At 65.8% G+C, this 56,146-nt stretch carries 52 protein-coding genes and 2 tRNA genes (1 of these 54 running past the window's edge); 19 read left to right on the top strand and 35 right to left on the bottom strand.

All coding sequences use genetic code 11. The features are described from left to right. Nucleotides 1–139: 139 nt before the first annotated feature. Nucleotides 140–787 (top strand): S24 family peptidase, encoded by a 648-nt coding sequence (locus FJQ54_RS03810; protein WP_140926996.1) that lies wholly within the window; start codon nt 140–142, stop codon nt 785–787. Here the strand turns inward: FJQ54_RS03810 and FJQ54_RS17400 are convergent. From FJQ54_RS17400 to FJQ54_RS03800, 3 genes are all read right to left on the bottom strand, one after another. Further along, nucleotides 784–933: a hypothetical protein gene (locus FJQ54_RS17400; RefSeq protein ID WP_181159958.1), complete on the bottom strand. Its 150-nt coding sequence runs from the start codon at nt 931–933 to the stop codon at nt 784–786. The two genes, FJQ54_RS03810 and FJQ54_RS17400, sit on opposite strands and share 4 nt — an antisense overlap. 49 nt (nt 934–982) lie before the next feature. Then, nucleotides 983–1,059: transfer RNA gene (locus FJQ54_RS03805), tRNA-His, on the bottom strand. A 95-nt stretch (nt 1,060–1,154) separates the two neighbouring features. Next, nucleotides 1,155–1,778: a hypothetical protein gene (locus tag FJQ54_RS03800; protein ID WP_140926994.1), complete on the bottom strand. Its 624-nt coding sequence runs from the start codon at nt 1,776–1,778 to the stop codon at nt 1,155–1,157. A gap of 143 nt (nt 1,779–1,921) precedes the next feature. Between FJQ54_RS03800 and ispH the strand changes: the two genes are divergently transcribed. The 5 genes from ispH (at nt 1,922) to FJQ54_RS03775 (ending at nt 6,322) form a co-directional block, all read left to right on the top strand. Further along, nucleotides 1,922–2,866: a 4-hydroxy-3-methylbut-2-enyl diphosphate reductase gene (gene ispH, locus FJQ54_RS03795; RefSeq protein WP_140926992.1), complete on the top strand. Its 945-nt coding sequence runs from the start codon at nt 1,922–1,924 to the stop codon at nt 2,864–2,866. Between the two features lie 9 nt (nt 2,867–2,875). After that, nucleotides 2,876–3,820 (top strand): homoserine kinase, encoded by a 945-nt coding sequence (gene thrB / locus FJQ54_RS03790; protein WP_140926990.1) that lies wholly within the window; start codon nt 2,876–2,878, stop codon nt 3,818–3,820. Beyond that, the gene (gene rnhA / locus FJQ54_RS03785) at nt 3,813–4,271 is read left to right on the top strand and encodes a ribonuclease HI (RefSeq protein WP_140926988.1); all 459 of its coding nucleotides are present in this window, start codon (nt 3,813–3,815) and stop codon (nt 4,269–4,271) included. The genes thrB and rnhA overlap by 8 nt, the downstream gene beginning before the upstream one ends. A gap of 3 nt (nt 4,272–4,274) precedes the next feature. Next, nucleotides 4,275–5,216, top strand: a complete 942-nt coding sequence (locus FJQ54_RS03780) for a DUF808 domain-containing protein (protein WP_140926986.1) — start codon at nt 4,275–4,277, stop codon at nt 5,214–5,216. 101 nt (nt 5,217–5,317) lie between these two features. Further along, on the top strand, nt 5,318–6,322 hold the full coding sequence (locus tag FJQ54_RS03775) for an NADP-dependent oxidoreductase (protein WP_140926984.1): 1,005 nt from the start codon (nt 5,318–5,320) through the stop codon (nt 6,320–6,322). Nucleotides 6,323–6,364: 42 nt separating this feature from the next. Here FJQ54_RS03775 and FJQ54_RS03770 read toward each other — a convergent pair whose 3' ends face one another. From FJQ54_RS03770 to FJQ54_RS03755, 4 genes are all read right to left on the bottom strand, one after another. After that, nucleotides 6,365–6,532, bottom strand: coding sequence for a DUF1328 domain-containing protein (locus FJQ54_RS03770; RefSeq protein WP_140926981.1), 168 nt, complete (start codon nt 6,530–6,532; stop codon nt 6,365–6,367). Nucleotides 6,533–6,572: 40 nt separating this feature from the next. Beyond that, complete coding sequence (locus tag FJQ54_RS03765; protein WP_140926979.1) at nt 6,573–8,138, bottom strand: histidine kinase dimerization/phosphoacceptor domain -containing protein; 1,566 nt, start codon at nt 8,136–8,138, stop codon at nt 6,573–6,575. Nucleotides 8,139–8,209: 71 nt separating this feature from the next. Next, nucleotides 8,210–8,779 carry a sigma-70 family RNA polymerase sigma factor gene (locus tag FJQ54_RS03760; protein WP_235890298.1) on the bottom strand — a complete coding sequence of 190 codons (570 nt, stop codon included), beginning with the start codon at nt 8,777–8,779 and terminating at the stop codon, nt 8,210–8,212. Further along, on the bottom strand, nt 8,776–9,003 hold the full coding sequence (locus FJQ54_RS03755) for a NepR family anti-sigma factor (protein ID WP_140926978.1): 228 nt from the start codon (nt 9,001–9,003) through the stop codon (nt 8,776–8,778). Before FJQ54_RS03755 ends, FJQ54_RS03760 begins: the two co-directional genes overlap by 4 nt. 148 nt (nt 9,004–9,151) lie before the next feature. On the opposite strand from FJQ54_RS03755, the gene FJQ54_RS03750 reads away from it, so the two are divergent. Both FJQ54_RS03750 and FJQ54_RS03745 read left to right on the top strand, forming a co-directional pair. Further along, nucleotides 9,152–9,892 (top strand): response regulator, encoded by a 741-nt coding sequence (locus FJQ54_RS03750; protein WP_235890297.1) that lies wholly within the window; start codon nt 9,152–9,154, stop codon nt 9,890–9,892. 109 nt (nt 9,893–10,001) lie between these two features. Further along, the gene (locus FJQ54_RS03745; protein ID WP_140926976.1) at nt 10,002–10,328 is read left to right on the top strand and encodes a hypothetical protein; all 327 of its coding nucleotides are present in this window, start codon (nt 10,002–10,004) and stop codon (nt 10,326–10,328) included. 285 nt (nt 10,329–10,613) lie between these two features. Here the strand turns inward: FJQ54_RS03745 and FJQ54_RS03740 are convergent, their stop codons facing one another. Next, nucleotides 10,614–11,339: a Crp/Fnr family transcriptional regulator gene (locus FJQ54_RS03740; RefSeq protein WP_140926974.1), complete on the bottom strand. Its 726-nt coding sequence runs from the start codon at nt 11,337–11,339 to the stop codon at nt 10,614–10,616. 145 nt (nt 11,340–11,484) lie between these two features. Here FJQ54_RS03740 and FJQ54_RS03735 point away from each other — a divergent pair, with 145 nt between their 5' ends. Then, nucleotides 11,485–12,510, top strand: a complete 1,026-nt coding sequence (locus FJQ54_RS03735; RefSeq protein ID WP_140926972.1) for a sensor histidine kinase — start codon at nt 11,485–11,487, stop codon at nt 12,508–12,510. A gap of 150 nt (nt 12,511–12,660) precedes the next feature. After that, nucleotides 12,661–12,975, top strand: coding sequence for a hypothetical protein (locus tag FJQ54_RS03730; protein ID WP_140926970.1), 315 nt, complete (start codon nt 12,661–12,663; stop codon nt 12,973–12,975). Nucleotides 12,976–13,015: 40 nt separating this feature from the next. Here FJQ54_RS03730 and FJQ54_RS03725 read toward each other — a convergent pair whose 3' ends face one another. From FJQ54_RS03725 to FJQ54_RS03705, 5 genes are all read right to left on the bottom strand, one after another. After that, nucleotides 13,016–14,077, bottom strand: coding sequence for an AI-2E family transporter (locus FJQ54_RS03725; RefSeq protein WP_140926968.1), 1,062 nt, complete (start codon nt 14,075–14,077; stop codon nt 13,016–13,018). Nucleotides 14,078–14,171: 94 nt separating this feature from the next. Beyond that, nucleotides 14,172–14,246 (bottom strand) — tRNA-Thr (locus FJQ54_RS03720). 94 nt (nt 14,247–14,340) lie between these two features. Continuing rightward, nucleotides 14,341–15,753, bottom strand: coding sequence for a sensor histidine kinase (locus tag FJQ54_RS03715; RefSeq protein ID WP_140926966.1), 1,413 nt, complete (start codon nt 15,751–15,753; stop codon nt 14,341–14,343). A 16-nt stretch (nt 15,754–15,769) separates the two neighbouring features. Next, nucleotides 15,770–16,426, bottom strand: a complete 657-nt coding sequence (locus tag FJQ54_RS03710) for a response regulator transcription factor (RefSeq protein WP_140926964.1) — start codon at nt 16,424–16,426, stop codon at nt 15,770–15,772. A 39-nt stretch (nt 16,427–16,465) separates the two neighbouring features. Continuing rightward, complete coding sequence (locus tag FJQ54_RS03705) at nt 16,466–16,870, bottom strand: PepSY domain-containing protein (RefSeq protein ID WP_140926962.1); 405 nt, start codon at nt 16,868–16,870, stop codon at nt 16,466–16,468. 115 nt (nt 16,871–16,985) lie between these two features. On the opposite strand from FJQ54_RS03705, the gene FJQ54_RS03700 reads away from it, so the two are divergent. From FJQ54_RS03700 to FJQ54_RS03690, 3 genes are all read left to right on the top strand, one after another. Continuing rightward, a complete protein-coding gene (locus FJQ54_RS03700) occupies nt 16,986–18,773 on the top strand; it encodes an ABC-F family ATP-binding cassette domain-containing protein (RefSeq protein WP_140926960.1) in 1,788 nt (595 codons plus the stop codon). A 47-nt stretch (nt 18,774–18,820) separates the two neighbouring features. Next, on the top strand, nt 18,821–19,627 hold the full coding sequence (locus FJQ54_RS03695; protein ID WP_140926958.1) for a MerR family transcriptional regulator: 807 nt from the start codon (nt 18,821–18,823) through the stop codon (nt 19,625–19,627). A gap of 92 nt (nt 19,628–19,719) precedes the next feature. Further along, a complete protein-coding gene (locus FJQ54_RS03690) occupies nt 19,720–20,988 on the top strand; it encodes an alkaline phosphatase family protein (protein ID WP_140926955.1) in 1,269 nt (422 codons plus the stop codon). A 2-nt stretch (nt 20,989–20,990) separates the two neighbouring features. On the opposite strand, the gene FJQ54_RS03685 is transcribed toward FJQ54_RS03690, so the two are convergent. Beyond that, the gene (locus tag FJQ54_RS03685) at nt 20,991–22,301 is read right to left on the bottom strand and encodes a polyhydroxyalkanoate depolymerase (protein ID WP_140926953.1); all 1,311 of its coding nucleotides are present in this window, start codon (nt 22,299–22,301) and stop codon (nt 20,991–20,993) included. Between the two features lie 178 nt (nt 22,302–22,479). Here FJQ54_RS03685 and FJQ54_RS03680 point away from each other — a divergent pair, with 178 nt between their 5' ends. Further along, nucleotides 22,480–23,277: a 3-hydroxybutyrate dehydrogenase gene (locus FJQ54_RS03680; protein ID WP_140926951.1), complete on the top strand. Its 798-nt coding sequence runs from the start codon at nt 22,480–22,482 to the stop codon at nt 23,275–23,277. Nucleotides 23,278–23,281: 4 nt separating this feature from the next. Here the strand turns inward: FJQ54_RS03680 and FJQ54_RS03675 are convergent, their stop codons facing one another. Further along, on the bottom strand, nt 23,282–24,484 hold the full coding sequence (locus FJQ54_RS03675; RefSeq protein WP_140926949.1) for an SAM-dependent methyltransferase: 1,203 nt from the start codon (nt 24,482–24,484) through the stop codon (nt 23,282–23,284). An 87-nt stretch (nt 24,485–24,571) separates the two neighbouring features. On the opposite strand from FJQ54_RS03675, the gene FJQ54_RS03670 reads away from it, so the two are divergent. After that, on the top strand, nt 24,572–26,320 hold the full coding sequence (locus FJQ54_RS03670; protein WP_140926947.1) for a gamma-glutamyltransferase family protein: 1,749 nt from the start codon (nt 24,572–24,574) through the stop codon (nt 26,318–26,320). Here the strand turns inward: FJQ54_RS03670 and FJQ54_RS03665 are convergent. Then, nucleotides 26,314–27,516: a DUF418 domain-containing protein gene (locus FJQ54_RS03665; RefSeq protein WP_140926945.1), complete on the bottom strand. Its 1,203-nt coding sequence runs from the start codon at nt 27,514–27,516 to the stop codon at nt 26,314–26,316. The genes FJQ54_RS03670 and FJQ54_RS03665 overlap by 7 nt on opposite strands. Nucleotides 27,517–27,604: 88 nt before the next feature. Between FJQ54_RS03665 and FJQ54_RS03660 the strand changes: the two genes are divergently transcribed. Beyond that, nucleotides 27,605–28,234, top strand: coding sequence for a class I SAM-dependent methyltransferase (locus tag FJQ54_RS03660; protein ID WP_328592159.1), 630 nt, complete (start codon nt 27,605–27,607; stop codon nt 28,232–28,234). 69 nt (nt 28,235–28,303) lie between these two features. Beyond that, the gene (locus FJQ54_RS17395) at nt 28,304–28,453 is read left to right on the top strand and encodes a hypothetical protein (RefSeq protein ID WP_181159957.1); all 150 of its coding nucleotides are present in this window, start codon (nt 28,304–28,306) and stop codon (nt 28,451–28,453) included. 8 nt (nt 28,454–28,461) lie between these two features. Here FJQ54_RS17395 and FJQ54_RS17390 read toward each other — a convergent pair whose 3' ends face one another. The 15 genes from FJQ54_RS17390 to FJQ54_RS03580 form a co-directional block, all read right to left on the bottom strand. Then, nucleotides 28,462–31,260: a Plug domain-containing protein gene (locus FJQ54_RS17390; RefSeq protein WP_181159956.1), complete on the bottom strand. Its 2,799-nt coding sequence runs from the start codon at nt 31,258–31,260 to the stop codon at nt 28,462–28,464. An 82-nt stretch (nt 31,261–31,342) separates the two neighbouring features. Then, complete coding sequence (locus tag FJQ54_RS03650; RefSeq protein ID WP_140926943.1) at nt 31,343–34,933, bottom strand: ABC transporter permease/M1 family aminopeptidase; 3,591 nt, start codon at nt 34,931–34,933, stop codon at nt 31,343–31,345. A 10-nt stretch (nt 34,934–34,943) separates the two neighbouring features. Next, nucleotides 34,944–35,840 (bottom strand): ABC transporter ATP-binding protein, encoded by an 897-nt coding sequence (locus FJQ54_RS03645; protein WP_140926941.1) that lies wholly within the window; start codon nt 35,838–35,840, stop codon nt 34,944–34,946. A gap of 103 nt (nt 35,841–35,943) precedes the next feature. Then, nucleotides 35,944–36,291: a monovalent cation/H(+) antiporter subunit G gene (gene mnhG, locus FJQ54_RS03640; RefSeq protein ID WP_140926939.1), complete on the bottom strand. Its 348-nt coding sequence runs from the start codon at nt 36,289–36,291 to the stop codon at nt 35,944–35,946. Beyond that, the gene (locus FJQ54_RS03635; protein ID WP_140926937.1) at nt 36,288–36,572 is read right to left on the bottom strand and encodes a K+/H+ antiporter subunit F; all 285 of its coding nucleotides are present in this window, start codon (nt 36,570–36,572) and stop codon (nt 36,288–36,290) included. The genes mnhG and FJQ54_RS03635 overlap by 4 nt, the downstream gene beginning before the upstream one ends. Next, nucleotides 36,569–37,057 carry a Na+/H+ antiporter subunit E gene (locus FJQ54_RS03630; RefSeq protein ID WP_140926935.1) on the bottom strand — a complete coding sequence of 163 codons (489 nt, stop codon included), beginning with the start codon at nt 37,055–37,057 and terminating at the stop codon, nt 36,569–36,571. The genes FJQ54_RS03635 and FJQ54_RS03630 overlap by 4 nt, the downstream gene beginning before the upstream one ends. Next, nucleotides 37,054–38,652: a monovalent cation/H+ antiporter subunit D gene (locus tag FJQ54_RS03625; RefSeq protein WP_140926933.1), complete on the bottom strand. Its 1,599-nt coding sequence runs from the start codon at nt 38,650–38,652 to the stop codon at nt 37,054–37,056. Before FJQ54_RS03625 ends, FJQ54_RS03630 begins: the two co-directional genes overlap by 4 nt. Beyond that, nucleotides 38,649–38,993: a Na+/H+ antiporter subunit C gene (locus FJQ54_RS03620; protein ID WP_140926931.1), complete on the bottom strand. Its 345-nt coding sequence runs from the start codon at nt 38,991–38,993 to the stop codon at nt 38,649–38,651. The genes FJQ54_RS03625 and FJQ54_RS03620 overlap by 4 nt, the downstream gene beginning before the upstream one ends. Beyond that, nucleotides 38,993–41,911 carry a monovalent cation/H+ antiporter subunit A gene (locus FJQ54_RS03615; protein ID WP_140926929.1) on the bottom strand — a complete coding sequence of 973 codons (2,919 nt, stop codon included), beginning with the start codon at nt 41,909–41,911 and terminating at the stop codon, nt 38,993–38,995. Before FJQ54_RS03615 ends, FJQ54_RS03620 begins: the two co-directional genes overlap by 1 nt. Before the next feature lie 127 nt (nt 41,912–42,038). Beyond that, nucleotides 42,039–42,875 carry an RDD family protein gene (locus FJQ54_RS03610; RefSeq protein ID WP_140926927.1) on the bottom strand — a complete coding sequence of 279 codons (837 nt, stop codon included), beginning with the start codon at nt 42,873–42,875 and terminating at the stop codon, nt 42,039–42,041. Beyond that, the gene (locus tag FJQ54_RS03605; RefSeq protein ID WP_140926925.1) at nt 42,862–43,866 is read right to left on the bottom strand and encodes a stage II sporulation protein M; all 1,005 of its coding nucleotides are present in this window, start codon (nt 43,864–43,866) and stop codon (nt 42,862–42,864) included. Before FJQ54_RS03605 ends, FJQ54_RS03610 begins: the two co-directional genes overlap by 14 nt. After that, complete coding sequence (locus tag FJQ54_RS03600) at nt 43,863–45,053, bottom strand: DUF58 domain-containing protein (RefSeq protein ID WP_235890305.1); 1,191 nt, start codon at nt 45,051–45,053, stop codon at nt 43,863–43,865. The genes FJQ54_RS03605 and FJQ54_RS03600 overlap by 4 nt, the downstream gene beginning before the upstream one ends. 137 nt (nt 45,054–45,190) lie before the next feature. Further along, on the bottom strand, nt 45,191–46,141 hold the full coding sequence (locus FJQ54_RS03590) for an AAA family ATPase (RefSeq protein WP_140926921.1): 951 nt from the start codon (nt 46,139–46,141) through the stop codon (nt 45,191–45,193). Beyond that, nucleotides 46,138–47,295 carry a hypothetical protein gene (locus FJQ54_RS03585; RefSeq protein ID WP_140926919.1) on the bottom strand — a complete coding sequence of 386 codons (1,158 nt, stop codon included), beginning with the start codon at nt 47,293–47,295 and terminating at the stop codon, nt 46,138–46,140. Before FJQ54_RS03585 ends, FJQ54_RS03590 begins: the two co-directional genes overlap by 4 nt. Then, a complete protein-coding gene (locus FJQ54_RS03580; protein ID WP_140926917.1) occupies nt 47,292–47,900 on the bottom strand; it encodes a DUF4129 domain-containing protein in 609 nt (202 codons plus the stop codon). Before FJQ54_RS03580 ends, FJQ54_RS03585 begins: the two co-directional genes overlap by 4 nt. Nucleotides 47,901–48,025: 125 nt before the next feature. Here FJQ54_RS03580 and FJQ54_RS03575 point away from each other — a divergent pair, with 125 nt between their 5' ends. Continuing rightward, nucleotides 48,026–48,766 carry a hypothetical protein gene (locus FJQ54_RS03575; protein ID WP_140926915.1) on the top strand — a complete coding sequence of 247 codons (741 nt, stop codon included), beginning with the start codon at nt 48,026–48,028 and terminating at the stop codon, nt 48,764–48,766. Between the two features lie 207 nt (nt 48,767–48,973). Continuing rightward, nucleotides 48,974–49,756: a thioesterase family protein gene (locus FJQ54_RS03570; RefSeq protein ID WP_140926913.1), complete on the top strand. Its 783-nt coding sequence runs from the start codon at nt 48,974–48,976 to the stop codon at nt 49,754–49,756. Nucleotides 49,757–49,802: 46 nt separating this feature from the next. Here the strand turns inward: FJQ54_RS03570 and FJQ54_RS03565 are convergent, their stop codons facing one another. The 4 genes in view from FJQ54_RS03565 to FJQ54_RS03550 are tightly spaced (at most 34 nt apart) and all read right to left on the bottom strand, a layout consistent with a single transcriptional unit that may run on beyond the window. Beyond that, nucleotides 49,803–52,856, bottom strand: coding sequence for an efflux RND transporter permease subunit (locus tag FJQ54_RS03565; RefSeq protein ID WP_140926911.1), 3,054 nt, complete (start codon nt 52,854–52,856; stop codon nt 49,803–49,805). Next, entirely contained in the window at nt 52,853–53,980 is a 1,128-nt protein-coding gene (locus tag FJQ54_RS03560; protein ID WP_207790349.1) for an efflux RND transporter periplasmic adaptor subunit, read from the bottom strand. Before FJQ54_RS03560 ends, FJQ54_RS03565 begins: the two co-directional genes overlap by 4 nt. After that, nucleotides 53,967–55,376, bottom strand: a complete 1,410-nt coding sequence (locus FJQ54_RS03555) for an efflux transporter outer membrane subunit (RefSeq protein ID WP_235890304.1) — start codon at nt 55,374–55,376, stop codon at nt 53,967–53,969. The genes FJQ54_RS03560 and FJQ54_RS03555 overlap by 14 nt, the downstream gene beginning before the upstream one ends. A 34-nt stretch (nt 55,377–55,410) precedes the next feature. Then, on the bottom strand, nt 55,411–56,146 hold the 3' portion of the coding sequence (locus FJQ54_RS03550; protein WP_140926909.1) for a MipA/OmpV family protein. It continues 155 nt past the right edge of the window; the window shows 736 of its 891 coding nt (coding positions 156–891); the start codon falls outside the window, past its right edge; its stop codon occupies nt 55,411–55,413.

Here is a 56,146-nt window from a genome sequence, read left to right as displayed (position 1 = left end):
TCGATCCGGCCGAACCACCCGGAGGCCCCACCGCCACCCGAATCGACAAAACCAATCCTGATAGTGAATTTCCTACTAGTCTAGGTATTTTCTTATGGTAAATAGGCAAAACAAGTCATTCAGGAAGGAGCGCGGGCCAATGCCCGAAGGAGATGAAGGGCACAGGCGCGAAATCGCTGCCCGCGAACAGCTGGACACGCTGATCCGGAATTCCGGGCAGGGCTATGCCGAAATCTCCCGCCTGATCGGCCGCAACCCGGCCTACATCCAGCAATTCATCAAGCGCGGCGTTCCCCGCCGCCTCGGCGAGGATGAACGCAGGCTGCTCGCCCGTCACTTCGGCGTGTCCGAAGCGCTGCTCGGCGGCCCGGCCGATGCGCAGACGCTGCAACCCGATTCGGTCAGCCACAGGCTGATGGAGATCAGCTATCTCGGCGAGCCCACCGGTCCGCGTCTCCGCTTCGACTCCAGCCTGATCGAGCGCCTGCCCCCTGCCCGCCGCATCCGCCTCGCGGCGCATCTCGTCGAAGGCGATTCGATGGCCCCCACTCTGCTCTCAGGTGACACGCTGCTGATCGACCGCACCGATTGCAGCCAGCCGCGCGACGGCCTCTATCTCATCGAAAGCGATTCGCTGCCCACGGCGCACCGCCTGTCCGTCCATCCGGTCACGCGCCGCGTCGCCATCCTGTCAGACAATTCCGCCTACCCGTCGTTCCCGGATTGCGACCCCGAAGGCATCCGGATCGTCGGCCGGATCGTCTGGCTCTCCCGCCCGCTGCTTTAGCGCTTCAACCGCATCCCCAGCGCCAGCAGCGCCCCCGCACCCAGCCCGATCACCGTGCCGGCAGAGGCCTGCCCCACAGCAACACCGATGCCGAAACCCAGGATCATTCCCAGGAACAGGAAAACGCCATAGCCGCTGTCGCGCATGAAATCCGCCCTCTACGCCCGAACCGGGGCGGCAAACCAAAAGGGGAAGTGGGGCGACCAACGGGTCTCGAACCCGCAACCTCCGGTACCACAAACCGGCGCTCTAACCAATTGAGCTATGGTCGCCACAACCCTCGGCCGACAACCGGCCCACGGGAAGGCCGAGGCCCATAGGGCCAGCAACCGGTTCCCGTCAAGCGAAGCTGAAACCCAAGCTGGGCTTATTTGCCCACATTATAGGCAAGGCTCGCATCGTCCAGCTGGAAGCCCACCAGCACTTCGAAGCTCGCAGCCCGCACCGCCGCGCGCACCTGCGGGTCAGACAGCGGGTCCACCAGCGCGTCCGGCTCGTCCGGCCGCCGCTCGCGGCTGATGCGCTGCTGCACTTCGTCCGGCAGGGTCACAGCGGAACGATGCACGTCCGCCCGCGCACCACCGCGCGCCTCCGCGCGCAGCTGCCCTTCGGGAAACTCCACCATCACGCCGGTAATCTGCTTGGAAACCAGCACGTTGCCGCCCTGCGCCAGCGCCACGAAGATCGGCAGATACACCTGCCGCGCAGGCCCCGGCTTGCGCCGCTGCGCCGTCACGGTGAAGGCCAGATCGGTGGTCAGATAGTCGGCGCTTTCGTGGCAGCTTCCCACCACGTCGCTCAGCTGCGCCGTCACATCGATGGCGTCGGCGTCGCGGCTTTGCGGCGGATCGAATTTGGTCACGCTGCCCGAATAGGCCGGGATCGCCACGGCCGGGCAGGTCGATCGTTTCACCAGCAAGGGGTTGCGATTGCAGCCGGCCAGCACGAGCGCCGAAACCAGGAGCCCGACAGCCAGATAGGGTTTCGACAAAATGAGGGTCTCCTCTCAGCACGCCCCCGCGTTGATGTTCTGTTTCGGCGCAAGCCTTCAACAGTGAAGCCTGTCCTTAGGCGCAGGCCTCGCCGCTGGGAAGGGGCTTCATGGCGGCGCGAAACTCCGTTAAGGGCAAGCCTATGCCTTCTTCCCCCCCCCTGAAGCTCCTCGTCGCCGCTCCGCGCGGTTTCTGCGCCGGCGTTGAACGCGCCATCCAGATCGTGGAGCTCGCGCTCGAAAAACATGGCGCGCCAGTCTATGTCCGGCACGAAATCGTCCACAACCGCTTCGTGGTGGATAGTTTGAAGGCCAAGGGCGCCGTGTTCGTGAAGGAACTGGATGAAGTTCCCGATGGCGCGCAGGTGATCTTTTCCGCCCATGGCGTGCCCAAATCCATCCCCGCCACCGCGCAGGAACGCGGGCTGGACTGGCTGGACGCCACCTGCCCGCTCGTCTCCAAGGTGCACCGGCAGGCCGAACGCCTGGTGGAACAGGGCCGCCACATCCTGTTCGTCGGCCATGCGGGCCATCCTGAGGTGATCGGCACCTTCGGGCAGGTGCCCGAAGGCTCGATGACGCTGATCGAAACCGTGGAGGATGCCGAATCCGTGCAGCCCCCGGTGCCGGAACTCGGCTTCCTCACGCAAACGACACTCTCGGTGGACGACACCGCCGATATCGTCGCCACCCTGCAACGCCGCTTCCCCTCGCTGATCGGCCCCAAGGGAGAGGACATCTGCTACGCCACCTCCAACCGGCAGACGGCGGTGAAGGCGATCGCCGCGCAATGCCAGCTGGTACTGGTGATCGGCGCGGAAAACAGCAGCAATTCCCAGCGCCTGCGCGAAGTCGCCGCCCGCGAAGGAGCACAGGCGCGGCTGATCCAGCGCGCCGCCGGGATCGACTGGGCATGGTTCGAAGGCGTCACCACCGTCGGCCTCACGGCCGGTGCCTCGGCTCCGGAAGTGCTGGTGCAGGAAGTGCTGGACGCCCTGCGCAGCCGCTTCGACGTCACGGTCGACGAAGTCACGACCGCCACCGAACAGGTCGTCTTCAAACTCCCCCGCGCCCTCGTCGCCGCCTGACGTTCAGCCATGGCCGTCTACACCGAAGTCCCGGCCGAAGCGCTGGAACAGTTCCTCGCGCGCTATGAAAGCGGCGCGCTGCTGTCTGCCAAGGGCATTGCCGAAGGCGTTTCCAACAGCAATTTCCTGATCGAAACCGAAACCGCTCGCTACATCCTCACGCTCTACGAAAAGCGCATCGACCTTGGCGAACTGCCATGGTTCATCGCTCTGATGGAGCATCTGGCAGACGCAGGCCTGCCGGTTCCCCACCCCATCCGGGATCGCGAAGGCGCTGCCATCCAGCAACTCGTCGGCAAAACGGCCTGCCTCATCCAGTATCTGCCCGGCGTCTCTGTCTCCGTCCCCACTGCCGCACAGGCCCGCGCGGCAGGCGCAGCCCTCGCCCGCCTGCACCTCGCAGGCGCCAGCTACACGGCAGAACGCCCCAACGCGCTGGGCCTTTCCCACTGGCAGGCCAGCGCCGCCGAACTGGGCGCGGGGCTGGACAGCATCGAACCCGGCCTCGCCGCCTTCGTGGCCGAACGGCTGGAAACGCTCGCCGCCCACTGGCCCCGGAACCTGCCGCGCGGCACCGTCCACGCCGATCTGTTCCCGGATAATGTGCTGATGCTGGGCGAAACCGTCACCGGCCTCATCGATTTCTATTTTGCCTGCACCGATCTCTACGCCTATGATCTGGCCGTGCTGCACGCGGCATGGGCCTTCCCGAAGGATGGATGCGCCCCGCTGATGGATCATGCCCGCGCCATCTTCGAAGGCTATGAATCGGTCCGCCCCTTAAGCGCCGCCGAACGCGCCGCCTTCCCGCTGCTGGGGCAAGGGGCCTCGCTGCGCTTCCTGCTGACGCGAGCGCAGGACTGGCTCGCCCCGCCGTCGGATGCGCTGGTGCAGCGCAAAGATCCCCTGCCCTTCGCCCGCCGCCTTGCGCATTATGCCCGCCTCGATGGCTGATCTCCCGCACATCCGGATTACCACCGATGGTGCCTGCAAGGGCAACCCCGGCCCCGGCGGCTGGGCTGCCATCCTGCAATGGAATGGCACGGAAAAGCTGCTGACCGGCGCGGAACGGCAGACCACCAACAACCGTATGGAAATGACGGCCGCACTGAAGGCGCTGGAGGCAATGAAGCGCCCCGCCGAGATCATTCTGGTGACAGACAGCAAATATCTGCTGGAAGGCATCACCAAATGGATTCACGGCTGGAAGCGCAACGGCTGGCGCAATGCCTCGCGCGAACCGGTGAAGAACGCCGATCTCTGGCAGGCGCTGGATGCCGCCACCCGCCCGCACAGCATCCAATGGCAATGGGTGAAGGGCCACAGCGGCGATCCGATGAACGAACGCGCGGATGCGCTCGCCAATCAGGCCATTGCCTCCATGCTCGAATCACGGGAAGGTTGACGAATGGCGTCCGGTCTCATCATGCTGCTCGACGATGTCGCGGCCATCGCCAAGCTGGCCGCCGCCTCGCTGGATGATGTCGCCGCCGCCACCGCCAAGGCCGGGGCCAAATCGGCGGGCGTGGTGATCGACGACGCCGCCGTCACCCCCACCTATGTCACTGGCTTCACGCCCGATCGCGAACTGCCGATCATCTGGAAGATCGCGCGCGGCTCGCTGCGCAACAAGCTGTTCATCCTCACCCCCATCTTCATCGCGCTGGCGGCTTTTCTGCCGCAGGCGCTCACCCCGCTGCTGATGCTCGGCGGGGCCTTCCTCTGCTTCGAAGCGGCGGAAAAGGTGATGGAAAAGCTCGGCCTGCACCACGCCGCCCACCATGAAGACGTGCCCGTCCTGCTGGAACCGGCGGAACGCGAAACCAAGATGGTGAACGGGGCGATCCGCACCGATCTCATCCTGTCTGCGGAAATCCTCGCCATCGCGCTGGGGGAACTGGGCAATCTGCCCATCGCCACCACGGCAGCTGCGCTGGTGGGCGTTAGTGTCGCCGTCACCGCGCTCGTCTATGGCGGCGTGGCGCTGATCGTGAAGATGGACGATGTCGGCGTCCGCCTCGCCGCCCTGAACAATCGCACCTCGCAGGCGATCGGCCGCGGCCTCGTCGCCAGCATGCCCAAACTGCTCGCCGCGCTCTCCGTCATCGGCACCGCCGCCATGGCGTGGGTCGGCGGCGGCATCGTGCTGCACGGCATGGAAGTGGTCGGCCTCTGGCCCGCCCTGCCCCACACGCTCAACGATTGGGCGCACGCCGTTGCGCTGATGTCGCCAGTGGCGCAAGGCGCGATCCAGTGGATCATCCACGCCACCTTCGCAGGCATTTTCGGCGTCATTCTGGGCGCATTCATCGCGCAGGGCGTCACAATGATCGGCAAACTCCGCCGCTGAATCTCCCCTCCCCTTCAGGGGAGGGGCGGGGGTGGGGGAGCGCCGCTAAAATCCACCTGACCGCCAATCCACAAAACGAGCCAAAAATGGGGAGAGACGAAATGACCACCTCACGCGAAATTCACCTGAAAAGCCGCCCGGCTGGCACACCCACCCAAGCGCATTTCGAACTCGCCACCGTCGAACTTCCCGCGCCGTCCGCGGGCGAAGTGCTGGTGAAGAACCTCTACATGTCGGTCGATCCCTACATGCGCGGCCGCATGTATGATCGCCCCAGCTATGTGCCGCCGTTTCAGGTTGGCGAGGTGCTGCAGGGCGGCGCGGTCGGCGAAGTTGTCAGCTCCAACGATCCCGGCTTCAAGCCCGGCGATCTCGTCAACTCCATGTTCGGCTGGCGCGAGGCCTATGTCGCCCCCGGCTCCGCCCTGCAAAAGCTGCCCGCCATCGAAGGCGTGCCGGTGCAGGCCTTCCTCGGCATCCTCGGCATGCCCGGCCTCACGGCATGGTCCGGCCTCACCCAGATCGGCGAGCCGAAGGACGGCGACACCGTGTTCGTCTCCGGCGGCGCAGGCGCGGTCGGCTCGGCGGTGGCGCAGATCGCCAAGATCAAGGGCTGCACCGTCGTCGCCACGGCAGGCACGGATGAAAAGGTCGCATGGCTGAGATCCGCCGGCATCGATCATGCCATCAACTACAAAAGCGCGCCCAGCCTGCTCGGCGCGGTGCGCGATGCCGTGCCCAAGGGGATCGACGTCTATTTCGACAATGTCGGCGGCGAACATCTGGAAGTCGCCCTCGAACTCGCCCGCCCCTTCGCCCGGCTGGTGGAATGCGGCATGATCGCCAACTACAACGCGACAGAGCCGGTGGAAGGCCCGCGCAACATCATGTACATCGTGGGCAAGTCCCTGAAGATGCAGGGTTTCATTGTCACCCAATTCGCCGGGCTGCAAACGCAGTTTCAAGCCGAAATGGGCGGCTGGATCCAGCAGGGCAAAATCCGCTGGGAAGAAACCATCTTCGATGGAATCGCAAAGGCGCCAGACGCCTTCATCGGCCTCTTCTCCGGTTCCAACACCGGGAAGATGCTCGTGAAGCTGGCATGATCCGCGGCCGGGCCTGCACCGCAGGCCCGGCCCGCACGGCCCCTATCCTGCCCGTCGCACCAGCCCGATCACGAGGCTGACGACGAACATGATGATGAAGATGAAGAACAGAATCTGTGCGATTCCCGCAGAGGCCGACGCGATGCCGCCAAAGCCGAACAGGGCTGCCAGCAGCGCGATCACCAGAAATCCCAAGGCCCAGCCAAGCATATGAAATCCTTCCCTTAGCCTGATACTGAAAGGCTAACGATCAGGATGCGCCATTGTTCCCCAGCGTCGGGCGAAACAGTTCATCCAGGCTGGATGCCGGAAACAGCAAGGCTATGCGTGCGGGCCGATCTTCCACCCGGCCGCGCAACTGCCGCGCGAACGCATCCATCAGTCGGGGCCGACCGGGCGGGGCTGCCATGCCGCCAAGCGCGAAATCCAGCGTCACTTCGCCTCCGGCAATCCCCAGCGATATGGCAGAAAGCAGCGTCGCGGACGCGCCGTCGCCATACAGCCAGTCTCCGGCTTCGATCACGAACAGGGCCAGCGGCACAGCGGAATCGATTCCCACCGCAACGGGCGGAGCGGTAACCGGCACGGGCCGCCCACCGAATTCGTCTGCCAGCAGCTTCGCCAGCCCGGCCAGCAGCACGTCCGCGCGCACAGCCGCATGCTGGAAATCGGTGTAAAGCAACCGGTGCACCAGCGCGAGCGCGTTCACCCTAAGGCGGATATCCCCCAACGAGCCTTCGTCCGCCGCCGGCCCGCTGGTGCGCAGCGTCATATAGCTGGAGATGAGTTGCAGATTGTTGCGCACCCGGTGGTTCAACTCCAGTGTCAGCGCCTTCTGCCGATCCAGCGCATCTGTCAGCGTGCGGTCCCGGTCGGCGATGGTGCGGGCCATGCGCTGCGCGTCTGCGGCGAGCGCGCGGATTTCCACTGGCGCATCGTCGAAGCGTTCGGCGGGAAGGCGGTAATTGCCCTCACCGATCAGGCCAGTGATCTCCCGCAACTCGGTGATCCAGCGCAGGATGCTGTGGCTCGCCCCCACCCAGATCGCGGCGGAGGCCAGCAGCAGCGCCAGAAACGGCAGCGCGAACGAGCTGATGATAAACCACCAGTCCTGCCCGAAGGCGCTGGCCTGCGGACGGACGAACAGAAGATAAAGGCTGTCCTCCGGCTGTCCGCCAATGTGCAGGGGGGCATAGACATGGGTCCAGCGCGATTGGGCGGGCGGCTTCCGGCCCGGCGCAATGGCAACCCAGCCATCGGGCGCCGGGCCTGCCAGCAGCTTGCCCTGCCCGTCTGCCAGCAAGGTGCGGGTGCTGCGGGCGCGCTGCCACGAGGCGATATGCCCTGCGAGGAGATCAAGGCGGATCAGCGCCAGCGCCCGCGCTTCGCCGGGCCGCGCCTGCCCGGAGGGTTCCAGCCGCAGCAGCCCGGCCGACAATTCGCGTTCGGGCAGCGGCTTGCCGGTCAGCGCCGGATCGCTGCTGCATATGATCCGCCCCGCACTGTCTGCCCACACCAGCGTGGCATAGGGCGGGAGATTGCTGCGCAACATCGGCATCATTTCCGTGCAGGCGGGTCCGGTCTGCGCTGCGAGCTGCATGTCCAGCAGGTCCACCAACGGCTGCACCTGCGTGACGGGGTTGTTTTCCGGCCGGGTGAGCAGTGCGGCCCATTGCGCCAGTTCGGCGTTGGCATTGCGGGCATCGCGCCACAGCCTGTCCATCCCCTGCACCGCCGCCAGCAGCGCCAGCGGGGCCAACGCGACCACCAGCACCAGCGTCAGCGCATGGTGGATCGGCTGCCGACGTGTCAGCATCAGGACAAGGCGCTGGAAGATCGGCCTGGGCGGAGGGGATTGCTCCCCGGAACTGGGCATCCGGCCGCTCGTTACGGACGGCCGCCAGAGGGCGGTTCCTCCGGCCCGTCCATATAGGCGCGCAAGGCCGCGCGGCCACGGGTGATGCGGCTTTTCACGGTGCCCAGCGGCACGCCGGTCACGTCGGCGATGTCCGCCCATTGCATACCGGATTCCAGCAACAGCAACGCCTCCCGCTGTTCCGGGGCGAGCGTTTGTAGCCCGCGCTGCAGATCGGCCAGCAGGATGCCACCGCCCTGATTGGGTGGCGTTGTCAGCAGCCGTTCGGCGACCTCCGGGTCATAGCTTGTGAAGCGCTTCGACACGCTGGCAACGGTGTAGAAATGGTTGCGCAGGATGCGGAAAATCCACGCGCGAAAGTTGCTGCCCGGCTGAAAGCTGGCGCGGGCCGCCCATGCCTTGGCCAGCGCTTCCTGCGCCAGATCATCCGCCAGATCGCGATTGCCGCACAGACCGCGCGCAAAGGCCCGCAGCGAAGGCACGATGGCGACGAGATCGGCGCGGAAACTGTCGGCTTCAGCCGGGGGGCGGGGCGGCGGACCGGCCGGGCCGCGCTGCGGTGGCGTCACGGCCTGGTTCACTGCACACGCCCTTTACGCGCGGCCGGTTGCGGGCGCTGCTCGTCGGGCGACGCGGCGCGACGCTCGTCGATCTGGTCCAGCAGGTCCAGAAAATCGTCCGGCACCTCCTCCCGCTCCACCTCTGCCCACAGCTTGCGCAGGCCGAGCGAAATCGGATCGTCTTCCAGCCCCGAAGGGCCGGAACCGGCGATGCGCGCGCCGGGAAGTGGAATGTGTCTAGCCATGCCTCACCTGGATCATGTCTTTGCCATAGCGACAACAATGTGGCGACCGCCCGATTGTTCCCTGCCGTTGCGGAAATTTTCCGGCCCGCGGGAACATGTGTGCGTTTGCGTTGTTCTGCTGCCACAGCCCCCTCCCCGGGAGACGAGTATGACGTCTGAGATGAATTCGGTTCGGGTGGCGTTCGCGCCCCACCTGCCCTTTCTGCGCCGATACGCGCGCGCGCTGGCCGGTTCGCAGGCAGCGGGTGATGCGGATGTGCGGACTGCGCTGGAGGCGTTGCTGGACAACCCCGGGTTGATCAATCTGCGCGACGGAGACGGCAAGCTGGAACTGTTCCGGCTGTTCCATGTCGTGCGCGATGCGCGCGAACGCACGGGCCGGGAAGCGCTGCTGCTGAGTGCGATCGAGGGATTTTCCCTGCAGGACACCGCCCATATTCTGGGCAGCAGTGAAAGCGCTGTGGGGGCGGACATCACGGACGCGCGGGCGGGCATCATGTCTGCCATCCGCTCCCGCGTGCTGATCATCGAGGATGAGCCGATCATCGCCATGCACCTTGAGCAGATCGTGGCCGACATGGGGCATGAGCCGGTGGCGAACGCCATCACCCATGACGAAGCCGTGCGTGAGGCCGAGCGCGTTGCCCCCGATCTGGTGCTGGCGGATATCCAGTTGGCAGACGGTTCCTCCGGGATCGATGCCGCGAACGAGATTTTGCAGCGCTTCGACGTGCCTGTGATCTTCATCACCGCCTATCCGGAGCGGCTGCTGACGGGCGAACGGCCCGAGCCTGCCTATCTGGTGACGAAGCCGTTCCAGCCGGAAACGGTGATCGCGACCATCGGGCAGGCCCTGCTCTCCCGGCAGGGCAGTCTCGCACCTGCCTGACCGGGCCGAATCTGCGATGAGGCGATGAGGCGCGCGAAACATTCCCCCACCCGGCCGGTTGGAAGCTGTGGGCGCGACGGGCGTCCTTCTGATCGAAAGGAGCGGCAGCATGGCCATCGCCGATATCGAGACAGAGGAACTGGCGGATTTTGAAACGGCACTCGCCGATCCGTCTGCCTATTTCGCAGATCCGGAATCGATTCTTGCCGATGCGGAGCTGACGCTGGAGCAGAAGCGCCGCTTCCTGACCGAGTGGGAGCAGGATGTGGCCGACCGGCAGCAGGCCGCCGGAGAAGGGATGGGCAGCGCAGAGGAGCTGGACAACGTAGAGAGCGAGTTGCTGCGCCGCATCCACAAGAGCCTCGAGCAGTTGAACGGGCAGACGGAAGACCGACCAGCCGGAAAGAGCTTCTGGCGACGGCTGCTGCCGCTTTAGCGCGGCGAATTCATAGGGTTTGGGGAGAGAGTGACCCTGAACTGGGCCGGGGCGGCACGCCCCGGCCTTTTTTTGCGATTGAATGCCTTGCAAACAGCATCACTGGCCTGCCCCCGGTCCCCTCCCCCGCTCAGGCTGAGCTTGTCGAAGCCCCGGACGCGAAAGCCCAACGGCTGAGCCGGGGGCCATGCTCGATGGGCTTCGACAAGCTCAGCCTGAGCGGTTGGAGGGGGCGTTTATAGAGGCCGAAAGGCCGACGGGTCTGCAATGAACAGGGTCGCTTTTCTAAGGCGTGACCGCACCGTCGTGCAGATACAGGTAATCGGGGTTGAACTCGCCCGCGCGGATCAGCGCGGCTAGGTCGATCAGGCGAACCACGCCGTCCCGCACATCCGCCAGTCCCTTCTTGCGCATGGAGCTCAGCGTGCGGCTGACATGCACCGTCGTCAGCCCGCAGATTTCGCCATAATCCGCCTGCGTGAGCGGCAGGCGGAATTCCGGCCCCTGCGCGATTCCCACCGTGCGCATCCTCAGCCAGCTTTCCAGCAGGAAATGCGCCATCCGACCCTCCGCATCGAGGCGTCCGAGGCGAAACACCCATTCCCGGTGCATCGCCGCATCCAGCAAGGTGGAAAACCACAGCATCCGCCCCAGATGCGGCGCGCGTTCGGTGATCGCCGTCAGCCTGTCGTGCGGCACAGTGGCGATCTCGCACGGGGTCAGCGTGGCGACGTCATGATCCAGATGCTGCAGCGGAAAGGCGTGGAGATCGACGAAATCGCCCGGCAGGTGCATCGCCACCATCTGCCTATGCCCGGCCCTGTCATCCATGTAGCGGCCCATGAAGCCGGTGAGCAACAGGGTGCTGGTGCTGAGCGCCTCGCCCGCGTTCACGATGGTTTCGCGCGCCTCGACAAGTCTGACCTCTGAAATGGCGGCTTCCAGCATCGTGCGTTCTTCGGGTGAAAGCTGGGCGTTTCGCCGCCCGAGCAGAAAATGCCGACTGTGCATGGTGATATGAAGCTAGCCGCTTGTCGCCTGCCCGGCAATCAGACCAGTTTGCCAGAAAATCGACTTGTTCCAGATTAACCTGTTATCGACAGTGGGCGCGTCAACGCTCACCTGAAGCGTCCACTTCCGCGAGAAGGACGCACGGATGCCGATATCGGCCGATAACACCAAAGGCCCTGAAGATGGCGTGATGCCTTTCGTCGCCCTGCCCGACCCGACCTTTCAGTTAACGGATTGCCTGCCGCAGATCGTCTGGTCTGCAAAGCCGGATGGCGGGCGCGATTATTTCAACGCGCAATGGTATGCCTTTGTCGGTATGCCGCCCGGATCGACTGACGGCAATGCCTGGCAGGAGCTTGTCCACCCGGACGATCTGGAGAGGCTGCGGGCGCGCTGGCGACATTCGCTGGACAGCGGCGAGCTTTACGAGATCGAGTATCGGCTGCGGCACCACAGCGGCTTTTACCGCTGGACGCTGGCGCGCGGGCTTCCGGTTCGCGATTTCGACGGCGCGATCACCCGCTGGGTTGGCACCTGCACCGATATCGAGGACCGGAAGCGGCTGGAGCAGGATTACCAGCTGCTGTCGGGCGAACTGAAGCACCGGATCGACAATATCTTCACCGTGGTTGGCAGCCTGTTGGCGCTGAGCGCGCGGGGCCGCCCTGAGGTGAGCGGCTTTGCGCAGGACCTGTCGGCGCGGCTGCGGGCGCTGCGCAGCGCGCAGGAGTTGCTGCGCGTGCCCGATGCCCAGGCAGCGGCAGGCGCGCCGCTGTCGCTGCACCGGCTGCTGCATCTGATTTTCGCGCCCTACCCCGCCTTTCAGGAGGAGCGCATCCGCGTGTCGGGCGATGATGTGGCGCTGGCCGAAGTCGCGGCGACTCCGCTGGCGTTGCTGTTCCATGAATTGACGACCAACGCGGTGAAATATGGCGCGCTGTCTGCCGATGGCCGGGTGCTGCTGGAATGCCGGGTGCAAGGGCCGCAGCTTGGCATCCTGTGGACAGAGACGGGCGGGCCACCGCTGCCCGGGCCTCCGACACGCACGGGATTTGGAACGGACCTCTCCACCCTGTCTGTTCGCAGGCAGCTGGGGGGCGAGCTGGAGCGGTTCTGGAAGCCGGAGGGGCTGGTGTTGAAGGCTGTCATCCCGCTGAGTCGGCTGACCTGACAAAAGCCCCGGCTGATCAGCGGGCCGTGGGAACATTGGCCCGGACGGCTGGTTTCTGCCGGGACAGGATGCGGAAGGCCTGGTGCCGAAACACCCCCTTCCGGCGTCCCCGTCTGTTTGCCGCATCACGCGGCTTAAGGGAGACAGTTCATGAAAACTCTCACTATTGTCGCTGCCCTGCCCCTGCTGGCGGTGGCCGCCTGCTCCAAGCCTGCCGAGAAGGCGGCGGAACATCAGGCGGATGCAATCGAGAATCAGGCTGACGCCGTGCGGGACACGGCTGAGGCGCACGCCGACGCGATCGAAAATCAGGCCGACGCCATGGACCCGCGCGTGGACGGCAAGGATACGGCGGCCGAGAAGATGCTCGACAACAAGGCCGATGCCGTGCGCGCGGCGGGCGAGCAGAAAGCCGATGCGCTGGAAAACAAGGCCGATGCGGTTCGCGACGCGCCCAAACCCTGACCTCTTGCCGAACTGATCCGGCGCAAGCGGGCCCCCGGTCTTACTGGCCGGGGGCCTGTTTCGCGTCCGGGTCTGCGCCGGAAAACAGTTCCGCGATCCAGCTGGCGGACGGCATCACCCTGAGCACGGCCAGCGTGACGATCATGATCTGCACGCCGATGAAGGCGCCGGGGATCCCCCAGATCACCGCCCAGAAGAACACTGCGAACAGCACCAGCACGGGCGACATGGAGAGAGCCGATCCGGCCATCAGAGGCTCGATATAGCTGCCCAGCACGAAGTTGATCGCGGTGGTGCCGCCAACCGCCAGCAACACCATCCACAGGCTGCCGAACTGCGCGGCGGCGAACAGCCCCAGCGCCACGGCGACCAGCAGCGGGCCGATGAAAAGGATGAAGTTCAGCGTGCCCACCAGAATGGCCCAGGCCAACGGCTCGTCCAGCCCCATCAGGCGGAAGAAGATATAGCAGATGATCGAATCGATGATGCTGACGACAAGCCGGACCTTCATATAAAGGCCGAACTTCTTCGAGACGTCTTTCGCGACGATGGAAATCTTCAGCTCCGGCCGCTCCGCCTCGATGCGGGCGAGGCGGCGGCCCATGCCTTCCAGATCCGTCAGCCCCAGCACCACGAACACGAACATCAGCAGCGCGAATCCGCTGATCAGCCGCATCTGCCCCACCAGCGCGGTGGCCGGGCCGATCACCCAGCGCGGATCGAAGCTGGAGGGCAGGAACAGCTCCATCGGCATATTCTGCGCGGCGAGCCAATCCTCCGCCTGCCGGTAAACGGCATCGAAGCGGGCGAGATTCGCGAACACCCACTGCACGATCCGGGTGACGCCCCATCCCACCACCGAGAAGAAGATCAGCAACACCGCCATCGTAATCAGCACGGTAACGATCATCGCCAGCCCCTTGCCGATCAGCGGCCGCAGGCGGAGCATGAAAGGGGCTGTCAGTGCGATGATGAACAGCGCGAACACCAAAGGTTCGAACACGGCCGCGCCATAGAACAGGATCATCATCCCGGCGAGGAAGCCGCACAGCAGCAGCGGCACCTTCGGCAAATCGATTTTGATCCGCTGCCCGTCTGCCATGCAACACCCCCGAACGCCGTTTGCGCGGCCGTTAGACACGGGTTTTTCGGGGATTTCCAGCCGGATTCCCAAATCTGCGGCGGAATGAAAGTCATGGTGCTGCCGGGGAGGATTGAACTCCCGACCTCAGCCTTACCAAGGATGCGCTCTACCACTGAGCTACGGCAGCAGGCCATGACATCTGGCGCCGGGCGCTTCGGCCCGGTGCAGGGGCGCGCCTATTCAGGATGCGGCGCGCGAAGTCAAGCCGTAGCCGGGCCGTTTCAGCCCGCTTTGTCGCTTGACGGGCAGGCCGGCAGGCGAAGTATGGCCATCAGGCCACCCAGATCTTCGGATTCCGACAGGCGGATGGAGCCACCATAAATGTCCGCCACGTCGCGCACGATGGCAAGCCCCAGCCCCGTGCCGGGCTTGCCGGTATCCAGCCGCGCCCCGCGTTCGAACATCGATTCCCGCAGCTTCACCGGGATGCCCTGCCCGTCATCCTCCACCACGATGGAAACGAATCCGGGATTGCCTTCATCCTGACTGACCGTCACGAACACCCTGCCCCCGCCATATTTGGCGGCATTGTCGATCAGATTGCCCGCCAGCTCTTCCAGATCCTGCCGTTCCCCGCGGAAACAGGCCTGCCGGTCTCCGGCGATGTCGATCACCACGCCCTTTTCGGCATAGATTCGCTCGATGGCGTTCACCAGCCGCTGCAGAGATGGCCAGACCTCCGCGCGGGCGGTGGAGGCAGTGCGGCGGCCCATGGCCCGCGCGCGCGCCAGATGGTGATCGATATGCCGCCGCATGGTGGAGAGCTCACGCACCACCGCCTGCGCCAGATCGGGGCTGTTGGCGGCCGCCTCGTTCGTCAGCACGCTCATCGGCGTTTTCAGCGCATGGGCGAGGTTCCCGGCGTGCATCCGCGCATCTTCAGCGGCCTTTTCGTTGTGATCCAGCAGCGCGTTCAGTTCATGCACCAGCGGCGAGATTTCCGGCGGCACGTCATCCGTCGGCGCGCGGCTCATCCGGCCCGCGCGGATCGCCGCCATCGCCGCCGACACCCGCCGCAGCGGCATCAGCCCATAGGTGGCCTGCAACACGGCCAGCGCCAGCATTCCCGCGCCCAGCACGCCCAGAGACAGCCAGAGCGTGCGCCGCACATCCCGCACCTGCGCATCCAGCTGCTCCGTCGATTGCGAGACCTGAAAGCGCCAGACCACCGGCGAACCGGGGATGATGCCGTCCCGCTCGACGATGCGCAGCGGTTCGTTGCGAAAATTGCCGGAGCGCGACACGCAGGGTTCCACGCAGGAGACGGTGAAATCCGCCGGAAGCTCGCGATCCCACAGCGAACGGCTGCGGAACGGCAGATGCCCCTCAGCCGCCACCTGCCAGTAAAGGCCCGAATAAGGCTCGTTGAAGCGCGGATCGACCGGCTGGCGGTTGAAGCGCACATCCCCGAACGGGTCCAGCTCTGCTGCCGCGATCATCGCGGGAAGTGCGACGGACAGTTGCGCATCGAAATTGCGCACAATGGTGCCGGTCACGATGCGATCCAGCGCCAGACCACCCAGCGCGATCAGCGCGGCGATCCAGATGGTGGCCGCCACCAGTAGCCGCCGGCTGATGGAGCCGGGCGACCGCCTGAGCAGAGAGGCAGGCGAATCCGGGGCGGCGGACGCCACAGCCCCGGCTGCCGGCTCAGCTTTCGAGGCTGTAGCCAAGGCCCCTGATGGTGGTGATAAGGTCTGCACCCAGCTTCTTCCGGATTCGCGTGATGAAGACTTCGATCGTGTTCGAATCGCGATCGAAATCCTGATCGTAGATATGCTCGATCAGCTCGGTGCGGGAAACGACCTTGCCCTTGTGATGCATCAGGTAAGACAGCAGCTTATACTCCTGCGCCGTCAGCTTCACCGGCTCTCCAGACAGCGTGACGCGGCCCGAACGGGTATCCAGCCGCACATCGCCCGCCAACAGTTCAGACGACGCATTGCCCGAAGCCCGGCGGATCAGCGCGCGCAGGCGGGCGATCAGTTCTTCCGACTGGAAGGGCTTCGCCAGATAATCATCCGCGCCTGCATCAAGGCCCGCCACCTTGTCAGACCAGCTGTCCCGCGCCGTCAGCACCAGCACGGGCATCTTGTTGCCGCCCTTGCGCCAGCGATCCAGCACCGTCAGCCCGTCGACTTCGGGCAGGCCCAGATCCAGAATCACCGCGTCATAGGCTTCCGTTTCGCCCAGAAACTGGCCTTCTTCCCCGTCTGATGCGGAATCGACGGCATAACCGGCCGATTCCAAAGTCTGCCGCAACTGGCGCTGCAGCGTGGGTTCATCCTCGACGATCAGTACGCGCATGACAAAACTGCCTCCCGTTGGCCCTGCCGGGCCGATTGTTCATTCCCGTTCCGAAACCACGCGGCCGGTGCGGCCATCCACATCCACCCATACCACATTGCCGCCGGGGCGCAGGAACTTGAAGCGATAGACGTTGCGGGAAATATCCGGCTCCACGCCCAGATATTCGCCATGCCCGCGCGTCTGGGCCGAACGCATCAGCTGCTCAAAGCCCAGATTTTCGCCCGAACGGGTCGACATGCGGGCCTGATCATGATCCGAAATCGGGCGGCCGCGCCCGAACGGACCCTGCGGCGGCCCGCCACGCTCGGCCTGCCCGCCACCGGGACCGCCGCCACCCGGACCACCACCGGGGCCGGGGCCGAACGCAAGCGCAGGCACCGCCCACAGGACAAGGGCGAGAGCGAGCGACGGGCGGGACAGGGAAGGATGCAGAATTTTCATGGAGCTTATTTCCGCAGCGTGCCTAGTGGCAAGGCCGTGAACCCCTTCTGAATAGTCCGCATCATCAAGGTTCAGGCGTTGCCACGGCGGAACCGGCGTGGCAAGCGCCCGCGCCATGGCAGCCCCCATCGTTTCGCTGGAAGACATCGCATTGCGGCAAGGCGATGGCCTGCTGTTCGATCAACTCTCCCTGTTTATCGGCGCGAAGGACCGGCTGGCGCTGATCGGCCGCAACGGTGCCGGGAAAACCACGCTGCTGCGGCTGATCGCCGGAACGCTGGAGCCGGACAAGGGCCGTCGCTCTCAGCAACCGGGGCAGCGCATCGTGCTGCTGCCGCAGGATCCGCCGGTGGCCGGATTCGAGACGCTCGCCGATTTCGCGCTGGCCGAGCCGGACGCCCCGCCCCGGCACGAGGTGGAGGCCATCGCCACGCAGCTGGGGCTGGACCTTGAGCTGAAGGCCGCCAACGCCTCCGGCGGAGAGCGCCGCCGTGCGGCCATCGCCCGCGCGCTGGCGCAGCAGCCGGATCTGCTGCTGCTGGACGAGCCGACCAACCATCTGGATCTGGAAGCCATCGACTGGCTGGAAGGCTGGCTGACGCGCTACACCGGGGCCTTCCTTGTGATCAGCCATGATCGCACCTTCCTCACGCGGCTGACCAAGGCCTGCCTGTGGCTGGATCGCGGGCAACTGCGGCGGCAGGAGGTGGGCTTCGGCGGCTTCGAGGCGTGGACGGAGGCCGTCTATGCCGAGGAAGCGAAGATCGCCGACAAGCTGGACACCAAGATCGCGCAGGAACTGCACTGGCTGCAGCGCGGCGTGACGGCGCGGCGGCGGCGCAATCAGGGGCGGCTGGAGCGGCTGCACCAGATGCGCGCCTCGCGCAAAGCCATGCTGGGGGTGCAGGGCACGGCGAAGCTGGCGCTGGCGACCGACGATGTGAAATCGAAGATGGTGATCGAGGCCGAGGGCGTTTCCAAAACCTATGGCGACCGCGCGATCCTGACGGATTTCTCCATCCGCATCCAGCGCGGGGACAGGATCGGCATCGTCGGCCCGAACGGGGCTGGCAAGACCACGCTGCTGCGGCTGCTGACGGGCGATCTGCAACCCGATGAAGGGACGGTCACGCGGGCGAAAACGCTGAACGGGATCGCCATTGATCAGCAACGCAAGCTGATGGAGCCAACCAAGCGCGTGCGCGACGTGCTGGCCGACGGCGGCGACTGGATCGAGGTGCGCGGGCACAAGACGCATATCCAGGGCTATCTGAAGCAGTTCCTGTTCCCGCCCAGCGTGGCGGACGCGAAGATCGGCACCTTTTCCGGCGGCGAACGATCCCGGTTACTACTGGCGCGGGAATTTTCGCGCGATTCCAACCTGTTGGTGCTGGATGAGCCCACCAACGATCTCGATCTGGAAACGCTGGACCTGCTGCAGGAAGTGATTTCCGATTATGAAGGCACGGTACTGATCGTCTCGCACGACCGGGATTTTCTGGATCGCACAACGACGATGACCATCGGGCTGGATGGGTCCGGCCGCGCGGATGTGGTGGCGGGCGGCTACCGCGAGTTGGAGCAGCTATGGCAGGAACGGGCCGCGAAGGCGAAGAAGGCCGCGCCGCCCAAGGCAGCCCCCTCCCCCGCCGCGCCATCCGGCCCGGCGAAGAAGCTGAGCTTCAAAGATCAACATGATCTGGACAGGCTGCCGGGCGAAATCGCCAAAATCGAAGCCGGCATCGCCGCCGCCGAGGCGAAGCTGGCCGATCCCGCGCTTTACAGCCGTGATCCCAAACAGTTCGACCGGCTGACAGGTGAGATCGACACGCTGCGCGGGAAACTGGAGGCCGCCGAACTGCGCTGGATGGAAGTCGCCGAGAAAGCCGAAGCGCTAGGGTGAAAATTGCCGCTTGCAGTTGACGCAACGTCAACGGCTACAGCGGCGGCATGGACGAATTGACCGACATTCAGGAGGTGGCGCGGCAGACCGGGCTCACCACCCGCGCGCTCCGCTTTTACGAGGGGCGCGGGCTGATCCGGCCGCTGCGCACCAACAACGGACGGCGGCTGTACGCCCGCGCCGATCTGGAGCGGCTGGCCGCCATCATGGCGCTGAAGCGCGCCGGGTTCAGCCTGACGCGGATCGGCGAACTGCTGGCCGGACACAACGCCAATCTGGGGCGGCTGGTGGAAGCCCAGCTTGCGGAGCTGGAGCTTCGGCTGGCCGAACTGGGCGACACCCGGTCGCTGCTTCTCAACCTTCAGTCCCGCATCTCTGCCGGCGAGCCAGTGGATGTCGCGACGCTTTGCTCGCTGATCCGAAAGGAGCATGAAATGGAGAACCAGAAATGGAGCGCGGTCGTAAACCGCTATTTCTCAGCGGAGGAGCAGGAGCGGTGGAAGGCCAGCATGGCTGACGTGGCACCGGGATTCGACCCGCAAGCCTATGGTGCCAGCTGGAAGGATCTGGGTGACCGGATTGCCTCGGCCCTGCCGCTCGACCCGGCTTCGGAAGCCGCCAAGGGGTTCGTGCGCGAATGGTTCGCGCTGCTCGCCCCCTTCACCGCGGTCGCCACGCCCGAAATGTGGGATGGCTCGGTGAAGCTGTATGAGCGGATGCCCGAATGGCAGGGGCAGGCCGATCCCGGCTTTTCCCACGAGGTCTGGTCGTTCGTGAAGGACGCCGCCGCGCTGATGCGGGCCGCGGGTGAAGCGGTGGGGCCACTGCCCGCGCATCTGCAAAGCAAGCCCTAACGTGAAGCGGGTGGAGTTCGCTTCCCCTCAGGCGAAATCCACCCTTTCCGCAACGCCCGAACAACTGCCATATTCCCCGGCGAAGAGCGGTTATGCGAAGTTCTCTGCTCCCGATTCTCGCCGCCTTGCTGCTGGCCGGCTGCAATGCCTCCAACCCGGCGCTGCCGCCCGCCGCTATTTCCGCGCAAGCGGCTGAACAGCGCCTGCCCGTGACGATCCTGATTTCCATCGATGGCTTCAAGCCGGATTATGTGAACTCCCGCGATACCCCCACGCTGGCCCGCCTGTCTGCCCAAGGCGTGTCGGCGCGGATGCGGCCCTCTTTCCCATCCAAGACCTTCCCCAACCACTGGACCTTGGTGACGGGGCTGCGGCCGGACCGGCACGGCATCGTCGCCAATGTGATGGAGGATGCGGCCCGACCGGGGGAGCGTTTCACCATGGCCAGCGACGATCCCTTCTGGTGGAACGCGGCCGAGCCGATCTGGGTGACGGCAGACAAGGCGGGCGTGCGCACCGGGGTGATGTTCTGGCCGGGCAACAATGTCGGCTGGGGTGGCACACGAACGGGCGCGGCGCACAATATTGCCGGGGGCCGCCGCCCGGACGACTGGCACCAGTTCAACCAGGCCATCACCAACAAACAGCGGGTGAACAGCGTGATCGACTGGCTTCGCCGCCCTGCCGCGACACGGCCGCAGCTGCTGACGCTCTATTTCGACACGGTGGACACGGCCGGGCATGATTACGGGCCGGGCGACCCGCGCACCACTGCCGCCGTGCGCGAGGCCGACGCGCGGATCGGCGAACTTGTGCAGCAGTTGCAGGAGCTTGGGCAACCGGCGAACCTGCTGATCGTGGCCGATCATGGCATGGCGGCGACCTCCAGCGAGCGGGTGATCGCGCTGGACGCTATCCTGCCGCCCGCCGACGCGCGGATCATCGAATATGGCACCTATGCCAGCTTCCAGCCAGAACCGGGCCGGGAACAGGCGGTGGCGGACGCGCTATTGAAGCCGCGCCCACACATGCAATGCTGGCGCAGGGAGAACATTCCGGCCCGCTTCGCTTATGGCCACAACCCGCGTGTGCCGCCGTTCCTTTGCCTGGCCGAAGTGGGCTGGCTGATCTATCCGCACGCGCCCGCCAGCACCTTTGCGGGCGGCAATCACGGCTATGACAACGCCGCCCCGGAAATGGCGGCGCTGTTCATCGCCAGCGGCCCCGCCTTCCGGCCCGGCGTGAAACTGCCGCCGTTCGACAATGTCGATGTCGCCCCGCTGCTGCGCGACCTGCTGAAGCTGCCCAAAGGCGAGGGGCTCGATGGCGACACAGAGCCGTTCCGCGCCGCCATGCGCTAGGGTCAGGCGAAATCCACCCCTTCCGGGGCTTCCATATCCACATGCGCCTGATGGCGGCCCGCGCCATGCAGCGGCGAGGCGGCGCAATTGGCGCGGATGAACTCTTCCAGCTGCGGGGCGATCATTTCGCGCCAGCGGCGGCCGTTGAAGATGCCGTAATGACCAACACCGGGAACGAGGAAGTAACGCTTGCGTTCCTCGGCCAGATTGACGGCGATATCCAGCGCGGCCTTGGTCTGGCCGATGCCCGAGATATCGTCCCGCTCGCCCTCGATCGCGAAGATCGAGACATCGGTGATCGCCCCGGGATCGACGGTGACGCCGCGATGCTGCATCACCCCGCGCGGCAACTGGTGGGTCTGGAATACCACATCGATGGTTTGCAGGTAGAATTCCGCCGTCATATCGCAGACGGAGCGATATTCATCATAGAAAGTCTTGGTGGCATCCGCTGAATCGCCATCGCCCTGCACCAGATGTTTGAACATTTCCCAATGGGAAATCATATGGTTGCCAAGGTTCATTGACATGAACCCGGCCAGTTGCAGGAAGCCCGGATACACCTTGCGACCGCTGCCCGGATACATGGCCGGAACGGTTGCGATCACGCTGTTTTCGAACCATGCAAAGGGCCGTTCCATCGCCAGCTGGTTCACCGCCGTGGGGGCGCGGCGGGTATCGACGGGGCCGCCCATCATCGTCAGCGTGGCAGGCAGCGCCCGGTGCTGTTGCGCCGACATCAGCGCCACCGCCGCATAGACGGGCACCGACGGCTGGCACACCGCCAGCAGATGCGCGCGCGGCGAACCGGGCGGGGTGATCAGCGAAAGCCAGTCGATCACATAATCGATATAGTCGTTCAGATCGAAGCGGCCATCCGACAGGGGGGCCATCTTCGCGTCGCGCCAATCGGTGATATAGACATCGTGGCTGGGCAGCAGCCGTTCCACCGTGCCGCGCAGCAGCGTGGCGAAATGGCCCGACATGGGGGCGACGATCAGCAGCTTCGGATCGTCCGGCGATCCGCCCGGCCGCTCGAACCGCTTCAGCTGGCCGAACGGCTTGCGATCCACGATCACTTCGATCAGCGGCACCGGCTCGCCATCGATCAGGGTGGAGGTGAAGCCGAAATCCGGCTTGCCGCGCGGGGCAGCGGCGTGGCTGAACACGTCCAATGCTGCGGCCGCGACTTCGCCGGCCCCGGTGTAGGCGAAGGGATTGGCGGGGTTCGTCCACCAGCCCGCCCCGAGTCGGGCAGCGGCACTGGCCCCGTTGAGCCATGTGCGGCCCATTTCATAGGCGTCGTACAGCATGCTTAACCTCTTTTGCTCGCTGTGGCTTTTTGCCACCTTGTTGCAGTGCATCGACATCAAAATGTCATCAAAAACCACTGGCGCTTTTGCCCGTTCAGGCTTGAGACTAGACCTGTGGGCGAACAAGCGCACATGTTTTTTGCAGTGCAGCAGAGTTAACGCGAGCAAGGAGACGAAGATGGCGGGAGATGTGGCGGGCACCAAGCCCCTGATAGGCCGCAAGGCTGCGGTGACAGGCTCCACCAGCGGTATCGGGCTGGCGATTGCCGAGGCGTTGGCGCGCGCAGGCGCAGACGTGGCGCTGAACGGCTTCGGCGATAACGCCCCTGCCCTTGCCAGCGTGGGCGCGTTCGGCACGAAAACCGTTTTCGTCGGCGCGGACCTGTCGAAAGGTCCGGACGCGCAGAAGTTCGTGACGGATGCACAAGCCGCGCTGGGCGGGCTGGACATTCTGGTGAACAACGCCGGAATCCAGTTTGTGTCCCCGGTGGACGAATTCCCCGACGACAAGTGGGACGCCATCCTCGCCATCAACCTGTCCAGCAATTTCCATACGATGAAGGCAGCGATTCCGGCCATGAAGGCGCAGAACTGGGGGCGGATCATCAACATCGCCTCAGCGCACGGGCTGGTCGCCTCTCCGTTCAAAAGCGCTTATGTCGCGGCCAAGCATGGCGTGCTGGGGCTGACGAAGGCGGCCGCGCTGGAACTGGCGGAGACGCTGGTGACGGCGAACACGGTGTGCCCCGGCTTTGTGGATACGCCGCTGGTGCGCGGGCAGATCGCCGATCAGGCCAAGGCGAACGGCATCAGCGAGGAGCGGGTGGTGAAGGAAATCATCCTCGCTTCCCAGCCCACCAAGCGCTTCATCACCGCCGATCAGGTGGCGGAAACGGTGCTGTTCCTCTGTTCGGATGCCGCCAGCGGCATCACCGGCTCGTCTTTCTCGGTGGACGGCGGCTGGACGGCGCGCTGAGCGCTTAGCGGTAGAGATACTCACGCGTGACGGGCACCCCGTCACGCGTGCGGCCCAGCTGGATCTGCCACACCACATGGTCGTCGTTGCGGAACGCCACGGCCGCGCCTGCGAGGTAGAATTCCCACATCCGGTAGAAGCGCTCGTCATACAGGGCAACGATGTCGGCCTTGCGTTCGCGGCAGCGCTTCAGCCAATGCTCCAGAGTCCAGGCATAGTGCAGGCGCAGCACTTCGATGTCCTTTGGCCACAGCCATGCGCGCTCGATATGTTTCGCCAGTTCGGAATAGGCGGGCGTGTAGCCGCCGGGGAAGATATATTTCGCCGTCCACGGGTCCGTCGCACCCGCGCCGCCGACGCGGCCGATGGTGTGCAGCAGCGCGACGCCGTCATCCGTCAGCAGGCTGGCCAGCTTGTCGAAGAAGGTGCCGTAATTCGGCCGCCCGACATGCTCGAACATGCCCACCGAAACGATGCGGTCGAACGGGCCCTGCACGTCGCGATAATCCATCAGTTCATAGCGAACCTTGCCGTCGATCCCCAGTTCGCGCGCCTTCGCGCGGGCATATTTCAACTGCTCCTCTGACAGCGTCACGCCCAGCACCTCTGCGCCCGACACGCGGTGGATGTGGCGCGCCATGCCGCCCCAGCCACAGCCGATATCCAGCACGCGCATGCCGGGCTTCAGGCAAAGCTTCTTCGCGATATGATCCAGCTTGTCGATCTGGGCTTGTTCAAGGCTGGACTCCGGCCCCTGATTGCCCTCTTTGAAATAGGCGCAGCTATATTGGCGCTCCGGGTCCAGAAACAGATCGTAGAGCTTGTCTGACAGGTCATAATGGTGGGCGACGTTGCGCTTTGACCGCGCGCGGGCGTTCAGCTCGTCCCATTTGGCGGCGATCCGCTGCTGGTTCCACAGTGACACGCGCAGATCATTGCCGCGATCCCAGCGCAGGTTGGAGGTGACCAGTTCCAGCAGGTCCATAATGTCCCCGCTTTCGACGATCAGGCGGCCGTCCATGAAGGCCTCGCCCGTCGCCAGCGCGGGGTTGCGGCCGATGCGCCCGGCGGTCGCGCTGTCTGTCAGGCGGATGCGGACGGGCGGGCTGGCCGCATCGCCATAGCGGCGGACTTTCCCGTCTGCCGTGGTGAGTTCGAGCGCGCCGCGCGTGATGGCGCGCGTGAGAAGCCGGTCCAAAAGCCACATGCCGCCCCTTTTGGCGGCGGCGGGCGGGGGAGGCAAGCCTTGGCGCGGCTGGCCGAAGCTGCTTTTGTAACCGAAAGGAGATATTGAATGCGCCTTCGCCCTGCCCTGCTTGCTGCCGCCTTTGCCCTTTTCGTTCAGCCCGCTCATGCGGGGGACCGGCGCGGCGATCCGGCGTTTCAGGGGCGCTCCCCCGCGATCGCGGTGCATGGCATGGCGGCGACCGCCCACCCCTTCGCCACGCAGGCAGCGGTGGAGATTCTGCGCGCGGGCGGATCGGCAGCGGATGCGGCGATTGCCGCGAACGCTGTGCTGGGGCTGGTGGAGCCGACCGGGAACGGCATTGGCGGCGATTTGTTCGCGCTGGTCTATGATCCCGCCACGAAAGGCGTGACGGGGCTGGACGCCTCCGGCTTTGCGCCGCTGAAGCTGGACGTGAAGGCGCTCGCCGCGCGCGCGAAGGCGGCGGGCGGGCTGGATCGGGGAATGGATTCGGTGACCACGCCCGGTGCGGTCGCCGGGTGGGAGGCGCTGCACAAGCGCTACGGCAAGCTGCCGATGGCGGCGGTGCTGGCCCCTGCCATCCGTTACGCGAAGGAAGGCTTCCCCGTTTCGCCGGTGATTGCGCGGGGCTGGGCCGCCAATCTCAGCAATTTTCAACGGCAGGGTGACGCCATTCAAGGCCCGCAATGGAAGGCGCTGTTCGCGCCCGGCGGGGCCGCGCCGGTGGAGGGGCAGGTTTTCACCAACCCCGATCTGGCGGCCACGCTGGAGCTGATCGCGGCGGGCGGCGCGGATGCCTTTTACAAGGGCGCCTTCGCGGCGGATTATGAACGGCATTTCAAGGCTTTCGGGCGGCAGCATTCGGCAGCCGACCTCGCGGCGATGAAGGCCGAGTGGGTGCAGCCCATCCATGCCGATTATCGCGGCGTCACGCTGTGGCAGATTCCCCCCGCCACACAGGGGCTGACGACCTTGCAGATGGCGCGTATCGTGGAGAAATTCCCGATGGCGACGCTGAGCGAGGCGGATCGCATCCATGTGCTGGTGGAGGCGAAGAAGCTGGCCTTCGCGGACCGGGCGGCCTTCATCGCCGATCCAAGGCAGGTGAAGCTGCCGGTGCAGGCGCTGCTGTCTGACGACTATATCGCCAAGCGGGCGGCGATGATCCGCATGGACAAGGCGCTGCCCGCCGATGTGCCCGCCGGAGACCCCGAGGGCGAGAAGAACGACACCACTTATCTGTCCACCGCAGACGGCAGCGGCATGATGGTGAGCCTGATTCAATCCAACTATGCCGGGATGGGATCGGGCGTGGTGGTGCCGCGCAGTGCACCGGTGGATGGCGGGCGCGGCACATGGGGCTTCATGCTGCAAAACCGTGGGGCGCAATTCTCGCTCGATCCGAAGGCGCGCAATGTCGTGGCGCGCGGCAAGCGGCCCTTCCACACCATCATTCCGGGGATCGTGACGAAAGCCGGGGAGCCGCTGCTGGCGTTCGGGGTGATGGGCGGCACCATGCAGCCGCAGGGGCAGGTGCAGGCGCTGGTGAACATCATCGACCTGAAGATGAACCTGCAAGCCGCAGGCGATGCGCCGCGCGTGCGGCATCTGGGCAGCCCCGATCCGGGCGACGACGGGCGCGAAACCGCATCCGGCGTGTTTCTGGAAAGCCAGATCGGTGCCGCCACCCGCTCGGACCTGAGGGCGCGCGGCCATGTGATTCTGGACGGCTTCCAGGATGTCGGCGGCTATCAGGCGGTGATGTGGGACGCCGCGAACAAGGTGTGGTGGGGCGCGACGGAAATGCGCAAGGATGGGGTGGCGCTGGGCTATTGATAGGCGGGCGGCTTCATCGGCTGGCGCTGCCAGCGGGCGAGGCTGCGCCACAGCCATTCGAACGGGCCATAGCGGAAATGTTCCAGCCATGGCCGGGACCAGCCCAGTTGCAGCGCCCAGATCGCCAGCACCACACCCATCACCGCCAGTCGAGAGAGTTGGCCGTACAGACCAAGGCCGATGCCGGTGAAGATGAGGTTGCCGAGGATGGAGGCCGCCAGATAATTGCTGAGCGCCATCCGCCCACAGGCAGCAAGGCGGCGGACAAGCCCGGGCAGCGCGCCGGATTGCACCAGCGCGATCAGCGCGGCGGCATAGCCCAGCGACAGCATCGGCGCGACGAACACCCGCACGGCATCGGTGAAATAAAAACTGATCGCAGAGAAGCCGGAGCGCGCGAACAGCCAGCCCAGCACGCCGCCCAGCGCCCAGCCCAGCGGGATCAGCCGCGCGGCAAGGCGGCGGTAATGCGCGGACGAAAAGCCGCCCTGCCACCAGCCCAGCCGATACAGACCCATGCCGATCAGCATCAACCCCACGCTTTCCGCGAAAAAGGTGAAGGGCAGCAGAAAAAAGCGGGCAAACAGAACCGATTGGTGGCGAATGTTCAGAATATCGGACAAACTTCCTCGATACATTGCCGTTTCTTCGGCAACGGCGTCCGGCGGGCTGTAGGTGGCGCTTCGCAGGCTCTCCCATGCCTCAAGCGCGGCTGGGGACGGATTGGGGCCTTGCACCGCCGCCTGCACCTGTAGCGCCTGCATCCCGAAGGTGGCGGTGATCGCAGCCTGCAGCCCCAGCGCGATCACGCCCATCAGGAACAGCCGTTGCACCGGCTGATTCCGAAGCGGCCAGATCGCCAGCCCGACCAGCGCGAAGGGCAGCAGGATATCGCCGGACCATAACAGCGAGGCATGCACCATGCCGAACAGGAACAGCACCGCCATACGTGCGACATGGCGGGCGGTGGCGCGCTCCGGCGGCCCGCCTTCGGCCATCAGCAGCAGCGATGCGCCGAACAACATCGCGAACAGCGCCCGCATCTTGCCGTCTACCGCCACATAGGCGACGGCCCACAGCGCGATGTTCACGGGCTCATTCCCGCCGGTGTAGATTGGGTTCAGATAAGCCGCCCCCGCAAAGGCCATGCCGATGATGTTCATCACAAGGATGCCCAGCACGGCCACGCCGCGCACGGTATCAATGGATGTGATGCGGTTCCCCCCCACAAGCGGAGGTTCGCATGACGGCCCGGGATTCGCTAGAGTTTTCGTGGGAGGACGGATGATGGGCGGATGGTGGGACAGGCATATGGTGCCCCGGCTGATCGGCTTCTGCTGCTCACAGCCGCCGGTGATGAAGCTGCGCGCCGGGATCGTGCCGCTGGCCGAAGGCGATGTGCTGGAACTGGGCGCGGGCGGCGGTGCGAACCTTGCCGTTTATGATCGCGCGAAGGTGCGCCGGGTGACGGGGATCGACCCGTCCGACGGGCTGATCGCGCTGGCGAACGAACGTATGGCCCAAGCTGACCGGGGCTTCTTCCAGCTGGAAAAGGGCGTGGCGGAGGAACTGCCCTTCCCCACCGCCCGCTTCGACACCGTGCTGTGTACCTTCACTTTGTGTTCCGTGCAGGACCCGGCGCGGGCGCTCGCGGAAGCGAAGCGGGTACTGAAACCCGGCGGACGGCTGCTGTTTCTGGAACATGGCCTGTCTCCGCATGACGATGTCCGCAAATGGCAGCGGCGCATCGAGCCGCTGTGGAAGCCCATCGCGGGCGGCTGCCACCTGACCCGCCCCGTGACGGACAGCGTGACGGCGGCGGGCTTCCATGTGGCGGCGCGCAACGGCGGTTACATGGAAAAATCGCCGAAGTTCGCGGCGTGGGTGGAATGGGGTGAAGCCCGGCCCGCATGAAGTCTGGCTTTCGCCGCTTCAAGCGATGCTGTTTTGCGCCCGCCGCCCGCGCAGGCGACTATCCCGCCCATGGAATCGCCCCGCGCCCTTCAAGACAGCGAAGCCGTCCCCGCCGAACGGCCGGGTGCGGAGCCGGGCACGGGGCTGGACCGGGTGCTGACCGCCCTTGCCTTTCTGGCCGCTGTCGCGCTGATCCTGCTGGCCCCGTTCGGCGGCTGAAGCCCCGATCAGAAGAACAGTTTGCGGATCGACACTTCCACCCGGCGGCCGATGGGATCGATCAGGTCCGGCTGGTAATTAATCGGCGTCACGCCGTCGCGGCTGCGCACGCTCATCTTCTGATCGAACAGATTGTCCACTCCGAAGGCGATTCGCGTGCCGCGCAGCCACGGGGCCTTGCGCACCAGATCGAAGCGCTGCCCCAGATCGGCCCACAGCCGGAGGTTCACGGTGGTGAGGTCAGAGAAGTGCAGATCTTCGGCGCTGGGCGCGCCGCCGGGGTTCACCAGCACATCGGTTCCGCTCTGCCAGTTCAAAGAGGCGCGCGCGCCAAGCCCGCTCTTGTTGATGGTGGCGCGGGCCTCGACCAGATGGCGCGGAACGCCACCGCTGCTGCCCGTGGCGGAACCGTTCAGCAGGTCCAGCTCCGGCACGCCATCGCGGATCAGGATGGTGTCGGTGAAGCGCCATGTGTGGAACAGGGAGAATTGGAAGCGGCCCTCGCCCATCGCGCCGCCACCCATCGGCCCGCGCGGACCGCCGCCGGGGCCACCCGGCCCACCCGGTCCACCGCCGCCCATCGGTGCGCCCTGCGGCCGTTGCTGCATCCACGCCGGAACGCCGGGGATCGGCTTGCCGCTTGCCTGCGCCTCGGCGCGCAGCTTTTCGAATTCGGCGCGGCGGGCGGCCATGGCGGCCTGTTCGGCCTGCGTCGGCTTGATCCGCTGCGAGAAATTCACCCCCCAGCGCAGTTCGGCCTTGTCTGAGCGTTCGAAATTCACGGGGCGGTTGTCGATCAGCAGCAGCTTGCCGTCCGCATCGCGCAGAAAACGTTCCGGGAAGGCCGCCTCGATCTCCGCCGTGGCGGTGGGGAAGCCTGCGATCGGGCCGGTGATGCGGGTTTTCACATAATCGGCCTGCAGGCTGAAATCCGTGTCCTTGATGGGGTTGATGCGGCCGCCCAGCTTCCACACCTGCCGCCGGTCTGCCGAAAGATCGGCGTTGCCGCCATCCAGACGGCTGATTTCCACCGTTTCACCGGTGGCATAATCGAACACACGGACATTGGGGGTGGTGACCAGCGGGTTACCCAGCTGCTGGATGCTCGGCGCGCCCTGTTCAGAGGTGTAAGAAGCGATGAACTGGGTGATTTCCACCGGCCGCCACGTGATACCGCCGCCCCATGTGATGAGGTTGCCGAAGTCAGACAGCTGGTCGCTCTCGATATTGCCGTTCAGGCTGAGGTCGCCCAGAAACGCGCCGACTTCGCGGCGTCGGCTGGTGAGCGGCAGGTCCACGCTCATCTGCGCGGTGCCTTGCGTGCGCTTCAGATTGGTTTCCTGCTCAAGGCCGCTGCGACGGGTGTAGCTGTCAAAATCCCGGTGATCGAGCCCGAGCTTGAAGCTGGTGGACAGCGCGCCCGCCGGCAGATCGATCAGCCGCTTGTTGGCGACGGCCTCGACAAGGCTGCGATCCGTGTTGGTGCCGGAACGGTCCTGATTAAGCGGGCCGTTCAGCGCGTTGACGGCAAACGGGTTAAAGGTCGGGTCCAGCGCGTCCAGCCGCGCCTGACTTTCGCTAAGGTTCAGCGAACGGTCTGTCAGCGTGCGGTATTCATTGTGGTCATGGCTGGCGGTAACTGACCAGCGCCAGCCGTTCGTATCACCGTTGAAGGCTGCTGCAAGTCGACCCGTCCATTCATCACTGTCGCGAACCAGCGGCCCCCGCACATCGCTGTAGCCGACCAGACGGGTGTCTGTGGTGAAGGGTGAGAACGGATTGGCAGCGGGAAGCGTGACATCGGTCGTCGGCAACCCCAGACGACTTTCAGACGATGAGGATGCAAGCCGGGCCGACAATGTCATCTGAACGCTGGTCGACAGCGGCCGGGTCATGCTGGCACCACCAGTTAGGTCGAGAGATTGCGGCAGCAGTGTGCGATAGCGGCCGATATCGGTGTTGTTCGGTGCATTCGCCCCATTGGCGAAATCGCCGAGCGACGCCGTGCCGTTCGCAGCCGAAGCGGGCACGGCCGCGACCGTCACCGTCTGCCCGGCCAGCGCGGACAGCGCCGGGTCGATCTCGTCGCCGTTCACCGGGGCAATGATGTTGCCGCCCAGCGCATAGGGCAGCGCGGTGGCCGTCTGCAGGATGCTGCGGTCGCTTTCCAGCAGCCGGGTGGCGCGATCCAGCGAGAAGTCTATCAGCGTGCGCGTGTCACGGTCGATGCGGGTCATGGAGGTTTCGATCTCCATATCGTGCCGCCCGCCCGCGGTGGGCATGCCCAGTTCCAGTTCACCGGTCACAGCGCGGAAGCGTTCGCGCAGCACGAAGTTCACCACCCGCTGATCGGCGCGATAACCATAGGCCAGTGCCGTTTCCTCGGGCAGAATCTCAACCCGCACAATGGCTTCCGGCGGGATGGAGCGCATTTCCTGAAAACCGGAAATCCGCCGCCCGTTCATCAGCACCACCGGCATCTCGCCGCCGCGCCCGCGGCCACTGCCAGTTTGCGGGGACAATTGGGTGAGCAGATCCTGCAGACTACTGGCACCATAAGCGCGCACGTCGGCCGCGTTCAGCACCATGTCGGGCTTGATATCCGAAACGACGGAGCCGCGCGGAATGCCCGCCGAGACGATGATATCCTCGCCATCCGTGGAGTCCGCCGGGGCCGATGCAGGCGCAGAACTGGCCGCATTCGGCGCGGCCTGCGGTTCGGGCGCGGGGGTTTCCCCGGCAGTGGCAGCATCAGCAAAGGCAAAAAGGGCGAAAGCGGCTGTTGCAGCCGTGGATCGATACATCATCACACCGTTCATACGCGGGCAAGCCCGCCTTTCCCCTGCCTTTGCCGGATAAAAATGAACGCAAGATGTAGCGGGGGGCGGGTCAGCCCCCCGTCACGGCGGTCACATTGTCGTCGGAGTTGCGGTCCACATATTTGTTGTAGGGGTCGATCCCGGCGAACGCGGGCTTCTCTTTCGTGACGATCACGATTTTCTGCTCGCCCGAGCGAACGGGCCTGCGTTCCATCAGGATCACGTCCGCTTTCGAGAACGCACCCTGCCCCGGCCGGGCCTTGAACAGGCCCACGTCGATGCTGTCTGCCAGCGGGGCGGGCGTTTCCTTGCCTTTGCCATCAGCATAGGCCTTCGCGGCGGAGACGTTGAGCGTGGTTTCCCAATTTCCGTCCGGCAGCTTGCGGGTGCTGGCGGTGGGGGCCTTCAGATCGAAGATGGTGATCTTCTCCAGCAGATCTTCCACCAGCTGCCGTTCCTCCGGCGTGCGGGCGAGCGATTTGAAGCCATCCACAAGGTCCGTCGAACGCACATAGGGCGGGCCGGTGAAGCGGTATTTCTTCAGCATCTCCGCCAGCATGGCGTTCACCCGGTCCTCGCCCAGCCGGTCTGCCAGCAGGTAGAGCGCGAGAGAGCCCTTGCGGTAATGGATATAGCCCTGATTTTCCACGCGGTTCAGCGGCAATTCCTCAATGGCTTCGCCGCCCCGGTTGCGCAGGTAATTGTCCAGCTCATATTTCAGGAAGCGGCGGATTTTATCCTCGCCATAGAGCTGCTTCATCACCATCAGCGCCGAATATTGCGCCAGCGTTTCCACCCAGATGGTGCCGCCCTGCATATCCGCGCTGATGATCTGGTGCGCCCAATATTGGTGCGCCACTTCATGCGCCGTCACATAGGTGGGGTAGTCGATCGCGTCCGGGTCCGACGTGTCGGCGAGGAAACCGATGGATTCCGAATAGGGCATGGTGCCCGCGAACGCCTGCGCGAAGGTGGCATAGCCCGGAAATTCGATGATGCGGGCGTGATCGAACTGATAAGGCCCGAAATTCGCCCGATAATAATCGAGGCTCGCCTTCATCGCCTTCAGCATCGTCTCCACATTGGCTTCATGGCCGGGGTGGTAGAACACGCTCAGCTTCACGCCATTGTCGTCCAGCGTCTTTTCCGCATAGCGGGCGGACTGGACGGAGAAGAAGCTGAGGATCGGCCCCTTCGAGACGAAGCGCGCGGTGCGGCGGTCGTCTTTCGAGACGTCTGACACCTTGTCGCCGGGGGCAATAGGCGTCTGGTCTGCATCGGTGGTCACGGTGATATCGGCTGAAACCCATGCGGCGTTGCCGACATAGTTGCGCTGCGTGGCAGACATATCCTCCAGCTTCGCCGGGCGCAGTTCGGCGGGCAGGCCCTGCTTGCGGCGCTTCACCCGGTCGCTCAGCAGGCCGGAACGGTCCATCCCGATCAGCGGGGCGAAATCGCTGTTGTTCAGGAAGCTGCCGTTGGGGATGATGCTTGTGCTGTCCCCCTGCGCGCGGAAGCCCTGCTGCCAGAGCCTTGTGTGGAATTCGAGGCTGGCGGTCTCGCCCGGCTGAAGCGGCCTGGCGAAGCGGTAGATGCGATAGCCAAGTTCGGGATCGTCAGACACCAGCGTTGCACCCGGAATCGTCAGCGAAAGCAGCTTCAGATCGGGGTTGTTCAACTGGATGTGCAGATCGCTGATGGGAACGTCGCGATTGTTCACCAGCGCATAGCGGCCCCGAAAATCGGCGCGTTTTTCCGCCGGGTGAAGATCGACATCCAGCTTGATATCCGTGATCGCGGGCTGCGGAAGCTTCTCATATTTCAGATATTTCTTCTCGATCGCGGCAAGGCGGGCTTCATTGTCGTCCTGCGTGCGATAGGGGTTCAGCACGTTCATATTGTGGAAGATGAAAGCCCCGGTTCCGCCGGCGATCAGCGCGCCTGCCAACAGCAGCAGGCCGGGCGCGCCCTTCAGCCGGGCAGGCATGCGTTGCAGGCGGGATTTCAGCGAAACCGCCGTGCCGCGCCGCCACAGCAGGTGCGCCAGCACCGCAAGGATCAGCGCGAAGGCTCCCCAGTACAGCCGGAGCCACCACGCGGTGGCACCGCCCACATTGTCTCCGTTCATGTCGGAGAAGCGGACACGGCCGGTTTCCCCATAGAGGTAGAGCGGATGTTCGAAGCCCATCGTCTTCAGGCTGATGGTGGCGACGATGTAGACGACCATGATCGCCCAGCCGACATATTTGTTCGGGCTGAGCGCCTGCACGAACACGGCGAGCACCGAGAGGATCACCATGTCGACAGTCAGCGGCAGGATATACCACAGCAGATACTGGCCCAGTTGCAGGTCCGTCTGGCCGCGGATCAGCTGAATGATCACCGAGGCGACCACCGAAATCAGCAGCGTCGCGAACAGCACGGCGGAAACGGCGATCACCTTGGGCACCAGATAGGCCCAGTTGGGCAGCGAGGTCGCGTCGATGATCTCGTGCATCTTGCGGTCGCGATCGCGCCAGACCAGCTCGCCCGCATAATAGATGGCGATGATCAACGGGATCAGCGCAAAGGTGCCGATCAGCAGTTCGATCAGCGCGAAGGTCAGCGGGCGCGCGGGCGTGCCGTAGATTTCGTTCGCATACCAGAGCGCGCCACCCGCGTTGAACAGGCCGATCAGCAGCAGCACGATGAAGGCGGGGCTTTTGAACACCTGCGCCATTTCGAAGCGGGTGCGCGCGGCAAGGCGCGGCCACCATGCCTCATCCGGGCGGGCGGCGGGCAGCGGCGAAACGATCTGCGGCGGCGTGGCGGCGAGCTTTGCCTCGCGCCGGGCCTGCCGGGCCAGCGCGCGTTTCGAAGCGCCCTTGTCTCCGAAGGAGAAGCGGGCATAGGCGAAGCCGAGCGCGGCCAGCGCCACGCCCATCCAGATCAGCCGGTTCCACAAGAGCGGCCCGACGAGCGGTGGCATCAGCGAATTGCGTTCGGCCGCTGTCCAGTAACGGGTGGCGTTGCCGATGGCACCGAAGCCGAACGGCTCCACGAAGGCAGCCAGTTCGCGCAGCTCCGGCTTGGAGCCGATGATGCCGGTGACGACCAGATAGAGCACCAGAAACACCACGACGCCCAGATAGCTGTACATCATCGAGCGTGTGAGGGTGGCAACCGCGAAGAAGATCGCCGACGTGAGCAGGATGTTGGGAACCGCGATCACCGCCCACGCCCAGGCATATTGGCCGAGGACATTCGGGCCGATGGTTTCCTTATCCACCCATGGCATCAGGCTGCCCAGCCAGATGGCGAACGGCACCACCAGAAAGGCGATTGCTGCCGCCATGAACGCGCCAAGGAAGCGCGCCAACAGATAATCGAACTTCGACACGCGGGTGGATTTCACCATCGGGCCGAAGCCGGATTCGTCATCGCGCACGATCACATTGGCGACGAAGGCCGTGGTGACGAACATGAAGAAGATCGACAGCACCAGATGCGTCTGCAGGATCGCATAGGGGCTGTTGACGTTCACGTTGCCGCCCGAGCCGATCGACACTTCCTCGATCGTGGTGGCCGCAAAGGTCAGCAGGAAAAACAGGACGCAGACAACCCAGAATACGGGGTTGCGCAGCTGGTAGCGCAGCTCGAAGCCGGCGATATGTTTGAACATCTGCCGGGCCTCAGGCGGCGATTGCGGCGGGCGCGGGGCGGCGGGTTTTCGCCAGCGTGGCGAAATAGACATCCTCCAGCCCGCCATCAACCGTCGCGAACCCGTCTCCCGGATCGCCCTCTGACAGCACATGGATAATGGTGCGCCCGGCGAACAGGCGGGTGGAGATCAGTTCATGGCTTTGCGCATAGGCTTCCAGCTGATCGCGCGGGATGGCCTTGCCCCAGACAGTGCCGCGCGCCTTTTCAATGAGATCGAGCGGCGCCCCCTGAAGCTGGATGCGACCGCCCGCCAGCACCGCCATATTCGGGCAGAGATCGGCCACATCCTCCACGATATGGGTGGAGAGGATCACCACCACATTCTCGCCGATTTCCGCCAGAAGGTTCAGGAAGCGGTTGCGCTCTTCCGGGTCCAGCCCGGCGGTGGGTTCGTCCACGATGATGAGATCGGGGTTGCCGATCAGCGCCTGCGCGATGCCGAAGCGCTGCCGCATCCCGCCGGAAAAACCGGCGATGGCCTTTTTGCGGACGTTCCACAGGTTCGTCTGGTTCAACAGCGTTTCCACCGTCGCCTTGCGCTCGGCGGCGGTGGCGATGCCCTTCAGCACGCACATATGTTCCAGCATATCGTAGGCCGACACGCGCGGATAAACACCGAAATCCTGCGGCAGATAGCCAAGGCGGCGGCGAAGCGCCTCAGGATTGGCGATCACGTCGATGTCGCCGAAGCGGATGCCGCCGGAGGTGGGGGTCTGCAGCGTGGCGATGGTGCGCATCAGCGTGGACTTGCCCGCGCCATTGGGGCCGAGCAGCCCGAACATGCCCTTGGGGATCGACAGCGTCACATCGTCCAGCGCGCGGGTGCCGTTGGGGTAGACATGGGTTACGTTCGTCAGGTCCAGCATGCGGGAAAGCCTTTATCCGGCGGCCCGATATATCCGGGCGGTGACATTGGAAACTGGCATGCCCGAAACGCGATGGCCAGAGGCGTATTTTCGACAGATGGCGTTAGTCGAAATCGCGCGGGATGTCGGGCTGCTGCTCCGTCCGATCCCGATACAGGGCCGCGCGGCCCAGCAGCATCAGCGTGACAGGCGTGGTGATGGTGAGGAACAGCGCGATCAGCACTTCATGCACCACCGGCCGCCCCTTCAGCACGGAGAAGCAGATCATCGAGGCGATCAGCACCCCCCCTGCCCCCAGCGTGGTGCCAAGCGTGGGGGCGTGCACCCGCTCGTAGAAATTCTTCAGCCGGACGAGGCCGAACGAACCAATCGCCGTGATCAGCGATCCCGCCAGCAGGAAAAAGGCCGTGAGGATCGCGGCCCAGAGCGGAAGATCGGGTGCCTGTGTCATTCGATCACCTCCCCGCGCATCAGGAATTTCGCCAGCGCCACGGTGCCGGTGAAGCCCAGCATGCCGATCACCAGCGCGGCTTCGAAATAGAGCGTCCGGCCCGTCTGAATGCCGAAGGTGATCAGCAGCAGCATGGAGTTCACATAAAGCGTGTCCAGCCCCAGCACCCGATCCTGCGCGCGCGGGCCGACGATCACCCGCCATGTCGCGCAGGCCATCGCAAAGCCGAGGATCAACTGCGAGGCGGTGATGGCCAGCGCCAGAATCAACTGGGCGTTCACTCGAAAATCTCCATCAGCAAACGTTCGTAGCGGTTGCGGATCAGGTCGATCCACTGCTGATCGTCCACCAGATCCAGCACGTGCAACAGCAACACGCTGCGCGAGCGATCATATTGCAGCCACAGCGTGCCGGGCGTGGCCGTGAGGATCATGGCGAGGATCGCGAGGCCATAGCGATCCTGCAGCTGTAGCGGCAGTTGCAGATAGCCTGAGCGATGGTGCGCAGGCTTGCCGAACAGAATGATGCGCCCCACCGCGAGGTTCGAGCGGAAGATGTCCACCAGCACGATAAGCGCCAGCCTTGGAATCGCCAGCGAGGGGCGGATGCGCACGGATTCCGGTTGCAGCGCGGACATGGCGTTCGTCGCCAGCAGCGCGATCAGGCTACCCAGCAGGATATGGCCGAGAGAAACCGACTGGGAGAGCAGCAGCCACATCAACAGCAGCGCGCCCGCGAAGCCCGGATAGGGGAGCAGCCGCCTCATGGCCGGGCGCTTTCGGCAGGTGGCTCGGGCAGCACCGCACCGGAATAGACGGCGCGATCGTCCAGATTGCTGACCGTCGCTTCCATGAATGACATCACCGGCCCGGCCCACAGCATCAGGGACAGGCAGATTGTCAGCAGGATGGCGATAGGGACTGCCTCCACGATGTCCAGCGCGGGGGTTTTCACGTCTTCCGGCGTCCAGATCATGTCGATCCCGGCGCGCATCGTGGCGATCAGGGCGGCAAAGCCCGCGCCCAGGATCAGGAAAATCAGCAGCCATGTCTGCGGGGCCACCGTCTGCCGCTGGGCGAGCAGGCCGTCGATGATGGCGAACTTGGCGATGAAGCCGGACAATGGCGGCAGGCCCGAGAGCAGCAGCGCGCAAAAGGCGAAACCGCCGCCGATGATGGCGAGCGTGGCCGGGATGGCGACGCCGATTTCATTGTCTTCCTCCACGGCGTGCGCGCCGACATACTCATCCTCGAACACCGGTTCTGAGACGGCTTCCTCGCCTGCACTGCCGCGCTGCACCAGTTCCACCACAAGGTAGAAGGCGCTGATCGCAAGCGTGGAACTGACGAGATAGAACAGCGCGCCCGCCAGCACCCGCTCGCTGCCGGTGCCGATTGCGGCCAGCAGCGTGCCGGACGACACGAGGATATAATGGCCGGCGATGCCGGTGAGCGTGTTCGCCGAAAGGATGCCCACGGTTCCGAAGGCGATGGTCGCCATGCCGCCGATCAGCAGCCAATCATTCGCGAAGCTGGCGGCCATCCCGGCCTCGTCGCCGAACAGCAGCATCGACAGCCGCAGGATGATGTAGATGCCCACCTTGCTCATGATCGCGAACATGGCGGCAACGGGCGGCGCGGCGGCAGCGTAGGTTCGCGGCAGCCACAGCCCCAGCGGCCATGTGCCCGCCTTCACGAGGAAGGCGATGCCCAGAATGGACGCGCCTGATTCCAGCAGCGTCACATCCTCGGGCGGCACGTTGGGGATGCGCACCGCCAGATCGGCCATGTTGAGCGTGCCCGTGACACCATAGAGCATGCTGACGCCGATCAGGAACAAGAGCGAGGTCGCCACATTGATGCTGATGTAATGGAAGCCCGCGCTCACCCGTTCCTGCCCCGAGCCGTGCAGCACCAGCCCGTAAGAGGCGGCAAGGAAGATTTCGAAGAATACGAACAGGTTGAAGATATCGCCCGTCAGAAACGCGCCGTTCAGGCCCATCAGCAACAGCAGGAACAGCACATGGAAACGCGGCCCCGCGCGATCCCAGCGGGCCAGCGCATAGAGCAGCGCGGTGAAGCCCAGCACCGATGTCAGCATCAGCATCATCGCAGACAGCCTGTCCACCACCAGCACGATGCCGAACGGGGCCGCCCAGTTGCCCAGCCGGTAGGAACCCACCCACGGCTCCCCTGCGGCCATCGTCTGCATCAGCAGCGCCGCCGCAATGGCGACCAGCAGCGCAGTGGTGCCCAGCGCGATGCCCTGCCGGAACCTGTCGCTCAGCAGCAGCATGATCGCGCTGGCGACCATCGGCAGCACGATCGGCAGCACGATCAGATGGTGGAGCCAGCCCGTCATTGCTGGCTCTCCTCTCCATCGACATGGTCCGTGTTGGTGAGCCCGCGCGAGGCGAGCAGCACCACCAGCATCAGCGCCGTGGTCGCGAAGGAGATGACGATGGCCGTCAACACCAGCGCCTGCGGCACCGGATCGACGAACGCCGCCGGATCGACGGGCACGCCCTTTCGGATGATCGGCGGCGCATCCACGCGCAGCCGCCCCATCGAAAGGATGAACAAATTCACCGCGTAAGACAGCAGCGCCAGCCCGATGATCACCTGAAAGGTGCGCGGGCGCAGCAGCAGCCACACACCCGAACCGGTGAGGATTCCGATGGCGAGTGCGAGCACGATTTCCATCAGCCCTGCTCCTCCCCGGCTTTGGGTTCGGCGGGGCGCGCCGCGCGCGGGGTGCGGATGGATTGGTGCGCCAGCGCGATCAGCACCAGCACCGTCGATCCCACGACGACGGCGAACACGCCCAGATCGAACAGCAGCGCACTGGCGGCAGGCACTTCGCCGATCAGCGGCACATCCAGATAGCGGAAGAAGGTGGTGAGCAGCGGATAGCCGAACAGCCATGCGCCCGCCCCCGTCAGCGCGGCGGCCAGCATGCCGATGCCGATCCAGTTGATGGGCAGCACCATCAGCCGATCCTCCACCTCGCGCGTGCCCATCGCCATATATTGCAACAGGATGCCGATGGACATGGCGATCCCCGCCGCAAAGCCGCCGCCCGGCAGATCATGGCCGCGCAGCAGCAGATAGAGCGCGAAGGTGATGATCACCGGGAACATCCACTGCATGATGAGGCGCGGCACCATCAGCGCGTCCGTGACGGTATCGCCCACTTCGCGGTCCGCGTGGCGGCGGTCAAAATCGGCCTGCACCCGCTGCTGTTCGGGGGTTTCGATACTGTCCGACGCGGGACGGAACCTGCGCAGCAGCGAAAAGACCGTGATGGCCACGATAGCGAGCACAGTGATTTCGCCCAGCGTATCGAAGGCGCGGAAATCCACCAGAATCACGTTGACGATGTTGGTGCCGCCGCCCTCAGCATAGGCGTTGCGGGTGAAGAAATCGGCGATGCTGTCTGTCACCGGGCGCGTCATCACCGCATAGGAAATCAGCGCCATGCCAAGTCCGGCGATGATGGCGATGGCGAGATCGCCGCCCCGGCGGGCCAGCACCTGCACCGGCATACGGGTTTCCGGCCAGATATCCGGTTGCCGCTTGGGCAGCCAGCGCAGGCCCAGCAGCAGCAGAACCGTCGTCACGATTTCCACCAGCAACTGCGTCAAGGCCAGATCGGGGGCAGAGAGCCAGACGAAGCTGATGCAGGTCGCCAGCCCCGCCGCGCCAACAAGGATGAGCGCGGCCAGACGGTGGAACTTCGCCGTCCATGCCGCCGCCAGCGCGCAGCTGCCGCCGATCAGCCACAGCAGCGCGAACACCGGGTCCACCCCCGTCCAGCGCTCGCTGCCCACGGAATAGCCGAGGAACAGGAACGGCAGCGCGGCGGCGGCCAGTGCGAAAATCATCAGCACGCGCAACTGCGGTTGCAGGCGGCGGGTGCCTGCCAGCGCATGCAGCCAGCCCGCAATCGCGATTCCCCGTTCCACCACCGCTTCAAACGTGCGGCGCGCCTTCAGCCGGCCGACGACGGGGGACGCCTTCGCCGCGTTCAGCCGCCCGCCGAACAGGATATAGAGGATCAGCCCGCCCGCCAGCGCCGTGAGGCTGAGGAACAGCGGCCGGTTGAAGCCGTGCCACACCGCAAGGCTGTAGGCGGGGGCCTGATCACCCAGCGTATCGCGCACCGCGCTCGCAAGGAACGGCCCGATGGTGGCGGCCGGGAAGATGCCGATCAGCAGGCAGGCCAGCACCAGAATCTCGATGGGGCGGCGCATCCATGGCGGCGGCTCGTGCGGGGTGCGCGGGAGCGGTTCGGGCGGGGCCACGAAGAACACCTGATGGATGAAGCGGATCGAATAGAGCACCGCAAAGGCGCTGGCGATGGTGGCGAGCCATGGCAGCACAGCGTCGATCAGCGTGCCGCTGTGATCCTCCAGCACTTCGGCGAGGAACATTTCCTTCGACAGGAAGCCGTTCAGCAGGGGCACGCCCGCCATTGCCGCTGCCGCCACCATTGCCAGCGTGGCGGTGATGGGCATGTAGTTCCACAACCCGCCCAGCTTGCGGATATCGCGCGTGCCGGTTTCATGATCGATGATGCCCGCCGCCATGAACAGGGAGGCCTTGAAGGTGGCGTGGTTCACCGTGTGGAAGATCGCCGCCACGGCCGCCAGCGGGCTGCCCAGCCCCAGCAGCAGCACGATCAGCCCCAGATGGCTGATGGTGGAATAGGCCAGCAAGCCCTTCAGATCCTGCTGGAAGATCGCCACCCACGCCCCGATCAGCAGCGTGATCGCTCCGATAGGCGCCACCGCGAAATACCAGAGATCTGTGCCAGACAGCACCGGCCACAGCAGGATCAGGATGAACACACCTGCCTTCACCATCGTGGCGGAATGCAGATAGGCGGAAACCGGTGTCGGCGCGGCCATCGCGTGCGGCAGCCAGAAGTGGAAGGGGAATTGCGCGCTCTTGGTGAAGCAGCCGATCAGGATCAGCGCCAGCGCCAGCGGATAATAGGGGCTGGAATGGATCGCGTCCTTAGAAGCCAGCACCGTATCCAGCGAGAAGCCGCCCGCCATCTGCCCCAGCAGGATGAAGCCCAGCATCAGGCAGATTCCGCCCGCGCCCGTCACCATCAGCGCCATGCGCGCGCCGTCCCGCGCGCTCTGGTTGTGGTGCCAGTAGCCGATCAGCAGGAAGGAAAACAGGCTCGTCACCTCCCAGAAGAAGGCGATCTGGATCAGGTTCCCCGACAGCACCACCCCGAGCATCGAGCCCATGAAGGCGAGCAGAAACGAGAAGAAGCGCGGAACCGGATCTTCATCGGACATGTAATAGCGGGCATAGAGGATCACCAAAGCGCCCATCACCAGCACCAGCATCGCGAACAGCCACGAAACGCCACTCAGCCGGAACGTCAGGTTCAGGTCGAGCGACGGCAGCCACGGGGTGACACTGAGCAGAATCTGCCCTTGCGAAACGGCCGGATACAGGCTGCCGATCCCCACCGCCCCGACGACCGCGATCAGCCCGGCGAGCAAGGTCGCCTGGGTGCGGGCCCGGGTGGGCAGGAATGCAGCGGCAAAGCTGCCGAGGAACGGCAGCGCCACAATCAGCAACAACAGATGTTGCGGTGTCATCGGGGTCGTCAGCTCCTTCGCCAGCGGCCTCGAGCGTTCGCGCTCAACCCCTTAATCGGTGACGAAGCGCCGCAGACGCAAGCCAAAGTTTGGCGAATGCTGAAAAAAAGTGAAAGTGCGGGCGGGATCAGCCCGGCACGTCGCTCCCCACGCGCCGCTCTTTTAGGTGGCCGAACAGCATCCCGCGCTGCAGCCGCTCGCGCAGCGCCAGCCGATAGGCGTGCAGGAACGGCCCATCCGGCCCCACTCGGCGAATCCCCGTCCGCGCGCGAATCGCATCGGCCACCCGCGCCATCACCTGCGGGTCGCCCACTTCCAGCACATCGTCCAGCGTTTGCAGTTCGTGCGCGCCGTAAATGTCCAGCTCGGCGTCTGTGAAGCGCCAGTTGCCGTCGATTTCGGCCGGGGGCTCCTGAAGGTCGCGCGGCGGCATCTCCACCACCAGCGTGCCCGCCAGCAGATCGCCCACGCGCTGATGATCGCGGCTGACGAAGGGAAAGATCAGGAACACGCCCGTCCACAGCAGCCCCAGCAGCGCGGGCAGACTGCTGCCGGATGCCGCACCGCCCAACATGCTGAGCGGCAGCGAGAATTCGAGGTTGCGCATCAAATTGCGGGCGATCACCGCATCCGCCGTCAGCCGGGAGCCATCCGTGGCGATCACTCGCAACTTCGCGCGCCGCTTGCCAAAGGTGGCCCCGCGCGGGCCCATTTCCATCACGATGAAATAGCCGTTCGACAGCGCGAAATGGATGAGGATGATGGCGATGATCACCCATTCCCCGGCGAATCCCGGAATGTTAACCGCGCCAAGGATCAACGGCAGCGCCAGCAGCAGCATGCTGCTCCAGACGATCAGCAGGTCCAGCAGATAAGCTCCGATGCGCGCGCCCATGTCGGCCGGGCGAAGGCCCAGCGGCACGCCCTCCGGCGTCAGGATACGCCGGGCCTCAGCGCGCGCCATCGCTGCGCCCGCCGAAGGTGAAATAGCCCAGCCACAGCGCCAGCAGCGTGCCGCCGATGATCAGCCGCGCGCCCATATCGGTGATGGTCTGCCGCCCCACCCCTTCGATCACGCCCGCCAGCAACAGCATCAGCACCACGCCTGCCATCACCGTGCCGCCGGTGCGGCCCGCCGCACGAATGGAATCCATCCGGCTGCGCTCTCCCGGGAACAGGGCGGCAAGGCCGATCCTGATCCCGGCCCCGCCCGCCAGCAGGATGGCGAGGATTTCGGTGGTGCCGTGGATCATGATCCACGCCAGCAACTCCAGCGTCAGCCCGTGGCTGGCATAGAGCGCGAACAGCGCGCCCGTCGTCACGCCCTGCATCACCAGCATCAGGATGGTGGGGATGCCCAGCAGGAAGCCCAGCGCGAAGCACAGGATCGCGACCTTGCTGTTGTGGGTGAACAACATGGTGGAAAAGGCCAGCAGGCCCCTGTCATGCCCGCCCAGCACGGCTTCCAGTTCCGCCTTGCTGGAACTGAAGCTGCGGCCGCCGCCCAGATCGGCGGGCATCAGCCGCTGATACCAGCCCGGATCCTGCGCCACCAGCAACCAGCCCGCCAGCGTGCCCACCGCCAGCAGCAGCGCCGCCACGGCGATTTCGCGCCACAGCGCACGGACGGATCGCGGCAGGTCTCGGGCAAAGAATTCGCCCAGCCGCGCCATGATCCCGGTGCGCACGCCATAGATCAGCAGGTAGCTGCGCGCCGCCAGCTGCTCCAGCCAGCCGATCAGCGAGCGATCCAGCGAAGCCTCGCGCGCCACGGAGAGCGACGACAGCAGCTCGCGATAGAGCAAGGGCAGCGCCATCAGATCCTCGTCCGGCAGCGCTTTCACCGATTTGCGCTCTGCCAGCGCCACGATGTCGGCCAGCCGCCGCCAGCCCGGCTCGTGCGCGGCGCGGAAGCCCGTCATCCCGTCCACCGGGCGCTGGAACGCCTCCGTCATACCCGCCCCCGCTGCTTCAGTTGCAGATAGCGTTCGATCGCGCGCGTTCCTGCCTCTCCGGCCGGGGCCTCCACCACCTCCGCGCCCATCCGGCGCAGCCGGGCAATCACCAGCCGCCGTTCGTCCAGCAGCGCGCCCGCCGCCACGGCGCGGCTGATATCGTCGATCTCGTGCGGCGGCCGGGCGGCGACGGCTTCCAGTTCCGCATCCTTCTGCAGCACGAACAGCAGCAGATGCTTGCGCAGCAAGGGCGTCACGGCCCCCAGCATCAGTTCGGCGGCCGCCATGTCGGTGAATTCGGTGAAGATCAGCAGCGTCGCCCGCTGCCCCAGCTTGCCCGCGATGCTGGTGAGGCCGAACACATGGTTCGCCTCCCGATCAGAACAGGCCACGCTGGCAGCGGCGTGGCGGATGGCGGTGAAAGCGCGCGGGCCGGAAACCGGCGGCAACTGCACGCGCGGGCGGGAATCGAAGGCGTGGAAGCCCACCTGATCGCCATCCCTCAGCGCTGCGTAGGCGATCTGCATCGCGGCGGCCACGGCCCTGTCCACCCGCGCCACGCCATCCATCGGTTCAGACATGGCGCGGCCACTGTCGATCACCAGCAACAGCTGCTGGTTGCGCTCGATCCGATATTCGCGCGCGACGAGCCGGGTGGCGCGAGCGCTGTGCTTCCAGTCGATGGCGCGGCGGCTCATGCCCGCGCGGAATTCGGTGAGCGCTTCATATTCGCCGCCCTCCCCGCGCCGGTTCTGCCGCCGCTGGCCGAAATGCTGCGCCGACATGGCGGCTGCCGCCTCGCGCCTTGTGGGGGCCATGTCCGGCAGGATGGCGATGCCTGCCTCCACATCGTCTCGCCGTTGCCGCCACATCAGGCCCAGCGGCCCATGCCAGCGTGACCACAACTGCCGCAGCAACGCGGTTCCGCGACCGCTGGCGCGCATGTCAAAAGTGGCGGCGGCTTCATCGCCCGTGAAGTCCGCGCGCGCGCGTCCGCCGGACTGTTCCAGCAGTGGATCGCGATCCGTGGACAATTCGATGGCGCGCGGCGGGTTGCGATCAAAACGCGCTGTGACGCCAAGGCGCAGGGGCGCACCCACATCCACCCCCGGCGGATGATCCAGCGCCAGCGCCAGTTGCGATTGCGCGGGCGCCCAGGCCCAATCGCACAGCGCCAGCAACGCCACCAGCAACAGCAGCGCGGGCGCGGCCAGCTACAGCGCCGGCCGGAACACGGCCAGCGCCAGCGCCACCGGCAGCAGCGCCGCCAGCAGCAGCACCAGCCGCCGCGTGGGATAGGCCCGGTTCTGCTGCCGTATCTGCGTCAACGCGGCACCTCGACGCTCTCGATCAGCCGGTCCACCACCTCGTCCACCAGCTTGCCCTCGATCTCCGCCGCCGGGGAGAGGATCAGCCGGTGCCTCAGCGCCGGGCGGGCCAGCGCCTTCACATCATCGGGGATCACATAATCGCGCCCATCCAGCGCGGCGCGGGCGCGGGCCGCCGCTGCCAGCATCGCCCCCGCGCGCGGCGACGCACCCACGGCTATATCGGGTGCCGAGCGGGTGGCGCGGATCAGCCGCACCACATAGCGCGTCACCTCCTCCACCATCGGCACGGCAATGGCTGCCGCCGACGCCGCCTCGATCTCCGCGCGGCTGATTAGCTGGCCGATGCCCCAGTCGCCCGGATGCTGCGCCCCATGCCGCGCACCATGGGTGGCGACGATGCGTTCTTCCTCGGCTTCGTCCGGCCATTGCATCACATGCTTGAACAGGAAGCGGTCCAGCTGCGCTTCGGGCAGCGGATAGACGCCCTGCTGCTCGATGGGATTCTGCGTAGCGATCACCATGAAGCGGTCAGACAATTTGTGCGTCTCGCCGTCCAGCGTGACGGCGCGCTCCTGCATCGCCTCCAGCAGTGCTGCCTGCGTGCGCGGCGGGGTGCGGTTGATTTCATCGGCCAGCAGCAGTTCGCAGAACAGCGGCCCCTTCGTCAGCCGGAAGCTGCTCGTCTGGAAATCGAACAGGCTGCTGCCCATGATATCGCCGGGCATCAGATCCGGCGTGAACTGGATACGGCCATAATCCAGCCCCAGCACGGCGGCGAAACATTGGGCAAGGAAGGTCTTGGAGGTGCCCGGCGGCCCCTCCAGCAGAATATGCCCGGAGGACAGCATGGCGACGAGCATCAGCTCCACCGCATCGCCCTGCCCCACCACCGCGCGGCCGACGGCTTCGCGGATGCGCCCGCCCAGATCCTGAACAATCGTCACTGCTTCAACCCTTCTTTCCACTCATACAGCGCCTGCGCGGCCCCCGGCATCTCGGCCCGCCCGGCGTTGGTCATGTCAGTCGCCAATTCGGTGAAGCGCCCGTCGCCGATGCGGTCCAGCAACGGCCACAGCCGGGCGTCTTCCATCGGCGGGATGCCCGACTCCTCGGCGGCCTGCCGGGCGATCAGCCGGGCGTAGGGCGGCGCGGCCAGCGCTTCGCGCCCCGCCATCCGCAGCAGCCCGGCAGCGTTCTCCACCAGCGCTTCCTTGCCGGGCAGGATGGCGGGCGGCGGCACCACCGGCGCGCCGAAGCGGATCAGCGCCTGCCAGCCGCCGAACAGCAGCAGCGCCAGCAGCACCAGCGTCATCGCAAGGAAAGGCGGCGTCAGCAGCAGGCGCAGCAGGTTGCGGCCAGCGGCCAGTTCGGCCGCGTCGATCACAGAGGCGCTTTCGCTGCCGGTGCTGTTCAGCGCGGCCACCAGCCCCACCGCGGCACCCGCCCGCTTGCGATCCGCCATGGCAAGGTTGTTCAGCAGGTCCGGGTCCGCCAGCACCAGAAGAATCTTGTCTTCATCCGCGTTGCCGATCTCGGCGAGGACAGCGCGCCCCTCTGCCGTCACCAGTAGCGGAATGACATTGTCCCCCTCCAGCCACTGTTGGGATTTCAGCGCGGGCTGCATATCCCAGCCCTCCATATAATCCCGCCCCTTCAGCATGCCCTTCGCGGGGGCCTCATCCTGCTCCACCGTCACGCCCGGCTCGCCCGGAAAGGCGGGCCGCTGAAGCCCGGCGGAGCGGACACGGCCCGGCTGCATCGGTTCGGCCACCACATTCCATTTGGGGAGCACCAGCAAGGTCGCCTTGCCCGTGCGCCGCTCGTGCAACAGGTCCCGCGTGTCGGCATCCAGCCCATGCGGCGGCAGGATCACGATCAGCAGTTCTTCGCTGTCGATGGGGTCACCGTCTTCGGCTGGCGGCAGCAGCCGTTGCAGCCCGGCGAAACCGGTGGCCGCCCTGCCCTGCGCCGATCCCGCCGTTTCGCCGCCCATCAGCCGCGCAGGCGTGAAGGCCAGCAGCAGCACGAACGCCGCCAGCGCCAGCGCGAAGATCGCGCCCAGCACGATCAGCCGCCGGGTGGTGATCGGGGCCGTCATCGCCAGTCCTGCCGGGTAACGAAGCGGCCATAGGCGTCGCGGCACACATCCCAATCCGCCTGTGAGATGGGGCGGCTGGCGAAGATCGCGCGCTCCACCGTCGCCACGATGGCAGACAGGGCCGTGCGCGGGCTCGCGGGCAAGGCGGGCGCGCGGGCGATTTCCCGGCTTGTCAGCGCCGGGCGCAGCAGGCCGGGGCGCAGCCGCTCCAGTTCCTCCAGACATTTCAGCAGCAAGGCATGCACGGCCTCACCAAAGCGGCCGCTTTCGGCGAGGCTGTCCGCCTCCGCCAGCAGCGCCCGCGCGCCTGCCTCATCCGGCCGCCAGCCTTCGTCTGGCTCGTCCGCCGCCGCCTTGCGGCGAAACAGCGGCAGCCGCCACACCATCGCCCGCAGCGCAGGCACCAACAGCCACAGCAGCAACAACGCGCCCAGCGCCAGCCCGACATAGGCGACGATCTCGCCATATTCGCCCAGAAACCGCGCAAGCCACTTCAGCCAGGCCGGAGGCTCCGGCTGGACGAATGGCTCCATACTGGTCTGGATATCGCCAGCGGCCAGCAGTTTCTCGTAGCGCTCGTCGAATTCCGCCACTGTGCCGGCCAACGCTTCCCTTATACAAGAACCGCATCATGGAAGAGCGGGCCGCCATCCGCAAGTGCTGGACAAACCCGCGCGGGCACGAAATCATGGCCCGCAACACAGTGTAACAAGGGTCTCACAGCGGTCTCATGGCGTATCTTTCAGAGCCTGTGCGGGTTGGCGACGTTCTGGGCGACACCTTCGGCTTCCTCCGCGCCCAATGGCGACCGCTGCTGCTGATCAGTGCGCCTTCGCTGCTGGCGGCTGTCGCATTGGCAGTCGTGCAGAAGTCTCTGGGACTGCAGGAAAAGCCGGAGCTGGTGTTCACGTCTATCACCGGCTCGCTTGCATCATCCGTGTCTCTGATCACGCTGGCGATCGCCCACCTCTGCTTTGTCGGCACCCTGTTCTTCACGCTGGAACGCCAGCGCGGGCATCAAACAGGCGTGGCCGAGGCGCTGCGCATGGGAGTGCGGCTGTTCCTGCCCATGCTGGGCGTGCGGTTTCTTGTTTATTTTCTGTCGATAATGGCTGCTGTCCTGCTCTACGTGCCCGGGTTGATGGTCTATACCATGCTGTGGGTGGCAGATGCCGCCTATGTCGCGGAACGGCCGGGCATTCGCGCCGCACTATCGCGCAGCCGCAATCTCACGCGCGGGTCGCGCTGGCGGGTGTTTTTGCTGATGCTGATGGTGTTCGTGGCGGCCGCGCTGGCGTCCGGCTTGCAGACCGCCGCCCAGAGAATATCGGAATGGGCAGGCCCGTTCACGAGCGTGTTTGCGGGGATGCTCTGGGCCATCTTGGTTCCGGTATTGGCAGCCACCCTCTATCGCCATCTGAAAACCGCGCGCGAAGGCGACGAGGCAGCGGATATCGCGGCGGTGTTCTAAGAGCCCGTTTGGGAATTCGGCAGGTCGGTTCTGCGGGTCTTTTCCGCGCTGGCTTCGTCGCGAAACACGGCTCGATGGCTCCGCATCGCGCCGTATTCCGCTCCTCGCCAGCACGAAAAAGCCCTCGCAGGCCCTCAACTGCCGAATTCCCAAACGGGCTCTAACCGCTTCCCACCGTCGGGCGGATGCTGATATCAACCGTTTTCGATGACACCCCTGCTCCACACCCTCGCCGCTCTCTCCCGATCCGAAGACGCTTATCTGGCGACGGCGGACGAGAACTGGCTGCAGGGCCGCACCATTTACGGCGGGCTAATCGGCGCACTGTCCGTTGCCGCCGCGCGCGCGGAATTGCCGGGGCTGCCGCCGCTGCGGTCTGCGCAATTCGTCTTTGTCGGGCCTGCCGCCGGTCCGGTTTCGCTGCACCCGCAGCTGCTGCGCCAAGGCCGTTCGGCCAGCTTCGTGTCGGTGGATGTGATGGCCGACGGTGCCTTGTCCGCGCGAGCCTTGCTGACATTCGCCGCGCCACGCCAATCCCGGCACAGCTTTCAGGATCTGCCCGCCCCGACCGCGCCGCCGCCGGACAAGGGCTTTGCCCTGTTCGACGCCCCCGGCGCGCCGCGCAGCACCAGCAACTTCGACGGTCGCTTCGTAGGCGGCGGCATCCCCTTTTCAGGCGCGGCGCGCCCGGAATTGCTGCTCTGGCTGCGCCACAAGAACGCGGCTCCGCACGATGAAGCCGCGCTGGTCGCACTGGCAGACGCCTCGCCCCCGGCCGTGTTTCCCATCTTCGCGCAACCCGCCCCCATCAGCACCGTCAACTGGAGCATCGACCTGTTCGCCGAACCTCCCCCGCCCACGGACTGGCTGCTCACCCAAACCAGCAGCACCCATGTGCAGGACGGCACCTCTGTGCAGCTGACCCGCATGTGGACCGCCGACGGCGCGCCCATTCTGGAAGCCCGCCAGCTCGTCGCGCTTTACGATTAGGCCAGCGACTTCGCCCGGTGAGGCGCGCAGGCAGCGCGCGCCGAAATCAGGGTGTGGAAATACTGCCCAAGGGCCGCAGCATGCCGCGCAGCGATCGTTCGAAGTCGTCCACGAATGTGAAGGCCACCGGCACCACCAGCAGGCTGAGGAAAGTGGAGGTGATCAGCCCGCCGATCACGGCGATCGCCATCGGCTGGCGGAAGCTGGCGTCTGCGCCGTAACCCAGCGCAATCGGCAGCATGCCCGCGATCATCGCCACGCTGGTCATGAGGATGGGGCGGGCGCGTTTGTGGCAGGCGTCTGTCAGGGCGTCATGGCGGGTCATCCTGCGTTCGCGGATGCCAAGGATGGCGTATTCGACGAGCAGGATCGAATTCTTGGTGACGATACCCATCAGCATCACGAGGCCGATCATCGCGGGCATGTTCAGCGAACTGCCCGCCAGCAGCAACGCCAGAAACGCGCCGCCGACCGAGAGCGGGATCGCCGACAGGATGGTGACCGGTTGCAGAAAATCGCGGAACAGCAGCACCAGCACGCAATAGATGCACAATATGCCCGCGATCAGCGCGGTGACGAAGCCGCTTGCCAGTTCCTCGCCGATTTCCGCCCCGCCCGCCGGGATCAGGGCGATGCCGGATGGCTTGGCGCGAACGGCCGACAGGGCATCCACACGGGCCAGCGCATCGCCCTCGGCCATGCCGTTCAGGTCTGCGCTGATGCGGATGGTGCGCTCGCGGTCGTAGCGCTCGATGCGCGACGGGCCGCTCTCGATGGTGATATCGGCGATACTGGAAAGCGGCAGCAGCCCGTCGCGGCCGCCCACACGCAGGCTGGCGATGGCGTCGATATCCTGTCGCGCCGCGTCGGCGATGCGGGTGCGGATGAAAATCTGCCGGTTGTCGAGGTTCAGCCGGGCGACGTCGGCATCGAAATCGCCGCTGGTGGCGATGCGCACCACTTCGCCCAGTTCCTCGGTGCTGACACCGCGTTCGGCCGCGCGTTGCAGATCGGGCCGGATGACGATTTCCGGCCGGTCGAGGCTGGCGGTGGAGCTGATGTTGGACAGGCTGCCGACGCCTCTCAGTTCGCGCTCCAGCCGTTGGGCGGTGGCTGTGAGCGCGCGGGAGTCGCTGCCCGCCAGCACCAGTTCCAGCTGGCCGCTGCCGCCGTCGCCCACCGCAAATCGCGCACCGGGGATACTGGCCAGCCGCTCCCGCACGGCGGTCTCGATTTCCGATTTCGTTGGCCTTGAACCGCGCGGTTTCAGCAGCAAGGTCAGCGCGGCGCGGCGGACTTCCCCCACCGCGTCGCCATCGGCTTCGGCCTCTCCGACCACGGTGAAAACGCTTTCGATGCCCGGAACGGTTTTCAGCGCAAGCCGGACCTCCTCGGCGACCTGAGCGGTGGCCTGCAAGGCGCTGCCCGGCGGCAGTTCGATGGAGAGTTCGGTCATGCTGCGGTCATCGGCCGGCAGGAACCCCGTGGGGATCAGCGGCACCAGCGCAACAGACGCAGCGAGAAATATCAGCGTCGCAGCAATGGTGGCCCCGCGATGCGTGAGGGACCAGTGCACGGCGCGAAGATAGTGGCGCATCACCGGCCCGTCCTCCACTTCGGTGGCGGGCGCGCCCTTCAGGAAGGCAGCGGCCAGCATCGGCGTCAGCAGGCGGGCGACCAGCAGCGAGGCCAGCACCGCGATCACCGCAGTCCAGCCAAACGGCTTGAAGATGAGGCCGGCGAAGCCCGACATCATCGCCGTGGGCAGGAACACCGCCACCAGCGTCATGGTCGTCGCGATCACCGCCCTGGCGATTTCAGAGACAGCCTCTTCCGTCGCCTGCACGACGGGTTTCCCTGTGCGCCGGTGGCGCTCGATATTCTCCACCTCCACGATGGCATCATCGACAAGGATGCCGACAACGGCCGAAAGCGCCAGCAAAGTGAGGGTGTTGAGCGAATAGCCCAGCCATTGCATCGCGGCGAATGTGGGCAGAATGGAGAGCGGCAGCGCGGTCGCGGCGATCAGCGTGGCGCGCCAGTCCTTCAGGAACAGCCAGACGACGAGGATGGCAAGGAACGCGCCCTCATAGAGCATCCCCATCGAGCCTTCATATTGCTCGACGGTGTAATCGACCGAACCGCCCGCCGGGATCAGCACGAGGCCGGGATGGTCGCGCTTCAGCTTGTCCAGCGCGGCGACCACGCCTTCGGCGACCTCGGTTTCCCCTGCGCCCCGCGCCCGGAACACCCGGAAGCCGACGACGGACTTGCCGTTCAGCAGCGCCGCCTGCGTGCGATCCGCTGCGCTGTCCGCCACGGTGGCGACCTGATCCAGTCGGACCCGTCGCCCGTCGGCCAGCACAATGGGCAACGCCGCCAGTTCGGATGCCTGCCCCGCCAGCGCCAGTGTGCGCACCGACTGTTCCGCGCCGCCCAATTGCCCGCGCCCGCCGGAGGATTGCTGCTGCATCCGCCTCAGCGCGCGCGAAACGTCCACCGCCGTGACGCCCATAGCTGCAAGGCGCACGGGATCGACGGTCACGCGCACCTCGCGCTGCACCCCGCCCAGCCGCTCCACCCTGCCCACGCCCGGAACGGCGCGGACGGCCTTGGTCAGCCTGTCGTCGATGAACCACGACAGTTCCGCTTCGTCCATTTGCGCGGAGGTGACGGCATAGACCAGCACGGGGGCGGCGGCGAAGGTGACGGCGCTGACGGTGGGGTGCAGCATGTCGGCGGGCAGGTCCGAACGGATGCTGTCGACTGCATCCTTAGTCTGGATCAGCGCGTCGGACAGCGGCTTTTCCAGATCGAACCCTGCCTCGATGCGGACGGTGCCATCGGTGACCGAGGTGGTGAGGTGGCGCATGCCATCGATTCCCGCGAGGCTGTCCTCGATGGGCCGCGCGATTTCCGTTTCCAGTTGCGCAGGCGTCGCGCCCGGCAGCATCGCGACGACCGACACCGACGGCAGCGACATATCGGGCAGATCCTGCACCGGCAGCAGGGTGAAGGCGCGGAGGCCAGCCAGTGTCAGCAGGAAAAACAGCAGGATGGAGGGGGTCGGGTTGCGGATCGACCAGATGGCGAAGTTCATCGCGGCGCTCCTGACAGGCGGACCACGTCGCCGTCGTTCAGGAACGCCCCGCCGCGCAGCACCAGCCGTTCCTTGCCCGCAAGGCCATGCACGATTTCAACCGTGTCCCCCCGGCGGCGGCCCGGCGTCACCCGGCGCAGCGCGACCTTCGGTGTCTCCCCCGCCCCGACGATTTCCACCACATGATTGTGCCCGTCGCGGATCACCACCGCGTCCGCAGGCACCACCAGCGCGGGCGACTGCCCTCTGGCGATGCTCCCGCCCACATACATGCCCGCCCGCGCCCGGCTGCCCGGCTCAACATCGGCATAGACGATGGCGAGGCGGGACTGGTCGTTCAGCGCCGGGGCGATCTGGCGAACCACGGCGCTGGCGCTGCTGCCGTCGGGCAGGATCAGCGCGATCCGCTGGCCGGGAACGACGGACGGAAGCTGCTGGGCCGTCAGTTCGCCGCGCCACTCCAGCCGGTTCCGGCGGATCATCCGGAACAGTTCCTGCCCGGCGGGCACCACCGCGCCAAGGGTGGCGGTGCGGGCGCTGATCGCGCCATCGTCCGGCGCGAGGATGGCGGTGTAGCGCAGCTCCAGCCGTTTGGCGGCCAGCATCGCCGAAGCGGTTTTCACGTCGGTCGCGGATTGCAGCGCATCCTGATCGCTGATGCCGCCCGCCGCCTGCAGCGCTTTCGCGCGCCGGTCGTTCGTCTTTGCCTGCTCGTAACGGGCGATCAGTTGCGCTTCCTCGGCCCGCAACAAGGCCGGATTGAGCCGGGCGAGAAGCTGCCCGCGCCGCACCTGATCGCCGACATTCGCGCGCACCTCGATCAACTGGTAACTGCCGATCTGGGTGCCAATGCTCGCCTCCTCCCAAGGCGCGATCACGCCGGAGGCAGACAGCGTATCGGGCCATGTTTCGAAGCGAGGCCGCGCGACGGCAACCGTCAGCGCCGGATGGGCTTGCAGCGCGGCGGGCGGGTTGGCATCCGCCCCCGCGAACAGCATATAGCCAATCCCCAGCGCCAGAAGCAGCGCGACCGCGATGGCGCAACCGGCGGCCTTCATCGGCACGCCGGACTGCGCCTGCGCCGCGAGTTCCTCGGCATAATGTCTGTCCTCAGCCGCGTTCATCGAAGCTCCCGTTTGCAAGGCCCGCCTGCCCGGATGCGGCGGCGGCGGAATTCCAACTCGTGCCGCTTCGCCGGACCAGCATGACCCACGCCCGCGCCCGGTCGGCCATGGCGACGATTACGCTTTCCTGAGAGCGGTTGTACTGCCGCCGGGAGTCTTCCAGTTCATATTGGGCGATTGCGCCTGCCCGCCAGCGCGCCTCGTCCGCCTGCATGGCGAACCGCGCAGCCGTCAGCGCGGCCACTGTGGTTTCGATGCGCTGATCGGCGGAGCGGCGGGCCGCCAGCCCGTCTTCGATATCCCGGACCGCCGCGCGGACTGCGCCCGCAAGTTGCGCCACCGCCTCCCGATAGGCGGCTTCAGCACCGCGCACGTTCGCCGCACCGGCCCCGCCATCCAGCAGCGACCCCGTCAGCGCGGCACCCGCCGAACCGCTGACGAGCGCGGCGTTCGAGCCGAGCACCCGGATCCACTGCCCCGTCAGCGCGGCGGCGAGATCAAGGCGCGGCAGCCGCTCGGCGCGGGCGACGGCGATGTCCGACCATCTGGCGGCCACCTCGCGCTCGGCCGCGATCACCGAGGGGTGGCCTAGCAACAGGGTTGCCGGAAGCTCCGGCACGAATGGCGGCGGCTCGGGCAGTTGGCTATCAAGCCCATCGGTCTGCTGCATGGCCTTGCGAACATCCGCAGCTTCCACGCCGCTCAGCGCCACCAGCGCATCGACAAGGCGGGTGCAGACCTCCTCCTGAGCGATGCGATCCGTCCGCGCGGAGGCGAGGTTGCTTTGCGCGGTGGCCAGCCGCGCCGGCGCGATGCTGCCAAGCGTCAACCGGGCGCGGCTGATCTCCAGCTCGGTTTCGCGTGACGCAATATCGCGCTCGCGAATGTCCAGTAGCAGGTTGCACGCGCGCAGCGCCAGCACCGCATCGGCGATATCGGCGGCGACGGACAGCCGCGCGGCCCCGGCTTCCGCCGTTCGCGCTGTCAGGCGATGGTGCGCCGCCGCCGAACTGGCGCGCACACGGCCCCACAGATCGATCTCCCAAGAGAGGCTGGCCCCGATATCCGCCGCGCTCTGGCGCGTGGTCGCCGTGCCCGCCGGTTGGCGGGACTGCGCCGCGCCGGCCGCCACACCCAGTTTTGGCGGCTTTTCCGCGTCGGCCAAACCCAGCGCGGCGCGCGCCAGATCGACGCGCGCCGCCGCTTCCGCGAGCGTGGGATTGTCGGAGAGGCCCGCCGAAACAAGCTGATCGACGGCAGGATCGTTCAGCCGTTTCCACCAGTCCCCGGCATCGGCTTGCTGCGGCGCACCCGCCCCGGCGTTGCTCCACGCGGCAGGCATGGGCAACGCCGGGCGCTGATAGGCGGGCTGCAAGGCGCACCCGCCCAACAGCACGAGCAGCAGAAGGCTGTTGCGAAACGCCACCGGGTCAGAAGCTGTAGCTGATGAAACCGATTGCGTAGGGGGCCGTCTTCTTCTCGACGATGGGGCTGTTCTTCACGTCGCCCAGCAAAGTGGTCACACCGCCGACGACACCCAGTCCCAGATGCTCCGTCAGCCGATACTGCACGCCGACATCGAACTTGGCGTCCAGCATGCCGCTGCCGGTGCTGAACTCCGCGAGGCCCGAGGCCTCGGACTGTTGCGCGTTGATGCCGAAATAGCGGTTGTTGTGGCGGCCGTTGGCCCAGCGTGCGCCGATGGTGGGATTGATGAACAACCGCTCGTTGACCATGACCGGGCGTGACAGGTTGAAGTCGGCAAGGACGCCGCCCGTGCTGCCGGTGATGATCTTGGTGACACCCGTGGTCGCTTCGAAGCCGAACTGGCGCAGCGTCACGAAACCGCGCGCGCCAAGGCCGAACGATAGCCCGCCGATGCCGTCCGGCACATCCTTCGAACGGTAGTTGTCGGCAATGGTCAGCCCTGCGCCGATGGTGATGTTCTCGTTGTTGATGAAATTCGCGCCGAGCCCGTCCTGAAAGGTCAGGAAGAAACGGCCATATTTGATGTCGACCGTCGGAAGCGGCTGAAACCGATAGTCTTTCGCCCCCATATAGGCCGGCATGTAAGCGCCGCCGACGCCAAGGTTGAACTGGTTGCCCTGCCCCGGTGAGGACGGGCCGATGATCCAGCCGAGCCAGCCGCCGGGCATATTATCGTCC

Origin of the sequence: Sandaracinobacter neustonicus, from assembly GCF_006385875.1 — a bacterium.
Taxonomy (GTDB): Bacteria; Pseudomonadota; Alphaproteobacteria; order Sphingomonadales; family Sphingomonadaceae; genus Sandaracinobacteroides; species Sandaracinobacteroides neustonicus.
The sequence above is the reverse complement of the archived record's forward strand: the minus strand, read 5'-3'. Positions and strand labels throughout refer to the sequence as shown.

Coding starts and splice junctions, on each gene's coding strand:
- FJQ54_RS03810 (WP_140926996.1), top strand. CDS start 140: ATGCCCGAAGGAGATGAAGGGCACAGGCGCGAAATCGCTGCCCGCGAA.
- FJQ54_RS17400 (WP_181159958.1), bottom strand. CDS start 933: ATGCGCGACAGCGGCTATGGCGTTTTCCTGTTCCTGGGAATGATCCTG.
- ispH (WP_140926992.1), top strand. CDS start 1,922: ATGCCTTCTTCCCCCCCCCTGAAGCTCCTCGTCGCCGCTCCGCGCGGT.
- thrB (WP_140926990.1), top strand. CDS start 2,876: ATGGCCGTCTACACCGAAGTCCCGGCCGAAGCGCTGGAACAGTTCCTC.
- rnhA (WP_140926988.1), top strand. CDS start 3,813: ATGGCTGATCTCCCGCACATCCGGATTACCACCGATGGTGCCTGCAAG.
- FJQ54_RS03780 (WP_140926986.1), top strand. CDS start 4,275: ATGGCGTCCGGTCTCATCATGCTGCTCGACGATGTCGCGGCCATCGCC.
- FJQ54_RS03775 (WP_140926984.1), top strand. CDS start 5,318: ATGACCACCTCACGCGAAATTCACCTGAAAAGCCGCCCGGCTGGCACA.
- FJQ54_RS03770 (WP_140926981.1), bottom strand. CDS start 6,532: ATGCTTGGCTGGGCCTTGGGATTTCTGGTGATCGCGCTGCTGGCAGCC.
- FJQ54_RS03765 (WP_140926979.1), bottom strand. CDS start 8,138: ATGCTGACACGTCGGCAGCCGATCCACCATGCGCTGACGCTGGTGCTG.
- FJQ54_RS03755 (WP_140926978.1), bottom strand. CDS start 9,003: ATGGCTAGACACATTCCACTTCCCGGCGCGCGCATCGCCGGTTCCGGC.
- FJQ54_RS03750 (WP_235890297.1), top strand. CDS start 9,152: ATGACGTCTGAGATGAATTCGGTTCGGGTGGCGTTCGCGCCCCACCTG.
- FJQ54_RS03745 (WP_140926976.1), top strand. CDS start 10,002: ATGGCCATCGCCGATATCGAGACAGAGGAACTGGCGGATTTTGAAACG.
- FJQ54_RS03740 (WP_140926974.1), bottom strand. CDS start 11,339: ATGCACAGTCGGCATTTTCTGCTCGGGCGGCGAAACGCCCAGCTTTCA.
- FJQ54_RS03735 (WP_140926972.1), top strand. CDS start 11,485: ATGCCGATATCGGCCGATAACACCAAAGGCCCTGAAGATGGCGTGATG.
- FJQ54_RS03730 (WP_140926970.1), top strand. CDS start 12,661: ATGAAAACTCTCACTATTGTCGCTGCCCTGCCCCTGCTGGCGGTGGCC.
- FJQ54_RS03725 (WP_140926968.1), bottom strand. CDS start 14,077: ATGGCAGACGGGCAGCGGATCAAAATCGATTTGCCGAAGGTGCCGCTG.
- FJQ54_RS03710 (WP_140926964.1), bottom strand. CDS start 16,426: ATGCGCGTACTGATCGTCGAGGATGAACCCACGCTGCAGCGCCAGTTG.
- FJQ54_RS03705 (WP_140926962.1), bottom strand. CDS start 16,870: ATGAAAATTCTGCATCCTTCCCTGTCCCGCCCGTCGCTCGCTCTCGCC.
- FJQ54_RS03700 (WP_140926960.1), top strand. CDS start 16,986: ATGGCAGCCCCCATCGTTTCGCTGGAAGACATCGCATTGCGGCAAGGC.
- FJQ54_RS03695 (WP_140926958.1), top strand. CDS start 18,821: ATGGACGAATTGACCGACATTCAGGAGGTGGCGCGGCAGACCGGGCTC.
- FJQ54_RS03690 (WP_140926955.1), top strand. CDS start 19,720: ATGCGAAGTTCTCTGCTCCCGATTCTCGCCGCCTTGCTGCTGGCCGGC.
- FJQ54_RS03685 (WP_140926953.1), bottom strand. CDS start 22,301: ATGCTGTACGACGCCTATGAAATGGGCCGCACATGGCTCAACGGGGCC.
- FJQ54_RS03680 (WP_140926951.1), top strand. CDS start 22,480: ATGGCGGGAGATGTGGCGGGCACCAAGCCCCTGATAGGCCGCAAGGCT.
- FJQ54_RS03675 (WP_140926949.1), bottom strand. CDS start 24,484: ATGTGGCTTTTGGACCGGCTTCTCACGCGCGCCATCACGCGCGGCGCG.
- FJQ54_RS03670 (WP_140926947.1), top strand. CDS start 24,572: ATGCGCCTTCGCCCTGCCCTGCTTGCTGCCGCCTTTGCCCTTTTCGTT.
- FJQ54_RS03660 (WP_328592159.1), top strand. CDS start 27,605: ATGATGGGCGGATGGTGGGACAGGCATATGGTGCCCCGGCTGATCGGC.
- FJQ54_RS17395 (WP_181159957.1), top strand. CDS start 28,304: ATGGAATCGCCCCGCGCCCTTCAAGACAGCGAAGCCGTCCCCGCCGAA.
- FJQ54_RS17390 (WP_181159956.1), bottom strand. CDS start 31,260: ATGATGTATCGATCCACGGCTGCAACAGCCGCTTTCGCCCTTTTTGCC.
- FJQ54_RS03650 (WP_140926943.1), bottom strand. CDS start 34,933: ATGTTCAAACATATCGCCGGCTTCGAGCTGCGCTACCAGCTGCGCAAC.
- FJQ54_RS03645 (WP_140926941.1), bottom strand. CDS start 35,840: ATGCTGGACCTGACGAACGTAACCCATGTCTACCCCAACGGCACCCGC.
- mnhG (WP_140926939.1), bottom strand. CDS start 36,291: ATGACACAGGCACCCGATCTTCCGCTCTGGGCCGCGATCCTCACGGCC.
- FJQ54_RS03630 (WP_140926935.1), bottom strand. CDS start 37,057: ATGAGGCGGCTGCTCCCCTATCCGGGCTTCGCGGGCGCGCTGCTGTTG.
- FJQ54_RS03625 (WP_140926933.1), bottom strand. CDS start 38,652: ATGACGGGCTGGCTCCACCATCTGATCGTGCTGCCGATCGTGCTGCCG.
- FJQ54_RS03620 (WP_140926931.1), bottom strand. CDS start 38,993: ATGGAAATCGTGCTCGCACTCGCCATCGGAATCCTCACCGGTTCGGGT.
- FJQ54_RS03615 (WP_140926929.1), bottom strand. CDS start 41,911: ATGACACCGCAACATCTGTTGTTGCTGATTGTGGCGCTGCCGTTCCTC.
- FJQ54_RS03610 (WP_140926927.1), bottom strand. CDS start 42,875: ATGGCGCGCGCTGAGGCCCGGCGTATCCTGACGCCGGAGGGCGTGCCG.
- FJQ54_RS03605 (WP_140926925.1), bottom strand. CDS start 43,866: ATGACGGAGGCGTTCCAGCGCCCGGTGGACGGGATGACGGGCTTCCGC.
- FJQ54_RS03585 (WP_140926919.1), bottom strand. CDS start 47,295: ATGACGGCCCCGATCACCACCCGGCGGCTGATCGTGCTGGGCGCGATC.
- FJQ54_RS03575 (WP_140926915.1), top strand. CDS start 48,026: ATGGCGTATCTTTCAGAGCCTGTGCGGGTTGGCGACGTTCTGGGCGAC.
- FJQ54_RS03570 (WP_140926913.1), top strand. CDS start 48,974: ATGACACCCCTGCTCCACACCCTCGCCGCTCTCTCCCGATCCGAAGAC.
- FJQ54_RS03565 (WP_140926911.1), bottom strand. CDS start 52,856: ATGAACTTCGCCATCTGGTCGATCCGCAACCCGACCCCCTCCATCCTG.
- FJQ54_RS03560 (WP_207790349.1), bottom strand. CDS start 53,980: ATGAACGCGGCTGAGGACAGACATTATGCCGAGGAACTCGCGGCGCAG.